At 36.1% G+C, this 57,671-nt stretch carries 49 protein-coding genes (1 of these 49 running past the window's edge); 15 read left to right on the top strand and 34 right to left on the bottom strand.

The annotated features are described in order from the left end of the window. Nucleotides 1-82: 82 nt before the first annotated feature. The 3 genes from glnS to GQ589_RS06620 form a co-directional block, all read right to left on the bottom strand. Complete coding sequence (gene glnS / locus GQ589_RS06610) at nt 83-1,759, bottom strand: glutamine--tRNA ligase (RefSeq protein WP_160400775.1); 1,677 nt, start codon at nt 1,757-1,759, stop codon at nt 83-85. 272 nt (nt 1,760-2,031) lie between these two features. Beyond that, complete coding sequence (locus tag GQ589_RS06615; protein WP_160425257.1) at nt 2,032-3,375, bottom strand: ATP-binding protein; 1,344 nt, start codon at nt 3,373-3,375, stop codon at nt 2,032-2,034. After that, on the bottom strand, nt 3,372-4,100 hold the full coding sequence (locus tag GQ589_RS06620; protein WP_160400777.1) for a winged helix-turn-helix domain-containing protein: 729 nt from the start codon (nt 4,098-4,100) through the stop codon (nt 3,372-3,374). The genes GQ589_RS06615 and GQ589_RS06620 overlap by 4 nt, the downstream gene beginning before the upstream one ends. Nucleotides 4,101-4,259: 159 nt before the next feature. On the opposite strand from GQ589_RS06620, the gene GQ589_RS06625 reads away from it, so the two are divergent. Genes GQ589_RS06625 through GQ589_RS06640 form a run of 4 tightly spaced genes read left to right on the top strand, consistent with a single transcriptional unit; the run spans nt 4,260 to nt 6,593 of the window. Further along, a complete protein-coding gene (locus GQ589_RS06625) occupies nt 4,260-4,991 on the top strand; it encodes an MtnX-like HAD-IB family phosphatase (protein WP_160400778.1) in 732 nt (243 codons plus the stop codon). Nucleotides 4,992-5,000: 9 nt separating this feature from the next. Beyond that, nucleotides 5,001-5,834, top strand: a complete 834-nt coding sequence (locus GQ589_RS06630) for a carboxylesterase (RefSeq protein ID WP_160411958.1) — start codon at nt 5,001-5,003, stop codon at nt 5,832-5,834. Next, a complete protein-coding gene (locus tag GQ589_RS06635) occupies nt 5,834-6,190 on the top strand; it encodes a hypothetical protein (protein ID WP_160425259.1) in 357 nt (118 codons plus the stop codon). Before GQ589_RS06630 ends, GQ589_RS06635 begins: the two co-directional genes overlap by 1 nt. Nucleotide 6,191: 1 nt before the next feature. Beyond that, the gene (locus GQ589_RS06640; RefSeq protein ID WP_160400780.1) at nt 6,192-6,593 is read left to right on the top strand and encodes a multidrug efflux SMR transporter; all 402 of its coding nucleotides are present in this window, start codon (nt 6,192-6,194) and stop codon (nt 6,591-6,593) included. 73 nt (nt 6,594-6,666) lie between these two features. On the opposite strand, the gene GQ589_RS06645 is transcribed toward GQ589_RS06640, so the two are convergent. From GQ589_RS06645 to GQ589_RS06655, 3 genes are all read right to left on the bottom strand, one after another. Next, complete coding sequence (locus GQ589_RS06645) at nt 6,667-7,539, bottom strand: arginase family protein (protein ID WP_160425261.1); 873 nt, start codon at nt 7,537-7,539, stop codon at nt 6,667-6,669. Next, a complete protein-coding gene (locus tag GQ589_RS06650; protein ID WP_160425263.1) occupies nt 7,536-8,585 on the bottom strand; it encodes a GNAT family N-acetyltransferase in 1,050 nt (349 codons plus the stop codon). The genes GQ589_RS06645 and GQ589_RS06650 overlap by 4 nt, the downstream gene beginning before the upstream one ends. A gap of 69 nt (nt 8,586-8,654) precedes the next feature. After that, the gene (locus tag GQ589_RS06655) at nt 8,655-10,064 is read right to left on the bottom strand and encodes an aspartate aminotransferase family protein (RefSeq protein WP_237397814.1); all 1,410 of its coding nucleotides are present in this window, start codon (nt 10,062-10,064) and stop codon (nt 8,655-8,657) included. 168 nt (nt 10,065-10,232) lie between these two features. Between GQ589_RS06655 and GQ589_RS06660 the strand changes: the two genes are divergently transcribed. From GQ589_RS06660 to gyrB, 7 genes are all read left to right on the top strand, one after another. Further along, nucleotides 10,233-10,982: a MipA/OmpV family protein gene (locus GQ589_RS06660; protein ID WP_160425264.1), complete on the top strand. Its 750-nt coding sequence runs from the start codon at nt 10,233-10,235 to the stop codon at nt 10,980-10,982. Nucleotides 10,983-11,106: 124 nt separating this feature from the next. Then, nucleotides 11,107-12,015 carry a recombination-associated protein RdgC gene (locus tag GQ589_RS06665; protein WP_160425266.1) on the top strand — a complete coding sequence of 303 codons (909 nt, stop codon included), beginning with the start codon at nt 11,107-11,109 and terminating at the stop codon, nt 12,013-12,015. A gap of 205 nt (nt 12,016-12,220) precedes the next feature. Then, the gene (gene ompA, locus GQ589_RS06670) at nt 12,221-13,315 is read left to right on the top strand and encodes a porin OmpA (RefSeq protein WP_160411964.1); all 1,095 of its coding nucleotides are present in this window, start codon (nt 12,221-12,223) and stop codon (nt 13,313-13,315) included. Nucleotides 13,316-13,482: 167 nt separating this feature from the next. Further along, on the top strand, nt 13,483-14,841 hold the full coding sequence (dnaA, locus tag GQ589_RS06675; protein WP_160400786.1) for a chromosomal replication initiator protein DnaA: 1,359 nt from the start codon (nt 13,483-13,485) through the stop codon (nt 14,839-14,841). A 14-nt stretch (nt 14,842-14,855) separates the two neighbouring features. Then, nucleotides 14,856-15,959, top strand: coding sequence for a DNA polymerase III subunit beta (gene dnaN, locus GQ589_RS06680; protein WP_160425268.1), 1,104 nt, complete (start codon nt 14,856-14,858; stop codon nt 15,957-15,959). Between the two features lie 48 nt (nt 15,960-16,007). Further along, on the top strand, nt 16,008-17,081 hold the full coding sequence (gene recF, locus GQ589_RS06685; RefSeq protein WP_160400788.1) for a DNA replication/repair protein RecF: 1,074 nt from the start codon (nt 16,008-16,010) through the stop codon (nt 17,079-17,081). Nucleotides 17,082-17,123: 42 nt separating this feature from the next. Further along, nucleotides 17,124-19,535, top strand: coding sequence for a DNA topoisomerase (ATP-hydrolyzing) subunit B (gyrB, locus tag GQ589_RS06690; RefSeq protein WP_160425270.1), 2,412 nt, complete (start codon nt 17,124-17,126; stop codon nt 19,533-19,535). A gap of 269 nt (nt 19,536-19,804) precedes the next feature. Here the strand turns inward: gyrB and GQ589_RS06695 are convergent, their stop codons facing one another. From GQ589_RS06695 to gss, 13 genes are all read right to left on the bottom strand, one after another. After that, nucleotides 19,805-21,250, bottom strand: coding sequence for a VWA domain-containing protein (locus tag GQ589_RS06695; RefSeq protein ID WP_160425272.1), 1,446 nt, complete (start codon nt 21,248-21,250; stop codon nt 19,805-19,807). Between the two features lie 117 nt (nt 21,251-21,367). Continuing rightward, a complete protein-coding gene (locus GQ589_RS06700; RefSeq protein WP_160411969.1) occupies nt 21,368-22,744 on the bottom strand; it encodes a VWA domain-containing protein in 1,377 nt (458 codons plus the stop codon). 85 nt (nt 22,745-22,829) lie between these two features. Further along, nucleotides 22,830-23,312, bottom strand: a complete 483-nt coding sequence (locus tag GQ589_RS06705; RefSeq protein WP_160411970.1) for a hypothetical protein — start codon at nt 23,310-23,312, stop codon at nt 22,830-22,832. Between the two features lie 2 nt (nt 23,313-23,314). Then, nucleotides 23,315-24,004 carry a hypothetical protein gene (locus GQ589_RS06710; RefSeq protein WP_237399196.1) on the bottom strand — a complete coding sequence of 230 codons (690 nt, stop codon included), beginning with the start codon at nt 24,002-24,004 and terminating at the stop codon, nt 23,315-23,317. Further along, entirely contained in the window at nt 24,004-25,620 is a 1,617-nt protein-coding gene (locus GQ589_RS06715; protein WP_202115039.1) for an SUMF1/EgtB/PvdO family nonheme iron enzyme, read from the bottom strand. The genes GQ589_RS06710 and GQ589_RS06715 overlap by 1 nt, the downstream gene beginning before the upstream one ends. Next, nucleotides 25,577-26,797, bottom strand: coding sequence for an ABC transporter permease (locus GQ589_RS06720; RefSeq protein WP_160411972.1), 1,221 nt, complete (start codon nt 26,795-26,797; stop codon nt 25,577-25,579). The genes GQ589_RS06715 and GQ589_RS06720 overlap by 44 nt, the downstream gene beginning before the upstream one ends. 3 nt (nt 26,798-26,800) lie before the next feature. Further along, nucleotides 26,801-27,517 (bottom strand): ATP-binding cassette domain-containing protein, encoded by a 717-nt coding sequence (locus tag GQ589_RS06725; RefSeq protein ID WP_160400832.1) that lies wholly within the window; start codon nt 27,515-27,517, stop codon nt 26,801-26,803. Nucleotides 27,518-27,536: 19 nt separating this feature from the next. Then, a complete protein-coding gene (locus GQ589_RS06730) occupies nt 27,537-29,501 on the bottom strand; it encodes a vWA domain-containing protein (RefSeq protein ID WP_160425275.1) in 1,965 nt (654 codons plus the stop codon). Between the two features lie 12 nt (nt 29,502-29,513). Next, nucleotides 29,514-30,515 carry a hypothetical protein gene (locus GQ589_RS06735; protein ID WP_160425278.1) on the bottom strand — a complete coding sequence of 334 codons (1,002 nt, stop codon included), beginning with the start codon at nt 30,513-30,515 and terminating at the stop codon, nt 29,514-29,516. 132 nt (nt 30,516-30,647) lie between these two features. Further along, nucleotides 30,648-33,320 carry a putative virulence factor gene (locus GQ589_RS06740; RefSeq protein ID WP_160400797.1) on the bottom strand — a complete coding sequence of 891 codons (2,673 nt, stop codon included), beginning with the start codon at nt 33,318-33,320 and terminating at the stop codon, nt 30,648-30,650. Continuing rightward, complete coding sequence (locus GQ589_RS06745) at nt 33,317-36,343, bottom strand: virulence factor SrfB (protein WP_160425280.1); 3,027 nt, start codon at nt 36,341-36,343, stop codon at nt 33,317-33,319. Before GQ589_RS06745 ends, GQ589_RS06740 begins: the two co-directional genes overlap by 4 nt. Before the next feature lie 9 nt (nt 36,344-36,352). Then, complete coding sequence (locus GQ589_RS06750; protein WP_160425282.1) at nt 36,353-37,903, bottom strand: SrfA family protein; 1,551 nt, start codon at nt 37,901-37,903, stop codon at nt 36,353-36,355. Between the two features lie 196 nt (nt 37,904-38,099). Next, nucleotides 38,100-39,974, bottom strand: coding sequence for a bifunctional glutathionylspermidine amidase/synthase (gss, locus tag GQ589_RS06755; protein ID WP_160425284.1), 1,875 nt, complete (start codon nt 39,972-39,974; stop codon nt 38,100-38,102). A gap of 192 nt (nt 39,975-40,166) precedes the next feature. Between gss and ybeD the strand changes: the two genes are divergently transcribed. Then, nucleotides 40,167-40,433 carry a DUF493 family protein YbeD gene (ybeD, locus tag GQ589_RS06760; protein ID WP_085247195.1) on the top strand — a complete coding sequence of 89 codons (267 nt, stop codon included), beginning with the start codon at nt 40,167-40,169 and terminating at the stop codon, nt 40,431-40,433. 310 nt (nt 40,434-40,743) lie between these two features. On the opposite strand, the gene adk is transcribed toward ybeD, so the two are convergent. The 11 genes from adk to putP all read right to left on the bottom strand — a co-directional run bounded on the left by adk (nt 40,744) and on the right by putP (nt 51,796). Further along, the gene (adk, locus tag GQ589_RS06765; protein ID WP_160425286.1) at nt 40,744-41,388 is read right to left on the bottom strand and encodes an adenylate kinase; all 645 of its coding nucleotides are present in this window, start codon (nt 41,386-41,388) and stop codon (nt 40,744-40,746) included. Nucleotides 41,389-41,427: 39 nt separating this feature from the next. After that, entirely contained in the window at nt 41,428-41,682 is a 255-nt protein-coding gene (locus GQ589_RS06770) for a zinc-ribbon domain-containing protein (RefSeq protein WP_160400802.1), read from the bottom strand. 3 nt (nt 41,683-41,685) lie between these two features. Next, complete coding sequence (der, locus tag GQ589_RS06775) at nt 41,686-43,155, bottom strand: ribosome biogenesis GTPase Der (RefSeq protein WP_160425288.1); 1,470 nt, start codon at nt 43,153-43,155, stop codon at nt 41,686-41,688. Nucleotides 43,156-43,187: 32 nt separating this feature from the next. After that, nucleotides 43,188-44,360 (bottom strand): outer membrane protein assembly factor BamB, encoded by a 1,173-nt coding sequence (gene bamB / locus GQ589_RS06780; RefSeq protein ID WP_160425289.1) that lies wholly within the window; start codon nt 44,358-44,360, stop codon nt 43,188-43,190. A gap of 26 nt (nt 44,361-44,386) precedes the next feature. Beyond that, nucleotides 44,387-45,085 carry a tetratricopeptide repeat protein gene (locus GQ589_RS06785; RefSeq protein ID WP_160425290.1) on the bottom strand — a complete coding sequence of 233 codons (699 nt, stop codon included), beginning with the start codon at nt 45,083-45,085 and terminating at the stop codon, nt 44,387-44,389. Nucleotides 45,086-45,101: 16 nt separating this feature from the next. Beyond that, nucleotides 45,102-46,379 (bottom strand): histidine--tRNA ligase, encoded by a 1,278-nt coding sequence (gene hisS / locus GQ589_RS06790; RefSeq protein WP_160425293.1) that lies wholly within the window; start codon nt 46,377-46,379, stop codon nt 45,102-45,104. Nucleotides 46,380-46,403: 24 nt separating this feature from the next. Then, the gene (gene ispG, locus GQ589_RS06795; RefSeq protein WP_160411981.1) at nt 46,404-47,513 is read right to left on the bottom strand and encodes a flavodoxin-dependent (E)-4-hydroxy-3-methylbut-2-enyl-diphosphate synthase; all 1,110 of its coding nucleotides are present in this window, start codon (nt 47,511-47,513) and stop codon (nt 46,404-46,406) included. A gap of 86 nt (nt 47,514-47,599) precedes the next feature. After that, a complete protein-coding gene (locus GQ589_RS06800) occupies nt 47,600-48,040 on the bottom strand; it encodes a RodZ family helix-turn-helix domain-containing protein (protein ID WP_160425295.1) in 441 nt (146 codons plus the stop codon). Nucleotides 48,041-48,109: 69 nt separating this feature from the next. Then, nucleotides 48,110-48,976 (bottom strand): pyridoxal kinase PdxY, encoded by an 867-nt coding sequence (gene pdxY / locus GQ589_RS06805; protein WP_160400809.1) that lies wholly within the window; start codon nt 48,974-48,976, stop codon nt 48,110-48,112. Nucleotides 48,977-48,980: 4 nt separating this feature from the next. Continuing rightward, entirely contained in the window at nt 48,981-50,252 is a 1,272-nt protein-coding gene (gene tyrS / locus GQ589_RS06810) for a tyrosine--tRNA ligase (RefSeq protein ID WP_202115040.1), read from the bottom strand. A gap of 56 nt (nt 50,253-50,308) precedes the next feature. Continuing rightward, the gene (gene putP, locus GQ589_RS06815; RefSeq protein ID WP_160425297.1) at nt 50,309-51,796 is read right to left on the bottom strand and encodes a sodium/proline symporter PutP; all 1,488 of its coding nucleotides are present in this window, start codon (nt 51,794-51,796) and stop codon (nt 50,309-50,311) included. 265 nt (nt 51,797-52,061) lie between these two features. Here putP and nth point away from each other — a divergent pair, with 265 nt between their 5' ends. Next, a complete protein-coding gene (gene nth, locus GQ589_RS06820) occupies nt 52,062-52,700 on the top strand; it encodes an endonuclease III (RefSeq protein WP_160425299.1) in 639 nt (212 codons plus the stop codon). A gap of 6 nt (nt 52,701-52,706) precedes the next feature. Further along, complete coding sequence (gene smrB, locus GQ589_RS06825; protein WP_160425301.1) at nt 52,707-53,249, top strand: endonuclease SmrB; 543 nt, start codon at nt 52,707-52,709, stop codon at nt 53,247-53,249. A gap of 355 nt (nt 53,250-53,604) precedes the next feature. On the opposite strand, the gene cgtA is transcribed toward smrB, so the two are convergent. From cgtA to rplU, 4 genes are all read right to left on the bottom strand, one after another. Then, nucleotides 53,605-54,771 (bottom strand): Obg family GTPase CgtA, encoded by a 1,167-nt coding sequence (cgtA, locus tag GQ589_RS06835; RefSeq protein ID WP_160411984.1) that lies wholly within the window; start codon nt 54,769-54,771, stop codon nt 53,605-53,607. Then, entirely contained in the window at nt 54,771-55,736 is a 966-nt protein-coding gene (locus tag GQ589_RS06840; RefSeq protein ID WP_160400815.1) for a DMT family transporter, read from the bottom strand. Before GQ589_RS06840 ends, cgtA begins: the two co-directional genes overlap by 1 nt. Before the next feature lie 84 nt (nt 55,737-55,820). Then, nucleotides 55,821-56,081, bottom strand: a complete 261-nt coding sequence (gene rpmA, locus GQ589_RS06845) for a 50S ribosomal protein L27 (RefSeq protein WP_025314437.1) — start codon at nt 56,079-56,081, stop codon at nt 55,821-55,823. A gap of 15 nt (nt 56,082-56,096) precedes the next feature. Continuing rightward, on the bottom strand, nt 56,097-56,405 hold the full coding sequence (gene rplU / locus GQ589_RS06850) for a 50S ribosomal protein L21 (protein ID WP_065636425.1): 309 nt from the start codon (nt 56,403-56,405) through the stop codon (nt 56,097-56,099). Nucleotides 56,406-56,637: 232 nt separating this feature from the next. Between rplU and narX the strand changes: the two genes are divergently transcribed. Continuing rightward, nucleotides 56,638-57,671, top strand: the 5' portion of a protein-coding gene (gene narX / locus GQ589_RS06855; RefSeq protein ID WP_160425303.1) for a nitrate/nitrite two-component system sensor histidine kinase NarX. The gene runs 796 nt beyond the window's last position; the window shows 1,034 of its 1,830 coding nt (coding positions 1-1,034); its start codon is at nt 56,638-56,640; the stop codon falls past the right edge of the window.

Genomic DNA, 57,671 nt, shown 5'->3' on the forward strand with positions numbered 1-57,671 from the left:
GATTGAATTTGGCTAGGATGAATTAAATTACTGTAATGCGGACATTCGCCGACCCAATAAGTCGGCGAATGGTTGAGTTAAATTATGCTTCGTTCCAGCTATCTCTTAAACCAACGGTTCGGTTAAACACTAGCTTATCGTCGGTTGCATATTTGCTATCTAAACAGAAGTAGCCTTCACGTTCAAATTGATAAGCCATTCCAACCTCGGCATTTTGTAAGCTTGCTTCAACAAAGCCTTGTTTAATGATTAAAGATGTTGGATTGATGGTCGCTAAGAAGTCCTCGGCAGCACCTGGATTTGGTGTGTTAAATAGACGATCATATAAGCGAATTTCAGCAGATTTTGCAAACTTAGCCGAAACCCAATGAATTACGCCTTTTACTTTACGTCCATCTTCTGGGTTTTTATTTAATGTAGCCGGATCGTAGCTACAATAGATTGTTTGGATATTGCCTTCGGCGTCTTTTTCAACACGATCAGCACGAATTACATAGGCATTACGCAAACGCACTTCTTTACCAAGTACTAGGCGCTTGTAGTTTTTGTTGGCTTCTTCTCTAAAATCGGCTCGGTCGATATAGATTTCACGGGTGAAGGTCGCTTCACGCGTGCCTAATTCAGGACGATTTGGGTGGTTTGGCATGCTAAGTATTTCATCAATATTATCTGAAAAGTTTTCAATCACGACCTTAACAGGATCGAGCACCGCCATTGCACGTGGTGCATTTTCGTTCAGGTCTTCACGAATGCAAAACTCAAGCGTGCTCATTTCAACGGTGTTTTCTTGCTTGGTAACACCAATTCGGCGACAAAATTCCCGAATCGAAGCTGGTGTGTAGCCACGGCGACGCAGTCCCGATATGGTTGGCATGCGTGGATCGTCCCAACCATCGACAATTTTTTCTGATACTAATAGGTTTAATTTACGTTTAGAGGTAATGGCATACTCTAAATTTAATCTTGAAAATTCATACTGGTGTGGACGTGCTTCGATAGTGATATTATCTAATACCCAATCATATAAACGACGGTTGTCTTGGAATTCAAGCGTACAGAGTGAATGTGTGATGTTTTCGATCGCATCAGAAATGCAATGTGTAAAGTCATACATTGGGTAAATGCACCATTTGTTACCTGTTTGGTGGTGCTCAGCAAACTTAATACGGTATATCACAGGATCACGCATCACGATAAATGGTGAAGCCATGTCAATTTTAGCTCTTAGGCAGGCTTTTCCTTCAGCAAATTTACCTGCTTTCATTTGCTCAAACAGTGCTAAGTTTTCGTCAATAGGACGATCACGATAAGGGCTGTTTTTACCAGGTTGAGTTAATGTGCCCCGATATTCGCGAATTTCATCAGTAGATAACTCGTCAACATAGGCAAGTCCTTTTTTGATAAGCTCAATGGCATATTCATATAATCGGTCAAAATAATCAGACGAATAGCAAATGTCGCCATCCCATTCAAATCCTAACCAACGAACATCTTGTTTGATCGATTCAACATATTCAACATCTTCTTTAGCTGGATTGGTATCATCAAAACGTAAATTACATTTGCCCTGATAGTCTTGTGCAATGCCAAAATTTAAACAGATTGATTTAGCATGGCCAATATGTAAATAACCGTTTGGCTCAGGCGGAAAACGGGTATGCGTTGTTTTATATTTGCCAGCAGCAAGATCCGCATCAATAATTTGACGGATAAAGTTAGTTGGACGAGTTTCAGTCTCTGTCGGTAGTGAACCGCTCATAAAAAAACCTCTGATGATATATTTATTAATAACAAATTAAGAATATTTGCTTGCCATTACTTTTTGTGTTGGTGGATGAATATAACAAATTTTTGTTATTTCTGAAACGGAAAACAGGTTATTTGTATCGACAAAATTGGCTTTTGTTTAAACAATGCCGTTTTTTAATAAAATAACCAATGTGTTAACTAAAAAAACACAAATAAAAACTTCAATAAAATCAATACCTTTCCTGACAACTTTTTGACCACATTAACCTATCAATCCAGTCGCTATTCATCACCTGATTTTAATGAAACCACAAATCTTGCGCCACCTAATGGACTTGTAACAACAAACGCTTTGCCATCATGAAATTCAGCCATTAATTTTACATAAGCTAAACCTAGTCCGTATCCACCTGTTGAGCGGGTGCGACTGGTATCGAGTCTAGCAAAAGGCATGAAGATCTTTTCTCGTGCTTCAAAGGGGATGCCCGTACCATCGTCATCAATTTCAATAATGACGCGATTTTCTTGTTTACTAATGTTTAATACGGCTTTATGCGTGGCATATTTAAAGGCATTGAGCAATAGATTTTTGACGATCGTTTCGGCTAAATTGGTGTCAATGTTTGCTTGAATATTTTGGCTATTGCAAGTAAGTTCAAAGTCTTTGGGTTTAAATAATATTAACGATTGACAGATCCTTTCTCCCCACTGTTTTAGCGATACACGCGTTAAGTTGAGTTCAATATTACTTTGTTGCATTTTAAAGTAATTTAGACTGGCATTGATTAATGTTTCAAGTTCGTTAATATCATCACCCATGCCTTTTTGTAGCAATAATCGTTCTTGTTCGTCGTGAGATTCTTCAAGCATGCTTAGTTCAAATCGCATTCGAGCCAGTGGTGTACGCAGTTCATGAGCCATTGCGTGGGATATGGTTTGATTGGTGCTGACTAAGTGTTCAATGTGCATCCCCATGTTGTTGAGTACGTTGGCAAGTGGCTTAAATAACCAGCCTTTTACGTTTACTGTCCGTGCTTTTAAATTACCTTGCCCTAGCTGTTCAGCTGTCTGTCTGATATTGACTAAATCTTTCCAAACAGCACTAAAAGCCATATAAATTAAAATAAAAAAGATAATCGCGCTGAACAAAGCCCAGATAATTAAAAACACAGATAATGACATTGTATTGGATTTTAAAATATCTCGCATCACCATTGGACCTAATTGCAACAAATGACCGTCTTTTAGACCAATATAGATGACCTCTTCATCACTATCATATGAAAATCCTAATTTTTCTAATTCTTTGTTCACCGTATTGGGTAGTGGCGTGTTAGTCGGTAGAATGGTGATAGGATAGCCAAAATAGGGCTGTAATTCGTCAACAACATTTTGTAGAGGACGATCTTTGTTTTCATCAATGCGCATGCGAATCAAGTTAACCGTGCCCCGTTGCGATTCACGAAAGACAATATGATCATCGGGCATATCAGTTAATGATGAAGGTAGCGAATCAAATACCAGTAATGCACCATAGGCAATAATACATTGCAATGATAGTAAAATAACGAGGTAAAAGACAATTCGGCGATTAAAAAATAGCGGCTTAGCAAGTAATTGTCTCAATGGTTTTCCCCTTCTCGCATAAATAAATAGCCTTTACCTCGAACGGTTTTGATGCGTGATGGATTATCGGGATCATCAAGTAATTTACGTCGAAGTCTTGAAACTCGCGCATCAATTGAACGATCACTACCATCAAAATCAATACCGCGAACTTGTGAAAAAATATCATCTCGAGACAAAATGTTCCCTGCGTTAATGGCTAATAGCCAAAGCAGATCAAATTCAGCGGTGGTTAAATCAATCTCGTGTTCTTGCAATAGGACTTTGCGATTTTCGCCATCGATGGCTAATTGGTCAAAGATTAGTGTTTTATTATTCTGAGGTATGACAAGTTCTTTAGTGTTGTCTTTGTCGGTTTCTATTTGTTTTCGTCGTAATAGTGCTCGAATTCGAGCAAGCAGTAGTCTTGGTTCAACAGGCTTTGCCAAGTAGTCATCTGCCCCTAATTCAAGCCCTACAATTTCATCAATATTATCTTCGCTAGCAGTCATAATTAGGATATAGTTAGTAAACCATGCACGAATATCTCGGCAGATATCAAAACCCGATTTTTCAGGTAGCATGACATCTAATATGACTAAATCAGGATTTAGTTGTTGGATCTTTTCTTCAGCGCCAGCACCACTATTATGCCACTCAACAAGATAGCCTTGTCGAATAAGATAAACTTGAATTAAGTTGGCTAACCGTTGATCATCCTCGATGATTAATATACGTTCACTCATTATCTGTTTTTAGTTACCACCGCTTGTTCTGAAGATACGCCATTATACAGACAATTTATCCCCCGTTACAAAATATATACAAAGAGCCTACAAAGTTTATTGTCACTCTATGAGAGAATTTGCGCCAATATCTATAATTAGACTGTTTTTATATCAAACATGAATACTTTTTCATCTATAACAAACACTATTTTTCATCCCTCTTATACACAACATCAAACACCAATTGTTTTGTGTGATTTCGATGGTACGATTAGTGTAAAAGATGTGACTGACACATTACTTAGCCATTTTGGTCAAGAAGGTTGTGATGAGCTTGAAGAATTATGGGTTAATGGCAAAATTGGCTCTCAAGAGTGTATGAGCAAACAAATTGCTTTAATGGACGCCAGCTTAGAGGAGCTTAATTGCGTTTTATCACAAATTGAAATTGATCCTGATTTTAAAGCGTTTATCAATTACGCCGAAAAAAATAGCATTCCCGTTCACGTAGTGAGTGATGGATTGGATTATGCCATTGATTTTATTTTAAAGCGTCATGGCATTGAGAATTTACCTATTTTTGCCAATAAACTGATGCATAATAATGTTCGTAGTTGGCGCCTAGAGTTCCCTTATGCGAATAAAGGTTGTATCAAGCAAAGTGGTAACTGCAAATGTAACCATGTCAAAAAACAACAGCATTTTACGCAGATTCTTTATGTTGGCGATGGTACGTCAGACTATTGCGTATCACACAATGTTGATTTTGTTTTTGCCAAAGATAAGCTCGTTAATTATTGTGAAAAAAATAAAATAGTACACCGTAAAATCACCAGCTTTGCAGATGTAACCGATGCATTAAAACAAGCCCGACAAACGGTTATTCCTGTCATGATGGTAAAAGAATAAGGGATTTTAATGAGCAAAATTGAAGATTTATCTTACTTTCTACCCGGTAATAAAAACGGTGTGCTATTGATTCATGGCTTAACTGGCACCCCCAATGAAATGCGAATTTTAGCCAATGGTTTAAATAAAGCAGGGTTTACCGTTTATGCCATTCAATTAGCTGGTCATTGCGGCACCGAAGAAGATCTATGTAAAACAACTTGGCAAGATTGGTATAAAAGCGTGCAAGATGGGGCTGATTATTTAGCACAGCATGTAGAGAATCTATTTGTAGCAGGTTTATCAATGGGGGCATTACTGGCACTAAAGTTGGCTGCAGACAGACCTGCACAAATTAAAGGTGTTGGCGTATTAGCACCAACATTTTGTTATGATGGTTGGAGCATGCCATTTTGGGCAAAAAAACTGTTTTTCTTACTGGTTTATTTTAAGAAATTGGGTATTTTCCAAAAGAAAGTGTTTATTGAAAAACCACCTTACGGGCTTAAAGACGAGCGTATTCGAGCTGTGGTTTCTGAAAGTATGTTAAGTGGCGATGCGGCATCAGCAGGGCTTGCTGGTAACCCGTTCCCTGCACTTGCCGAAATGCAATTACTGGCAAAAGAGATGCGTAAGCAATTACCTAAGGTGACTTCACCCTGTTTAATTATGCATTCTGGTAACGATGATATCGCTAATATAGAAACCAATGCCAAATTAGTTGAAAAATCGGTATCAGCGCCAACAAAATTAGTGGTATTAAATGATAGTTACCATTTAATTACTATTGATAGCCAACGCCGTGAAGTAATCAAAGAATGTGCATCATTCTTTGATAAGATTGCAGAGGAAATCAAAGCATAATGTCACCATTAGTTATCATTCTTTGGGTTAGTAATATCTGTTTTGATACATTAGGGCAAGTCGCTTTTAAATTTGCTGCCATTGCACCCAATAACCGCGATGGTTGGTACTATTGGTTAGATTTAGCTAAAAATAAGTGGATTTGGGTTGGCATTATCGCTTATGTGGCTGAATTTTTATTATGGTTAGCCTTTTTAACGTTAGTACCGCTTTCGCAGGGCGTATTACTTGCTTCATTTAATATCATTACTATTATGCTAGTAGGTCGAATGATTTTTAAGGAATTACTGACCATCTATCGCTTAATTGGTATGTTATTAATCACCGCAGGCGTTATTTTTGTAGGGATGTCTTAATATGGCCAGATTTTATATAATTGGATTCACTGTATTGCTGTTTTTTGACACCATTGCGCAATGTAGTTTTAAATTAACTGCAATGCACGCAGAACCATTAGCAATGAGTGTTGATTGGCTAATTCGTGTATTTACTAATCCGTGGATTTATATCTCAATAGCTGGGTATATTTTAACTTTTTTTACTTGGATGACACTACTAAAAAAAGCGCCTGTAGGGCCTGCTTTTGCGGCATCTCACTTTGAAGTTGTAACCGTTATGGTGGTTTCAATCTGGTTATTTCATGAACCAATTACATTATTTAAATTAATTGGTACAATTTTAATTGTTTCAGGCATTCTCTTTTTAGCGTTAGCAGAAAGTAAATTATCTAAACAAGAGTCAGACAATATTCAAAGTTAAGTTCCAATCATAGTAGGAAAGTGGGTGATTTTTATACTTAAACACTTACTTTCCTGAACTTTTTTATAAAAATTTATGCCGCTAATGCCTTTAATAAGGTTAAATTAAGCTGATGCTGTTCTTGCTGCCAATTGATAAGGTTATTTGGTGATATAGTAGGTTGTTTATCAAGCGAACTAAGTAAACGTTTAAACCAATTTGATGGCTGCCATATTGATAGTTCCCCCGTAATATCGCTACCGATAATTCTAGATTTAATTGACGAAATGGTATCAAGTAGGTGATAAGTTTGTAATTTACCTTGATCCCAGTTAGTGTGAATCACCTCTTCACTTAATACATCTTTATCAATCGAAACATAAACAGGCTGTGCGCTGTGATATTGTTCCGATAGGAAGTTAGCAATAAGATCATCTGGTGTAGCAAAATGCCGAAAGCTATGCCCTAAGCCTATTTTTTTAGCCCATGCAACATTGACATCTAAACTCCAATAGGTCAACTTTTTATGAAACAGTGGTGCCCATCGGTTTTCCCAAAAATGAGTAATCCCAATATCATGAGAGGTAATGCCAAGCACATGTACATGGCTAACAAAAGGTAAATTCGCCACATAACTTACCCATGATCCACAATGAATACCAAACAAATAACGCATATTGTCTGGGTGATTATCAAAAATCACCACTTGAATTGGATTATCGGCAGAATATTGCTGTGCTAAACGTTCAATAAGCAATAATGAAATATGATGAAAATCACCGCTACCCATTAGTACTGTACCATGACTTTCAGGTAAAAATTGCTGTAACACATTGTTAAATTGGTTAAACGTCTTTTTAGTACAGCCAAAACGAATTGCGTCTTGCCACTGAGTAACATCAATTGTATTAGCATGATCGATTTTACCAACACTTTGATCAAAGTTGAGAATAATAGGACATGTCATGCTACTTTCTCCTTGTCACTTTCAAAATGACCAATCAATCTTCGTAATACAGCTCTTAATAATCGATTGCGGATATAAACTAAATGCTTTGTAAAGGTAAATTTTGCACCTAATGAGGCTTTAACTTCAGGATCTGTCCAACCTGCAATATAGTGACTAAAACCTTGTTGCAAAGCATATTCAAGATTAACAAACCAACTGACAAAATAAAGATTGAGTTCTCTTGCCTGTGGATAAACCATGCCGATATATTTATCAACTAACATATTATTAACCACAAAACAAATATTATACCCAACCAATTTATCATCATGAGAATAAGTCACAATATGTGCATTTTGGGTTTTATTTTGTAATAGCTGAGTAAAAAAAGATTTAGTCAATAAATCAAAATGTATTTCGCTTTGCTCATAAACATTAAGATAAAGTTGGTAATACTCATCTATAACCGTTTGCTGATAAAAACAATCATCACCACTATGCAAAATATGAATGGTTAGTTTGTCTCGTGCTTTTAGTTTTCGTCTAAAATTTTTACGTCGACTATACGAAAAACGGGAAAAGACTTCATTTATATCACTAAAATCAATCGGTACCCAAGCCAATGCTTGCCCTTCAACTTCAATAAAACCTTGCGCTTTTAGTGATGAAATAAAGCGCAATGAATAGTTGTTGTCTTTTTCACTCAATAAAGGCGATGAAACAGGAATATCTTTAACAATCAAGAAAGGATATTGTTTAGCATAAGCCGTTTTTAGGCTTTCAGATAATTGATTTTCATCAACTTTATCATTTAATAACGTATATTCAGAAACAGTTGCTCCAACAAAGCAGGTATTGGGTTTTAAGTAGCGTTGCCATTTATGATAAAAAGGCAGCTTCTGAATTTTATGTCTGAAATCATCATCAGCCGTAGTCAAAAGATCAAACTTTGCTGAAAAAACAGGCACACCATCTTCACTAAGCCATGCAGAAAAGTCTTGCGGGGGATGCTCTAGAAAATTGTCTATTAATTCATTGGGTTCTAACTGATTGATGTATTTCATAACGTTCATATGATTGACTGTAACACGCAAGCCCGCCAATAGATATTGGCGGGGATTTAAAATGAATGATTAAAGTTCTTTTTTAGCTCGTGTAATTAATTGATCAAGAAGTTCAATACCTTGATCAATCTCTTGACGAGAAATATGTAACGATGGCGCAAAAGTAATTACATTTTTATAGTAACCACCAATATCAAGTACTAAGCCCATTTTGGTACCTTTCCAATCAAGATCACCTGACATACCAATATCAACCATTTTGTCAACAAGTGCTTTATTGGCTGTAAAACCATCTTCCGTACAGATTTCTGCACGAAGTGCTAAGCCTAAACCATCAACTTCGCCAATCTCCTTGTGTTTCTTCTCAAGTGTTTTTAAGCCTTCAAGGAAGTAAGCACCACTATCCATGACCATTTTTTCGTAATCAGTTTCAGAAGTCATTTTTAATACTTCAAGACCAACTGCCGTACCTAATGGATTTGATGCAAATGTTGAATGTGTTGAACCAACTGGGAACACCTCAGGATTAATTAATTCTTCACGCGCCCATAAACCACCAAGCGGGTTAAGACCATTAGTTAATGCTTTAGCAAAAACTACAACATCTGGCTTAACATCAAAGTGTTCAATTGACCAGAGTTTACCTGTGCGATAAAAGCCCATTTGGATTTCATCAACGACTAATAAAATACCATACTGATCTAAAACTTTTTTAAGACCTTTAAAGTAATTACGAGGAGGAACAATATAACCACCCGTTGCTTGTAAAGGTTCAGCATAAAATGCAGCGTATTCTGCTTGTCCAACTTTTGGATCCCAAACACCGTGGTATTCGGTTTCAAATAGGCGTGCAAACTCAGCCACTAAATGTTCACCATATTCTTCTGCTGTCATACCTTTAGGACGACGGAATGGATAAGGGAATGGAACAAACATCGCACGATCACCAAAATGACCATAACGACGACGATAACGATAACTTGATGTAATTGAAGAAGCGCCAAGTGTACGACCATGGTATCCGCCTTGGAAAGCAAACATTAGCGATTTACCGCCCGTTGCATTACGTACTACTTTTAACGAATCTTCAATACATTGAGAACCACCAACATTGAAATGTACTCGTCCTTCATAACCAAATCGTTTTTCCATACCTTGGGCAATGGTTTTGGCTAATTCAATTTTTGTAGGATGTAAATATTGACTAGCACATTGTGGTAACGTGTCGATTTGCTTTTTAAGAACATTGTTTAAACGTTCATTAGCATAACCAAAGTTACATGCAGAATACCACATTTGTAAATCAAGGAAAGCTTTACCTTCTTTGTCATACATGTAGCTACCTTCACAACCATCAAAGATTTTTGGCGGTTCAACATAATGCACGGTATCACCAAAAGAGCAATATTTAGCTTCGTCAGCTAACAATGTAGCATCATCAGGACGACTGTTAGTCATTTCTAAAGTTGGTTTACTCATAATTTATCTCACTAATCCATATTCAAACACGATAAAATGTGGCATTATTATTCAAGAAATTTGTTTGTTACAATGTACAGTTAATGTATAGATTTTGTGACGATTAGCTAACCAATTAAATCTGGGTAATTTACTAATAAACATTCACCTTCTAGATAGGCATAAAAAATGAAAAAAATACTTTGTGGGCTGTCTATTTTATCTGTAATCACTTTAGGAACAGCCCAGTTTGCTTTAGCAGAGCCATCTTCTCTCGGTTTAGGCATTGGTTGGGCAAATTCACCTTATAAAAATTATAGCGATAATTATTATCCTATTCCTCATATCGATTATGATAATGAGCTATTTTTTATCGATGATTTATCGGCTGGAGTTTATGCTTATAATGCTGATAACCAAAGTGTCTCAATTGGTGCTCGCTACTTATCTAACGAATTTAAACCACATAATTCAGATAATCACCAATTAAAGCAACTTAATAGCCGTCACTCAACATTGCTAGCAGAAGTAGAATATTCTATTGTGACCAATTGGGGAGGGGTTTCTAGTAGTATCGGCGCCGATGTATTAAACAAAAGTAATAGTATTTTAGTTAATGCCGATTATACTGTCCCTTATATGCAGGATAATTTGGTTATAGCACCGTCTATTGGTATAAACTGGGCTAATAGTAAACATAATGATTATTATTATGGTGTTTCGCATAAAGAATCATCCCGTTCAAAATTACGATACTTTAATGCAGATAATTCATTAACACCTTACGCCGAAATAGCAGCACAATATTCATTAACCCAAAATATAGCGACTTTTGGCGGTATTCATATCGACAAATTAACTGGCGATGCAGCAGATAGTCCTATGGTTGACAATAGCACTATCACTTCAGTTTATATGGGGTTATCTTATAACTTTTAATTAATGTTGATTTATACCCAATAACAAAATGATAACAATAACCTCTTGCCATAATCAGTGGTTGCTGTTTAATGTTTAGGTAAAATAAATTCCCTATCACAAAAAATTCAGGAAATAGAAAAGTATGCTCTGGTTTAAAAATGCCATCATTTATCAACTCAATAACGATACATTACTTAATAAAGAAGCGATTGAAAACGCACTCAAATCACATCCTTTTATACCATGCGGTAATTTAGATACCACAAAAATGGGGTGGGTTTCGCCTTATCATGATAATAATCAAGATGATTTTATTATTGATATGCAAGGACATTTATTATTACGCATCAAAAAAGAGACAAAAATATTGCCCTCTCCTGTAATCAAACAAGCTTTATTAGAAAAAATTGATAAACAAGAACAAGCGCTAAGTAGAAAGTTGACCAAAAACGAAAAAGCCACCTTAAAAGATGAAGTTATGATTGACCTAATGCCAAGGGCTTTTAGTAAATATAACCACTATTGGTTATGGGTAGACACCAATAATAAACGTATTATTGTTGATTGCAGTAGCTTTAAACAAGCCGAAGATATCTTAGCTATTTTACGCAAAGAGCTTGGTTCGCTTGCATTAACACCTTTATCGATTGACAAACCACTCGAACAAATCATGACCACATGGACGAAGGAAAACCTAAATTTTCCACCGTTTTTATTGGGCGATCAAGCCGAGCTTAAAGATCCACTTGAAGGTAATGGCATTATTAGTTGTAAAAATCAAGAAATCACAAGTGAAGAAATGCGAGCTCATTTCGATTCTGGCAAATGGGTCACTAAAATTAAAATTATTGATGAAAGAGGTGTTAGCTTTATTGTTAATAGCGATTTAACCTTTAAACGAATTAAATTTGATTCGATTATTTTGGACGAAAACGAAGATATAGGATCTGATGAGTTTGATAAAAAACTTGAAGCTGACTTTTTTATTATGGCTAATTCATTAGCCAACACCATTAATGACTTTTATATAACGATTAATAAAATAGTTTAACAAAACTATTTAAATATTTTTTCATTGCACTATCATTATCTATAGATTTGCCTATGACATGTGCTATACTAGCAACAGATTATGTGCAACATAATTATATAAAAATAAGTAATTGTTATTTTATTTAGTAATTGAAGTAAATTATTAAGCAATAAACAAACAAACTAAACATCGTCTATAACAACATATAAGTTGAGGCAATAAAATGAAAAAAACTACTCTAGCTCTAGCAATCGCAGTTGCAAGTTTAACAGCTACTGCAGCTAATGCAGCATATGATGACAACTCTATTTATGTAGGTGCTAAATTAGGTTGGTCAGAGCTTTATCGTTTAGATGCAAATAAAGTTCGCGTATGGGATAACGTTGGAATCAGTACTTCAAATCGCAGCAATGTCGCGGGTGGTGCATTCCTTGGTTTTCAGGCAAATCCTTATTTAGCATTTGAATTGGGTTACGACTGGTTAGGCTCTGCTAAATACAAAAGATCTTTCCACTATGAAGGTAAAAACTATGACGTAGGTCACAGTAAAGTTTCCGCTCAAGGAGTTTCTTTAACTGGTAAATTAAGCTACCCTATCGTTGACGGGTTAGATATCTATGGTCGTGCAGGTGGTATGGTCACTATCGCTAAATGGAAAAATGGCGGTTTAGTGAAAAAATATGAAAAACTTGATCATGGTACAGAAACCGACTTATCTCCTGTTTATGCATTAGGTGTCGATTATCGTTTAAGTGACGATTTATCAACTCGTTTAGAGTATCAATATGTTCAACATATTCACACTAAAACTGGTGCATCTCCAGATGCAGGTACTGTAAGCTTGGGTATTACTTACCGTTTAGCAACATTAAATACACCTGCTCCAGTTGAATTAAAAACTGAAGTAAAACGTTATGTATTAAATGAAGACGTACTATTTGCTTATGCAAAAGCTGACTTAAAAGCTGAAGGTCGTCAAGCATTAGATAACTTATTAACAAACCTTGTTAAAATCAATCCAACTGAAAGCGCTGTAGTGGTAATTGGTCATACTGACCGTATTGGTTCAGATAGCTATAACCAAAAATTATCAGAACAACGTGCTAACTCAGTAATGAAATATTTAGTTTCTAAAGGTGTTCCTGCTGATTTAATCAGTGCACGTGGTGTAGGTAAATCTCAACCAGTTACAGGAACTAAATGTAATGCGCTTCGTGGTGCTAACTTAAAAGCATGTTTAGCTCCAGATCGTCGTGTTGAAATTGAAGTTAAAGCACGTAACGTTCAAGAAGTTCAAGTAACTGATTCAACAAAATAATCTTTGTTTTTTTTAGTTATTCATTAAGACCCGGTTAAAAACCGGGTTTTTTTATCTTCTTTTTTGTTAACAACTAAATTATATATTGGCTTAGATCTACAAATTATCCACAAAAGAGATTATAATGCTTCTCGGTATTGTTAGTAAGAAAAGTTGAAGGAGTTGCCGTGCCTACCGCAATTTGGCAAGATTGCCTTTCTCAGTTACAAGAAGAAATCCCTACAACGGAATTCAACTTATGGATTCGCCCGTTGCAAGCGGAGATGGTCGATAATAAACTCTATATTTATGCACCAAATAGATTTGTGTTAGATTGGGTAAAAAATAAGTATTTAGCTACGATATCCCAATTACTAAATAAGCTTTTTAATGATGACTCTTTGAAACTATTTCTTGAAGTTGGTTCAACCGTATCTAAAGATAAAAAAACACAAAATAGCCAACGTAAAGCAGACGTTTTACCTGCTTGGCAAACAACAAAAGAAACAAATCACAATCATATCTATCGCTCGGGTATTAATCATAAACACACTTTTAATAGTTTTGTAGAAGGTAAATCAAATCAACTAGGTGTTGCGGCAGCCAAACAAGTGGCCCAAAACCCAGGCAAAGCTTATAACCCTTTATTTTTATATGGTTCTACAGGTTTAGGTAAAACGCATTTATTACACGCAGTTGGCAATCAAATAATGGAAGAAAAGGCCAACGCAAAAGTTGTCTACATGCATTCAGAACGCTTTGTCCAAGATATGGTCAAAGCACTACAAAATAATGCTATTGAAGAGTTCAAAAATTATTATCGCTCTGTTGATGCCTTGCTTATTGATGATATTCAATTTTTTGCCAATAAAGAGCGCTCCCAAGAAGAGTTTTTTCACACATTTAATTCGTTATTAGAAGGCAATCAACAAATTATTTTAACATCAGATCGTTACCCTAAAGAAATTGATGGCGTTGAAGATCGTCTAAAATCCCGTTTTGGTTGGGGATTAACCATTGCAATCGAACCCCCCGAACTTGAAACACGGGTTGCGATTTTAATGAAAAAAGCCGAAGAAAATCATATTAAATTACCTGAAGAAGTCGCTTTTTTTATCGCTAAACGACTACGTTCGAATGTTCGTGAGTTGGAAGGCGCACTTAATCGAGTTATTGCTAACGCTAATTTTACGGGTAAAGCCATTACCATAGATTTTGTTAAAGACGCTTTAAAAGATTTACTGGCTTTACAAGAAAAACTAGTCACTATTGAAAATATACAAAAAACAGTTGCAGAATATTATAAAATTAAAGTATCAGATTTACTTTCTAAACGCCGTTCTCGTTCAGTTGCAAGACCACGACAAGTCGCAATGGCGCTCGCCAAGGAACTGACGAACAAAAGCCTGCCTGAAATTGGCGACGGCTTTGGTGGACGAGACCACACTACCGTATTACATGCGTGCAGAAAGATTGCCGAATTAAAAGAAGAAAGCAATGCAATTAAAGAAGATTACTCCAATTTAATTAGAACATTATCAACTTAAAAAGAATCAATACTATGAAATTTATTATAGATCGTGAAAAACTGATAAAACCATTGCAACTTGTCAGCGCCCCACTGAGTAATCGTCCGACGTTACCCATTTTGGGGAATTTATTATTACAAGTTAATGACAACACACTATCAATGACGGGAACGGATCTTGAAATAGAGATGATCTCTCATTTACCCTTAGTCGAACCAAGCGAACCTGGCGCAACTACGGTACCGGCAAGAAAGTTTCTTGATATCTGCCGAAACCTACCTAGTGACGCCAAAATTTCGATAAGCGTTGACGATAATCGATTAATGATTCAATCTGGCCGTAGTAAATTTTCTTTAGCAACACTCCCTGCTAACGATTTTCCTAATTTAGAAAATTGGCAAAGTGATGTTGATCTTTCAGTACCACAAAGAACCATAAAACGACTTATTGATGCGGTACAATTTTCAATGGCAAATCAAGATGTCAGATATTACTTAAATGGCATGTTATTTGAAATTGAAGATGGCCTACTAAAAACTGTAGCAACCGATGGACACCGACTAGCGTTATGTGCTCAACCCATTGAGCAAAATACAAAAGCCACCCATGCGGTCATTTTACCAAGAAAAGGCGTACTTGAACTGGCAAAATTGGTTAACGATAACGGTGAACTTATCACAATGCAAATTGGTCATAACAACTTACGCGTTAATCTTGGTGATTTCACTTTTACATCAAAACTTATTGACGGTAGATTTCCTGACTATAAACGGGTATTACCTCGCAATCCAGATAAACCACTTGAAGTCTCCTGCGAAGAGCTAAGAAATGCCCTATCACGAGTTGCTATCTTATCTAATGAAAAATTTCGTGGAATTCGACTTCATGCTCATAACAACCAACTAAAAATTACGGCAAACAACCCTGAACAAGAAGAAGCAGAAGAAGTTGTTGATGTAAAATATGAATCATCAGAGCTTGAAATTGGCTTTAATGTTACTTATTTACTCGACATATTAAATACATTGAAATGTGATAGCGTACAGCTATTACTCACTGATTCGGTATCAAGTGTACAAATTGAAGATATCAACAATCAATCTGCCACTTATGTTGTTATGCCGATGCGCTTATAATCAAATCTTATTTAATTTTCCGGCTTCGGCCGGAATAATTGACAGTATATGACGCTATCAACCATCAACGTTCATCGTTTTCGTAATATTGATTACGCAGAACTCACTTTATCACCGCATTTCAACTTCATTGTTGGTGATAATGGCAGTGGCAAAACCAGTCTACTTGAAGCCATCTATATGCTTGGACACGGACGAGCATTTAGACATGCCCAATCAAATCGAATAATTCAACATGAACAACCCGAGCTTATATTATTTAGTGAAATAAAAAGTACCAATCAGCAAGTCCATTCAATTGGTCTTGCAAAATCACGAAATAACGAAAATAAAATAAAAATAGACGGAGATGAAGGCTTTCGATTGGCCGATTTAGCCAAATTATTACCGATACAATTAATAACCCCTGAGGGGTTTGATTTATTAAGTGGTGGTCCCAAATATCGCCGTGCATTTATCGATTGGGGATGTTTTCATCATCACCCTGAATTTGTTCATTTATGGAACAATTTAAAGCGTCTATTTAAACAACGTAATGCACTCCTAAAACAAGCTCATAGTTATAATCAATTATTACCTTGGGACAAAGAGATCGCCCCAATTGCCGAAAAAATCAGCCAGATTAGAACCGACTACTTACAACATATTTTTCCTGAAATTATTCAGACTTGCCGTGATTTTTTACCTGAATATCAACTTAATTGCCAATATTATCAAGGTTGGGAGCATGGAATTAATTACTCCGAACAGCTACAAAAACAGTACGATCGCGATAAGCTGCTTAATTACACCACTTTGGGGCCACATAAAGCAGATATAAAATTACGTATCGATAATATCCCTGTTGAAGATCTTTTATCCCGAGGTCAACTAAAACTAATGATGTGTGCTTTACGGTTATCTCAAGGTGAATATTATTCAAAACAACACTCACAATCTTGTATTTACTTGATTGATGATTTTGCTTCAGAACTAGATCACAATAAACGTGATTTGCTAGCAAAACGATTAAAATTAGCAAATTCTCAAGTATTTATTACCGCAGTTAGTCAAGATCAAATTAGCCATATGATCGATGAAAATGATAAGATTTTTCACATAAAATCTGGTATAATTTTGTAAATATACAGAATGATATAAACAATCAATTAAGTCGAGAAATCCATGTCTAATTCTTATGATTCTTCTAGCATTAAAGTACTCAAAGGGCTTGATGCAGTCCGTAAACGTCCAGGTATGTATATTGGAGATACCGATGATGGAACAGGACTTCACCATATGGTTTTCGAAGTGGTCGATAATGCCATTGATGAAGCATTAGCTGGTTATTGCCACCATATTGAAGTAACCATTCACCCTGATAACTCAGTTTCTGTACGTGATGATGGTCGCGGAATTCCAACCGGTATTCACGAAGAAGAAGGTATTTCAGCGGCAGAGGTTATCATGACCGTATTACATGCGGGTGGTAAATTCGATGACAACTCATATAAAGTTTCTGGTGGCTTGCATGGCGTTGGGGTTTCAGTTGTTAATGCCTTATCAGATAAATTAGAACTCATCATTTATCGTGATGGCAAAATTCACCAACAAATTTACAACTTAGGAGTACCACAAGCACCACTTAACATCATTGGTGAAACCACAGAATCAGGCACATACGTTCGCTTTTGGCCAAGTCCTGAAACATTTACTAATATTGAATTTGTTTACGAAATACTTGCTAAACGACTTCGCGAACTCTCTTTCCTCAACTCAGGAGTATCAATCAAGTTACTTGATGAACGCACAGGAAAAAGTGAGCATTATCATTATGAAGGTGGAATTCAAGCTTTTGTTGAATATCTTAATAAAAACAAAAATCCAATTCATCCTAAAATTTTTTACTTCAGCACCGAAAAAGACGATATTGGTGTCGAAGTAGCATTACAGTGGAACGATGGTTATCAAGAGAATATCTATTGCTTTACTAACAACATACCTCAGCGCGATGGTGGAACACATTTAGCTGGTTTTCGCGGTGCTATGACTCGCACATTAAACAATTACATGGAAGCTGAAGGATACAGCAAAAAGGCCAAAATTAGTGCTACTGGTGACGATGCCCGTGAAGGTTTAATTGCGGTTGTATCAGTCAAAGTCCCAGATCCTAAATTCTCGTCACAAACCAAAGACAAATTAGTCTCATCAGAAGTCAAATCAGCCGTTGAATCTGTTATGGGCGAAAAATTAACCGAATACCTGCTTGAAAATCCATCTGATGCAAAAATTGTAGTCGGCAAAATTATCGACGCAGCCAGAGCACGTGAAGCGGCACGCAAAGCGCGCGAAATGACACGACGCAAAGGTGCATTAGACTTAGGTGGCTTGCCAGGTAAACTCGCTGACTGCCAAGAAAAAGATCCCGCACTATCCGAACTTTACTTAGTGGAAGGGGACTCTGCTGGAGGCTCAGCAAAACAAGGGCGCAACCGCAAAAACCAAGCGATATTGCCACTAAAAGGTAAAATCCTTAATGTTGAAAAAGCCCGCTTTGACAAAATGCTCTCATCACAAGAAGTCGGAACATTAATTACGGCTCTTGGTTGTGGAATTGGTCGTGACGAATATAACCCAGACAAAATGCGCTACCATAGCATCATCATCATGACCGATGCCGATGTCGATGGTTCGCACATTCGTACCTTATTATTAACATTCTTTTATCGCCAAATGCCCGAAATTATCGAACGTGGCTATGTTTATATTGCCCAACCGCCTTTATACAAAGTCAAAAAAGGCAAGCAAGAACAATACATTAAAGATGATGATGCCATGACGCAATTCCAAATCGCCCTAGCGCTTGAAGATGCCTCGTTACACGTTAACGACCATGCCCCTGCACTTGCTGGTGAAGCATTAGAACGACTGATTGCAGAATATCAAAAAGTTGAAAAACTTATCACTAAAATGGAGCGTCGCTACCCGAAAGCATTGCTTTGTGAATTGGTTTATCATGATGTCTTAAACGAAAGTATTTTACAAAATCAACAACAAGCTGAAAGTTGGGCAAAAACACTTGTTGAAAAACTAACAAACAAAGAACAACATGGCAGCAGTTACCACTATGCAACTGACTACAGCGAAAAGACCCAGCTACACCAACCTGTAATAAAAATCAAAACGCATGGCGTTGACACTAATTACACGCTGGATCAAGCGTTTATTCACAGCAACGAATACCGCAACATATGCCACCTTGGTGCACAGCTTAAAGACTTACTAGAAGACAGCGCATTTATTCAACGTGGTGAACGCAAACAGCCAGTTAGCTCTTTTGACGAAGCTGTCGATTGGTTAATTAAAGAGTCTCGCCGAGGCTTGACGATCCAACGCTATAAAGGTCTTGGTGAAATGAATCCAGAACAATTATGGGAAACAACAATGGATCCGACTAGCCGTCGTATGTTACAAGTCACTATAAAAGATGCCATTGAAGCGGATCAATTATTTACCACATTAATGGGCGATGAAGTTGAACCACGCCGACTATTTATTGAAGAAAACGCCCTTAAAGCGGCAAATTTAGATTTCTAAATGTTACAGTGATAAAAAAATAAAAAACCAGACACCATGTCTGGTTTTTTATTGGGAATAAGGATTGTGGCGGAGTTGATTTTCGTAAAAAAACACTCAAAAAACTTAAATAAAATCAATAACTTTCCTGACTGTTTTTTGATAAAAAATAATCCTTTTTTAGGAAGAATGAAATGTTTTTATTGTTTTTAAACATTCCGAATGCTCAAATTTGTAAACCACAAAGCCAATTAATGCACCAAATAAAAGGATTTGGCGCGTTTGCTTTTTTATTGGCATGTTGGTCTGTTGATTTTTAAACTTGATACTGCTTTGTTCATCTGTTTTATCATATCTTTAGGGCTTTGGGCTATGTAAACCTTGCCACCTGTGGCGTTAGCAATGCAATCAATTTTATGTTCACCAGCAATATCAACAATATTAATTTTTAACCGTGGCTTTTGTGACGCTATGTAATTAGCTAGTGTACAGATATTATTTTTTGAACAGTTATCTTCGCCATCGCTGATTATGAGAATATAATCATCACGTTTTACACCATCAAGCATTTGACTAGCCTTTTGCAAACCGCTGTATAAAGGCGTTCCACCACCACCTGCCGCTGTTGGTGTTAGTCGTTTTATTTTTCGTTTTAGCGTTCCTCGATTTGTATAATTATAAAATGGCGAAACATCTGCCGCTGGACAACTTGTTAAGGTGACAAGCGAAATATCGATATTTTGTTGTATTTTATCAATACTCGAGGTTGCCACGTTCTTACTACTTGATAAACGAGTTGGTAAACGTGTCATGCGTTTTTCATAAGCAATTCTGTCTTGTTCTGACATATTCCGACCATAACCATAGGACATATATTGGAAGTATTTTTCAACCTCTTGTGGGGGTTCATTTAAGGTCACGGTCATCGATAATGAGTTATCAAACACCATAACCATTTTAGAAGGATTAGAATCTTTTTTCATCTCTTCTTTGGTTATGCAGTTAGGCGGATTTTTTACCTTCGGTACAGGTGCTGGCGTTGGTGCTGGTTCAGATTTTGCAATAGGCTCAGGCACCACAGTTGGCTCAGGCTCTTGTGGTTTTGTTGCAGGAACTGGCGCAGGTTCAGGCTGTTTTTCTTCAACAGGTGCCGAAATGACAGGCGTCGATACTGGCTCAGCAGGCACAATTTTAGGTTTTGCAAGTGGGCAAAATAAGTACCAGAGTAAGCCAAGCAGTCCAACTAAAAATAAGGCTAAAAGTAAAAAATGCCACCAACGCCAAAATGGTGTTGGCGCAACAATTGGTGCAGGTTCAGGTTGCACATCCTCTTGAAAGGTATTAACAATGACAGGTTCATTATTGATGACATAAATTAAGTTGCTTGAGCTTTTAATTTTAGGAAGCCACATTGAAACTAAATTTTGCTCTTCGTTACTTAGTGGCATAAGGTTTATTGCTGTTTCAATGTCATTAAGGCGAGTTTGTAATGTTTGGATAATCTCGTCTTTTTGCGACTGGTTGACAATGTTATCAAGTAAAAGAGGTTGCCCTTCAAGATCAGTATACCAACCTACATATTGCTGATTATCAATTAGCTTTGGTGTGGCTAAAATTGAGAAAGTACGTTCAGTTAAATGTGGTTTTAATAATAAAAGTAAGGAATGATATTGTTCTAACTGAGAAATGATATCTGGATTATTGGAATCGAAGGCTATCCTTGTTATTCGTTGCATGGTCTTTTTATTCCTTATACTGTATTATTTTGACGATTAAAAACATCTCTTATTACCATTTTTTATATAAATGGCGATAAATTAGATATTTGCTTGTGGCAAATTATTTAAAAGCCATTATTCGCATATTGGTTTGCTGATCTTCATCGTTGAAAGGGCATTATTCATTTGTTCAACAATAGCAGTTGGGCTTTGAGCTATATAGACTTTACCGCCTGTTTTTTCAGCAACGCAGTCAATTTTGTGTTGCCCCGCAATATCGACAATATTTATTTTGAGGCGTGGCTGTTGGGTGGCAATTTTGTTTGCTAAGGTGCAAATATTGGCTTTGGTACAGTTATCTTCGCCGTCGCTAATGACTAAAATGTAATCATCACGATTGACGCCGTCAAGCATTTTGCTGGCTTGTTTTATACCATTATATAAAGGCGTTGCACTGTTGTACTCTAATGGTTTTAATCTGTTAATTTTGTTTTTTAATTTATCTCTATTTTCATAACTATAAAACGATGTCTTGTGTGCCGCAGGGCAAGACGTGAGTGTTACTAAGGCGATGTTGACTTCTGGTTGTATTTTATCAATGGCCGATAACGCGACTTTTTTACTGCTTGATAAGCGGTTAGGTAAACGAGTCATGCGCTTTTCATAGGCATCAGCTTGTTTTTGTGTCATTGAATAAAAGTTGGCATTCAAGAATTTTTTTATCGCTGCTTGGGATTCCATTAAAGTGATCGTCATGGATGCAGAGTTGTCAAATACCATAACCATTTTGGAATAATCGGTTATATTGGCGATCTCTTCACGCGTAATACACTGTTTAGTGGTGTTTTCCAGTGTTGTTGATTCAGGTTCTAATTTTACCGTAGGATCGTTTTTTGTCGGCGGTACAATAGGTTCTGCAACAGTTGACTCAGGCGTAGTTTGTTCAACAGGCTGAGTGATGACAGGTTTTGCAAATGGGCAAAATAGATACCAAAGTAAGCCCAATAGCCCTATTAGGAATAAAGCTAACAATAAAAAGTGCCACCAGCGCCAAAATGATGTTGGTATAATGGCAGGAACTGGCGTGGTAACAGGCAATACAGGATCTTCAAAAGTATTAACGATAACGGGATCATCATTAATGACATAAATAGAGTTACCTAAACTTTTTAGCCTAGATAACCATGATGAAATAAGTGCTTGCTGTTGATCAGTAATAGGAATTAATTTAACCGCTTGTTCAATATCGTTGAGCCGATTTTGTAGTTTTTTTACAACTTTATTTTTATGTGATTCATTATTGATATCACTCAATAAAATAGGTTGCCCTTCTAAATCAGTGTGCCAAGCAATATATTGATTATCATCAATTAATCTTGGTATAGCTAAAATTGAAAACGTACGCTCAGTTAAATGCGGCTTTAGCAATGCTAACAAAGTATGATATTGATCTAATAAAGACTTTTTTTCGGTATTATTATGATCAAATATAATTCTTGTTATTCGTTGCATTGCCAATGCTTTTCCTTTTACTTAGGTGCTTATTTAACTTTTGTTTCTGTTTGTCTTTTAGCTTTTATTAAATAAGCAAATATAGTTATATATTAAGTGCTTTTTGTAATTGTTGAAGCTTCTTATTTAACTTGTCTAACTCAACTTGTTTTTCAAGCTCCGAACTATTTGAACTGTTCACTTTTTTAAGTTGTTGCTCAATATCGACTACTTGAGCTTGTAGGTCATTACGACCTTTAGCTTTTTGTTTAATTTCGTTAGTGAGTTTAGTTAAATCAGTTTTCAGTTTTTGTTGTTGTGCTTGTTTTTGTTTAATACTTAATGCACTATCATTTTTTTGTTTTTCAATAGCGGCATAAATTTCTTTAAACTGCTGATTGGCTCTTTTTTCATTTTCAAGGATTTGTTGTTTATGATCAACACGAGCTTGGTAATTACCTGAATAATTACAACTAATTTTATCCATAATACCAATATCTGTATTTTTTGGATCGCACTGTTCGAGTGTTGTTGAACAACCCGCTAAAAAAACAAGTGGGCTGAGTAATAAAAGATATCTTTTTTTCATAATTAGCTAACCTTAACTGCTGAACGTTGTTTTGTAACAAGAGTAATTTGATTTTCAAGTACTGCAATTTGTTTATGTAATTGATTTATTTGTTGGTCAAGTTTTGATACTCTAACACCTGATTGTTGTTCTTGAGATGATATTGAAATCCAATCATTTTCAACTTTCTTCATGCTTTGTAGCTTATCCGTCAAATAGGCAATATTGGCATCAATTTGTGCTAAATCATTTCGAGCCTGTTTCTTATTTAATGTATCTTTTTTGATTTGATTATCTAATACTTTAAGTGTCGCTAAGTTCTTATCTAATACAGCTTTAGCTGTTTCTGTCACGGCTTGTACTTCGTAGGTATTTTTTTGGATGTCTTGGATATAAACATCAAGACGTGTTTCTGCATCGGCGTATTCTGCACGTTTTGAATCAAGATAATAGTTTGCGCCCATCATCACACCACAACCAACCGCAGCTGACGCAAGGCACACCCCAGTTTTTCCACCGGCTAACATACAACCAATACCACCTAAGCCTGCACCAATAGCACAAGATTGCCATGCTGACTTGCTGAAAAATTTAGCAGAGTTGCTTTTAGTTAATGCAGGATCGACGTTTCTAGAGCTTGCGCCCCCAGCACCCTGACAACCAGTTAAAACCAACGATAAACATAAAGCAAGGGTTACTATAATCTTATTCATCATTTCTTTCCTTTTATTTCATTACATGTTTGTAGCCAAGCTGTTCGTTCGATTTTTCCTGATTCCACATATTGATTAATATGTTTGAAATAAAGTTTCAGGTAATCGCTCATATTAGCTTTGCCACTGCTTTCTAGAATAAATTGTGTTGATTTAGCTTGATCATTAATTGTATTTTTTTCGTAATTTGATGCGGTGCTAACAATGGTATCGGAATAATATTTTAATATAAAATCCCGTGCACTTTTAGACTCATCAACCACGTGTTTCAAATTATCTAGCTTCACTTTTGAACACATGTTGTCGTCATCTAATGTGTCTGTTTCTTCTAGCTCACACACATCATTAACCATTGTTTTATATAAGTTGTCATTATATTCAAACTTGCTATTTAAATCTGAAACATTAGCACACAAAAATGCGCCTAATTGTAATGCTGATTGTATGGAGCGATCGCGTTGTTCGTCACGCGCTTGGTTAGCGCTACGTAAAAGTGTATTGAGTTGATTTAACTCTTTTTTGGTTTTTTCATCTTCAACTTGTTTGGTGATTTTTTCAAGTTCACCAACAACATTGCTACTTTTTGTGCTGTCTGTTTCGTTGCCTAATGCACTCCACTCTTTGTCCAGTTCCTTGATTTTGTCATTAGAATTTATAACTTCTGTGGTATAAATTAAACGAAATCCAACATCTTTACTTTTATAAGCACCTTTATCATCATAAAAAGGTTTTTCAGTACGAAAGGCACTGGTGGTTGAGGATTCAGGCGTTAAATAACTCCCCCCTCGAACAATCATGCCACCTTGTTGACCATGATAGCGATCAAGTTTATTCATTCTAAATGAGTCAAACATCATTTCACTAGCGTTACCTAAAATATCATAAAGGTCTAGTGGATTTGGTTCTAATCTTCCAATAAGCTGTAATTTACCATTAGCTGACTTAGCGCCAGAAAACCACGCATAGCTTTCAAGATTACCCGTCATAGGGAATCGCAATTCACGGAACTCCGATTCAGTTACTTTTGCCCCGCCTCGTGCTGCATATTCCCATTCCGTATTATTAGGTAAACGAATATATCCTTTAGGAATGGAATTTGATTTTATTTTTGCCTTATTTTCAATTAACCAACGGTTATATTTATCAGTAAATGCAATAGCATCAAACCAACTAATATCAGTTACAGGAAAAGAAAGATTTAATTTAGCTGTCGGGCAAGTGTCATTCATGACCGCTTGGTATTGCAGTGCAGTAATTTCATATTTACCTATTAGGTAATACCTTTCATTTCCCGAATCAGAAAAGCTACCAGAAATATAATTTGGCGTTGCATATTCGGCAAAACCAAGCTCTTTTTGGTTACTACCTAAAATAATTTTGACATCATCAAGTGGCTTATTAGTCGGCGTGAAGACCTTTTTCATTACTAAACTGCCATCACACGGCATAGGTAAAATAACGTCATCTTGTGCTGGTTTTGGGTTATAAAATTTACTATCCCATGGTTCTGCAAAACTTAACGATGGATTTAAGCAGATCGCTACCAATCCCAAATATGCTAATTGAATATAATTACGCTTCACGCAAGCTTTCTGCTGGTTGGATCTTAGTAGCACGTCGACCTCCTATGGCTACAACTAGCGCCGAAATAAATAGGGTGAGCATAAATGCAGTAATAAAATGGTAAAATTGTAATCGACTTACAATGGGTTGTGAAACTAAATTTTTACCTAAAATTGTATTAAACGCATAATTTCCTAAAAAAAATAACGCAAAAGAGACAAAAAATGCCAAGCAACTTAATATAACCGCTTGGTTGACTAGATAAAGCATAATTTCTTTAGATTGAAAACCAATTAGTCGCATAAAAGCAATATCCTTGCGCTTACGTTCAATATTGGATAAAAATGAGCCAGAAAATGATAAAATACAGCCCACCCCTGCGGTAATCGCAATAACGCTAAAAATAAAATTAAGTACACGATCGATTGCTTTTACGTTTTCAATCGCTTTAGACTGCGTTCGGGTTTCGATGTGTTTTTCTCGCAATTTAAAGGCTAATGGCGCAACATTATCCAATTCGTTGGCATAAATACGAGCACGAGCAAATGATGTGTGGTTAGGTGGATTTAGTTGTCCTGTCGAGGTAGGAAAGATGTCACTTTGGTAACCGTCGTAGAAATCCTCCATCGCGATAAGTAAATCTAAAGAAACAAAAGCTGCCACACGGCTATAGCGCGTTTCAGGGATGATACCAACAACATCTAATTCGGTGATACCTTTTTCGAGCTTTCCATCAAGCTGCCTAGTAATTGCCATTTTTATATGGCTGCCAATGGTAGCTTGCATTTTTTCTGCCGATAGTGAACTTAATAAGATCTGCTTTTTAGTCAGTAATGGCAAGGTGTCTGTTATTGGATCCCCTTTCGCCGTGGGGATGATTTCGGCATTATTGACAAAATGGCTAGCGTCTTTAATTAAGTCTGCTTGCGTGTTTAATGAGCGAGTAAGTGGAATCATAAAAGCGGTTTCAGGTTGTTTTTTTATCCAATTAAACATTTCGTCATTAAGTTGTAAATTACCGATAACTTTGACTTCTAAATTTTGTGGATCATTAACTAATTGCTCTCGAAGTTGCGAAACGATGCCATATTTTAAGCTAAATAGTAATAATAATGGTGTAATCACTGAGATCACTGAGGCAATAATACAAAATGAAACTTTTCTGTCATACCATAAGTCAGCTAAAGATAAGCGAGTGATAAGTAACCATTTTGATAGTGCTTTAGTCATCCTTTACACCTTATCTTGTTGTGGTAAAAATTCTGATGATTGTGGTGAAGTTAGCTTAGCAGATAAAGTAAATAAGCCTTTATTAGCTATACGTTGCCAGTCATGGGTGACTATCATCGCTGCAATATTATCTTGCTTGGCTTGTTCAATTATTAAATCAAACAATAAATTTGCATTATAAGGATCCAATGCCGAAGTTGGTTCATCGGCAAGTAATAATGCAGGTTTATGAATAATCGAGCGGATAAAAGAAGCTCGCTGCCTTTCACCAATTGATAGCTGTTTGGGGTATTTATTGATTAAATGCGCTATATTAAGTTTCTGCACTAAATAATCAAACCGATTGTTATCGACTTTTTTTTGTAATAACTTTAATGATAATAAAATGTTGTCACGAACGGTCAAAAATGGCAATAATCCACCTGTTTGTAGCATGAAACCTAAATATTGGGCTCGAATATTAGCCAATTGGTCGATTTTATTTTGTTGAATTAGCATTGCAATATCAATATCACAATGCTCTACCGTAATGTTATAGCTACCAATTTTATCTGGTTTTAAAATCAGCCCTATCATTTCAAGCAAGGTGCTTTTACCTGCACCGCTATCGCCTTGAATAACAACCACTTCACCCGTTTTTACAGTTAACTTTGGCAGGCAAACACTAAAAAAGGATTTGCCTGTTGAGCGCGAAATAGTAAGTTGATTGATAGTTAACATGTTTTCTAACAACATAACTTTATGGCAACATTTCTAATGGGATAGGATACACGTTTTCACGAGGATCACTACCTTCGGCCAACGAAATCCAACGGTCAACATCAGCATTACATTTTTGGTAATAACGAATTTTACTGTTTAAATTACGGATGAACTTTTCTTGCTCAAGCCCACTCATACTTTTCCATGTATCCTGATCAAGTCCCGTTACATCGCTTTTATATGGGATATTATCTAAATATTCACCAAGCAAACCTAAATCAGCAATTTTTATGACAGAGTCTGATTTTAATTTACTTGGGTCTTGCCCCATCGCAGCGGCAACAGAACGAAGTTGTGAAAACATATCATCGGCAGAAATCAATCCATCATTAGCTGCATTAGCTATCTTACTAACGATATCGCTTAGATCACTTAATTGAGACTTAGTTAATAAAATGCGCGGTTCAGCCGTTGGTATAGTAGGTTTGACAAAATCTTTATCAGCAATCCAAGCTTTAAAAACTGACGGTGCTTTAGTACCGTTAACATCACCCAAATAGGCAAGCTGCATTGCTTTACCTAGTAGTAATGCATCTTTCAACATGTCTGTATCACTATCTTTTGCATTAAGCGCATTACCAACAGACGCTTCGCCTTGATAAGCAAGTTTAACTTGCTCAGATAGTGCTTTTGCCAATGAATCCACTTTTCGACCAAATTCATTCACATCACCTGCGTTAACAGGGTAATAAAGTGATTTGTGAATAAAATCGTTATAAGTGAGATCTGAATATTGTGTTGCTGCAATTTGGTGATCTTTACCACCACTTGGCGTTTTTAGATGTAACGCATAAATGGCGACACCTTTATGCTGAGCTTCAAGTCTCAACTGAGCAGCATCCATACCTGTACTTGATAACTTATCATCTCCTGGAATGGCACTAGCATCAGTAATTAAAATCATATAACGAGCCCCAAAGCTATTCCAATTAATGTCATTTAATGCTTGAGCGACACCCGCATAAGAGTCTTCAGCAAAATACGATGTAGAAACAGAAGCTTGTTTAAGCGAAGCACTTAGTTTTTTGAAATCTTCTTTATCTTTGACTTTGTTGGGATCAGCAAAAACTTTAGTGACAAATTCAAGTTTATCCGATGCTTTTAAGCTAGAACGGAATGAAATCAATCCAAATTTAACTTGCCCTTGTAAGTTTTCTTTTTCTATATGCTGATAAACACGCTCTACCGCCTCTTTAGTTCTTGAAATATAAGGATCCATAGAGATAGTCGAGTCGATAACAAACACAATGGCAGCTTTAAATGGGACAACTTGATTAGTACTGTCATCTGTCGTTTGGTTTGTGGTTGATTTTGTGTTGTTTTTTATTAAAGCATCTTGTTTGCTTACTGAGGCAATTTCTAACACACGTTCATAAAATCCTTGCCCATTCATGACTTCTTCACCTTGCAAAATAGGCAACAAATAGAAGTTACTTTTAAAATCAACAAACTCTTTAGGCTCTTGAGCAACCACCTCTACCACTGGTTTATTAACTTTTAATGCATCACGAATCGGTTTTAATAAGGCTTCGGGTTTATCTGTATCAACTATCTTGGTTAATGCGGTTTTATCTTTGAAAAATAATAAAGGATCACGATCAACGGGGTTGGTAAACACTAATGTCATTTGCATATTCCAAGCAATTGCACACGAGTTGTTAATCCAACCTATTGTTTTACCATAAGAGTCTGGACCTACTTTAAGCCACTCTTGATTATTATTATTTTTGCGCTCATAAACATAATAACGTGAAAAAGCAGGAACTGATTTACCCTTAGAATCGGTGATATTAGTTTTTAATTCACATGTTGGTGTACTTAATACACGTTGATATAAGGTTGTTTTACCTGCTTGTTTTAGTGGCTCGATAGCAAACCCCATCAAAGGCAAACATGTTAGACTTATCAACGAAATGAGTTTTGAGACAGCTAGTTTATTCATTCTTGCTCCTCACTAATTTTGTAATTGTGTTAAACGATCTTTAACAAAGGCATTATTGGGATCTTTGGTTAACGATGTTTCATACCAATAAATAGCGGTTTCTTTATCTACTTTAAAACAGTTATTGGCTTTATAAAATTTGTCGTCATACTCTTTTGCATAGAGTTCAGCAATTTTAGCATCTGTTTGTGCCTGATTTGCATATAATCGCTGAGCAATGTTGCATTTTTCTGCTTTTTTAGCTTCCATGATAACTTGAATAATTTCGTCTGATTTGGGTTTGGTTTGTAGGCATTGTTGAATAAAAGTTAAGTCATCGGTATTCGCATTAATGACACTACATTGTCCATTAGTTTGTACTAATGGGATTTGCGGTGATTGATTTTTGAAAAATAAAAAATACCACACAGCAATACCCAATCCAATTAACATCATCAACGCAATCACAATCGCCAAAATTAACCCAAGACGGCTTTTGGGTTTAACGACTTCTTCTGTTTCTATAGCTTTAGCTTCAGGGGCTGTGTTGTTTTCGATAGGTTCATCTAATGTCGCGGGTTCAGCATCAAGGTTAGGTTCTTCAATTAATGGTGAGATCTCTTGAACCTCTGGCTCAATTATAGGTTCTGCTTGTTGAACATTTGGTTGGGCTGTTTGTGTACTTAATGCGATGGAAGGAAGCACATCAGCAGCAATACTGACAACACCACCATCAACATAACTTAGATTTTGCTTATCACGAATTTGTATAAGAAATCGGAGCTGACTTTCTTGTGTCACTAAAGAATCAACCAACCATTCACCAACATGCCCCGTTAATTGTTCATTTTCAACTAACATGTTTTCGATGGTGTGCCAACTTTTTTCAGACCCCCATTGATTAATACCAGATAAATAATAACCATCTTGATTACGTTGTATAAGTATATCAATATCGGAACTACCGCTCCATTTTTGAGCTAAAAACTTCGCAATACCGGGTTTATAACTACTTAATTCAATTCTTAATGCCATGATATCCTCTATTTTTATACTCAAATATGTGAGTATCTTTCATGCAATCTATTACTATTAAGCAGGGGTTTCATTTATACCAATATACCAAACGGCTTTCCTGCTATGTTTTCTTGTTTAGTGACGCTATTTTTAATTAATCCGCGATTGTTTGAAAGAAGCCAGAATCTCGCCTAATCGGCTATTTTGTTCTTGGCTAATTTCTCGCCCTGCATGATGTCCAACATTTTCTTGCGCCAGTGTTGCAAACGCAATAAACCAATCAAATATCGCATACTGAGAATAATTTTTAGTGTGATCGTTCAGTTTTGGTAATGAATGCGATGATTGGGCATTAAATTCACTTAATGGTGAAGAAAATATCGGCTTACCTTGATTAACTCGACTCATTGGTATATCACCCGCTTGTCCTTCAATAAAACCAAGCCAAGCAATAAAGTCTGTTAGTAAAGTATGAATGGTACTGAGTTGTCTAGACTCAAGATCATCACGTTTACTCCCTATATTTTCATTATTTAAAATATGCTTAGTTAAATTTTCTTCCAATTTCATTCGATTTGCAGCAGTAATAATCTCTTCTATAATAAAAGAAAGTGACTTTTGATTGATGCCAAAAAATTGCAAAATATGCTTATCTAGCACAATATTTCTTAAATGCTCTAGCCATGCCGAAAAGACCGTTGTTGCAAATTTTGATTCTGTCTGTAATACGTCTGTTGATTTAGTCGTTAGCGATGAACTTGAATCAGAAAACAATTCAAAATCAGCATTTAAACCAAAATCATTTGATAAATTATCTAATAAATTATCATTGCCATCTTGAGCTGTTTCATTATCGATAGAGCTAGAATGGTAAAGAGCTCTAATGGTTTGGTCTGGTAATTCAAGAGTTTTGAGTAACTCTCCTAACAATAAGGCTTTACTCTGTAACTCTTTAACAACATCTGCAATGACTTGTTTTTTCTTAGCTAGCGCCTCATCATTATCCGCTTGATACCAAGTATCAAATCGCATATTGATGATATACTCAATTTTTTCGTTAAGTTGTTCAACAATTCGTTGTTGTTTAACTTCTGTGATAGCAACTTGTTCTAGGTATTGGCTAATTCGTCCGATACCTCCATCATTCAGTTTTAACATGGCATTCCATGCATCTTCCGGCTGGGAAACATATTCATTGATATCGCTGTTTTGAACAAATGTATTTCTTAATACATCCATTTTTGCTTGATAATTTTCATTATAAGCCAGTTCTTGACTAGTGCTTGGATCAACATTTAAAAATGGCACATCAAATCCAGGTTTACGGACTAAAAAGACATTATTAAATTTATGATCGTTTGACCAGTTACTTAACCAATCATAACTACCAAATCGTTCTAAAATTGTTTGCTGTAATAACCCACCTTTACCCCAGCTATTTTTAAGATTATCTTCAGATAGCGTTAACGATGTACCAATGCGTTTATCAAACATGGTAATTGCCCACAATAACCCTGCTTTTTTAGTGGCTCTTTTTTCAGCCGTTTCGCCTTGTGTTTTATCGATCCAGCGTTCAAGTACAGGACCTACATCATTAACATCAGATTGTTTATCTGATGGTGTACAGACAACAAGTACGTTCATTTCTTGGCTATCAGTGTATTTTTCAAATAGATAAGCAACTTTACCACGTAATAAAAGTTGAGCAATTGGGTTACCTTCTTTAACATCTGAAATCGATATCAAATTTAAACGCCCTCGATATCCAGGAAAATCAAGTAAATCCACATTTTCAAACGTTGGTACTCTAGTTTTATTGACTAATGGAAAGATTAATTCAGCAGTTAAAAAAGCAAGTTGTGCTAAAGAGATTGCAACGGGTTCGCCATTTAATGGTGTTATGGTGACTGATGAATCTTTGTCGGTATTCAATCGTTCAAGAATATCAACATTCATAATGCTATCGATTTGTGACTTAGTACCATTATTATCTTTGATTAAGACAGAAAGTGGTGCGTATACTGTTTCAGCATAACCTAAATTTGATAAAGTTGACGCTAATTGAGTATAAATATTGGTGAGTTCAGCAATTCCCCCCCATAAAACCGAAAACAGCTCACCTCTATCAGCTGTTGTTAGATAAGGCAGAAGGTGAATGGTTTTATCCCAATAACCGCCTTTTAATTCTTCAAGCGAGTTGCCAAAGTTTTCAGATAAATAATCGTATAGGTCAACAATGTCATCTTTACTAACACCACCAACATAGTGAGCTTGTTTTTTGTTTTCTAAACGTTGGATCAACTGGTTTAACTGTGAAAAGTCGACTTTATTGGAGACTTTCTGCTGATCGAAATCTTTAAAATAAGCATTAATTAAGATTTTAACGATTTCAATCTCGTTAAACAATTTTAACTCTAACGGATAATTTGGAATACCACCTTTAGCAATGCGACTAAAACGTGTCACCAGTCCTGTCGCTTCTTTACCACTGCCGACTGGATTAACATGGTCAATAAAATCTAATACTTCGTTATCGACAACTGTTTCTAGTTTACCGTTTTCGCCTGCAGCAAGTGCTGAAATAAGGTAAGATTTACCCGCTTGTGATAAACCAAAAAAACCAACCGCAACAGATTTAGTTGATACATCGCCCAATCGTTTTGCACTGTTTCGTAAACGGCGTAAATCTAAAATTAAATTATCCGCTTCACTATCTAAACGTTTAGATGAATGGCGTGTTTGATTCACCCAATCAATGGCCTCTGCGGATGCTTGATAGACCTGATCCCAAGATTTAGGTAGTTGTTCGTTTAAGTTTTTCATCGTTTTATCATTCCACTATCAAGCCAATATTGCGTGCTAATTAAACCAGAGTTAACCATGGTATTTAAGCTTAGTTTAATATCCTGATTCTTATTACAAGCTCGCCCATCCGAGGCTTTTACATCTTTAATATAAAAATTTTCAACTGTTTTTTGTTTATTTTTAATACCTAATGTGACCTCTAAAATCACACCGTCAGCACTTAATCGCTTAGCTACTTCACTGCTTTCAATAGTTAAAATATAGATAGGTGATGCAGGCCAACGCTCGACCTCTAGCTGTCTAAATCCTAGCCTTGTCGTCCCCCTAATTTCGAACGAATGCTCAGGAAAGTCATAATCAGGATTATCCAGATCAATATCTTGATAATAGACATTTTCTTTTTTAATCATATTAAGATTATCTAAAAGTCCAATGTACTTAACGGTTGAATATAAATCTATATTTGAGGATCTAAAATAGAAATTATGTAACCGTAAATTTTTACTTAAAAAGCACAACATTGCCCCTACTGCTGCGGTTGTTTTAGGATCATCAATGCGTTCTTGCTTATGGAAAGGATACCAGCCACCAGTATAATAACCATGCAATGGCAAAATTCGCCCCGCAGGCATTGATAAGCGTGATCGGAAATAACTTTGAATACCCGGTAAACGAGAAGGACGACCGGTTAACAACAGCACATCACACTGATAGCAGCTAATAATTTCAGATAGTGCATCAAATGTTTTACAAATATTATAATAATCGCCACGAATAAACAGATAATGAATGCGCTTTAAATTAATTTCGATATCTAAATCAAGTACCGAAAAATCAGAATTATTCAATGCTCGTCTAATAGGGTCATTAATAAAGTTAAGGACATGCTCTGTCATGACATTATGTTGTAACAATGCTTTAAACGTCGAACGATAAACATGTTGATCTGCATGTAACGGATCATAAACTTCATAGGACTTTAATATTTGTAAGCCCACTGGCATAAATAACTGTAAGGTAAGTTGCTGGCGCAATACCGCATCTTGAATGGACAATTGCTGAGAGCCAATAATGGTCGACAAAATTGGGTTAGGATCAGCAATGCCAGCTTGTTTTAAACCGTTTGTTAAAGCGGTTAACACAGTATCTTGGATGATATCAAGTAAAATATCGTCCCCTGCGACTTTAAATCCATCACGAAAACGCTGCGTTGGTACAATATAGGCATTACTACTATTGGCTTGTCCATTTGCGCTGTACTCTAATTGATAATCGTTAATCACTAAATCCGTCGTGCCACCACCAATATCAACAGTGGCAATAGTTAGCTTCTGTTTATCTGCTTTGCTAGGACGCACCATTGAAGCAATAAACTCCTCACAACGACCATTATAATTGTTTTGTGTTTCATTAAATAAGTAAACTACTTGACCACAAGTTGCTTCATCCCATTGAATGTGCACTTCTGGAATATTTGGCCACACACTTTTAAGCTGTTCTGGGTTATTAAAATCAATATTATCATCTAAACCATCCCAACCAAGGCTTTTCCAAACTAAGCCAATAGCTTGATATACACAACTTTTAAATATAGCCTGCTCTGGCTTTGGCATGGCTGGCGGAATAGTTAAAATAATTGAGCGTAAATTACGTGGCGTTTTAGCGTGTTCCAGTTTATTACGCTGAGCAACACTGTTTATTTGCATTAATGCATGCATTAACACTTCGCATAGCATAAATGTCATCAATGAGCTTCGTGAGTATTTAGGGTGAAAAACCGGCATCTTGCGGTCATACTCTTCTTGAATATCATTACTAAGAATGTGTAATGCTTCACCATATTCATTAATTAAACTTGAAAACGGTTCAGCCGTTGCAAAAGGTTCATGGTCGCTTTTTACGTAATGAGAATTAAAACGCCAACCTTGTTCGTATTTATCTTGGTCCCACAGATAACGTTTTGGGCTTGAAAGCCCTGTTGCTCCTTCATTACCTTCACGCCGACTGGCTAGCCTGCTAGCTTCTTGTCCTACTCGAACAATACTTGGCCAACGAAACGTGTCACGGCGTCCGCTTTGTAGCGAAAAGTGTTCCTTACCAAAAAAGGTTTGAGCAAATTCGACACGGCTTTCAAATGGTTCATTATAGATATGCTCTGGCTGAGTTAAATCACGAATTTCAAGCTCATAACGATGATTTAAACTATCTTTATCTTGGGCATGATCTTCAATTAAAATGCCACAAGTTCGAGAATTTCCCACATCTAAAATCATATCAACAGGAATTGATTTAACAATATCATCTTTATTATTTGACACAATCTTAATTGTTGGCAATTGCAACGAATCAGCAAGTAAATGGATAATGTTTAGGTAATGTCCATAGTAAGTTTTATTTTTTATTTCTTGATTAATATCATCTTTATGAATCTTTAAGCGCTCAGGTTGTGGCGCCAACTCTTGAAAGAGATCAATTAACCAACTGGTTATCCATTTAAGTTCTAAAAACCATGACACGTGATCGGAACGATGTGCTAAACTAAACACAGCACCAGTCATTACATCGTTTTCGGTTGGGGCAAGGTAGGCAACATCTTGTAAATTCGCAAATACTTTTGTATCAAATGCAAACGTGATTCGGTGTGTATTGCCGTTAGGATCTTCCCCTTCGGGAATATTAACAATTCGAACTCGGCTCCAGTTATGTGGACCTTTATCAAAACGTTCAGGAGGAATTGAGCGTAAAACAGGAACCGGTAACCAAATACCATCAAATAATTTTAATGATTGATCAACGCTAATTTCTTGTGTTGGATTAACCGCAAATGTGCGGTTATCAGGTGTAAAAAATTGACCACTGTCGACATCTTCAATCAATCTAATTAGTGCACCACTTTCTGATGGTTCAATAAAACACCCATTAACTTTACTGCGCCATTGATTATCTTTCCAATCGATTCTAAGTGCAAAATCAAGAAACTGAATACCACTGTTCATAATAAGTGTGACTTCTTGACCATAATTGCGTAATTCTGGAAGCATATATAACCTTTATTGTTTTTTCATCGTTATTGGGAATGAAGTCCCATTATTATAAATTCCTTGGCAATTAGCTTTATTATTGTTGCCCGGTGTACATTGAATGCTTGGTAGTTGATATTTGCTATTATCACTACAAATAGCTTCACTATTACCCGCAATAGCTAAATTAGCATCTTTAATATTTGTACCAACCTTACCGACACATTTCACACCGTCACTACGTGTTACTGTAACCTCGCCATTTCCATCATTAAAATTATAACTTAACTGTAATGGTTTACCTGTGGTTTTGTCTTGAATACCGCCGTTGACAGACCATTGACCATTTAAGAATTTTGTTGACCCCTGCGTTATTGCATCAGCAGGTAGCGCTAAATTATTTGTTTGATCAACAGCCGGAGTGGTAGTATCTTTATCTGATGGTATAGATGTTGGATTCGTGCTGTTTTGCTCATTTTTTCCATCTACATTATCTTTTGTATTATCAGATTGTGGCGATTTTTCATCTTTATTATCAGAATTACCGACATCAGGAGATGCCATTTGCTCGTTTTTATTATCTTGAGCATCAGGAGTTGGCGTATCATTACCTTTATCGCTATTATGTCCATTGTCAGAAGTTGCTGAATGATCAACTGCGTCACCTGCGGTATTAGTACTATTAGCAATCGCATTAGCATCAACTGGAATGGTACCATTTACTATGCCATTACCTGCAACACCCAAATGATTATCTACCTCAGCCTTTAACTCTCTTTCTGGTTCTTTTTCATCGTGTTTTTCGCCATTAACAACAGGCATACTAACATCACCATTACCTGATAACGATAATGAAGGATTAACCGTTATTTTTGGAGTTAACCAACAGCCTCGTAGTAAAAAAAGAGCTAAAAGAAGCAATAACAAAGGTAACAAGCCTAATAACCATACCCACCAACATTTCCACCATGGTCTGGTTTTGAGCGGTTCAGGTATCGGTGGTGGGGTAACAACGGTTGCTGGAGTGACTTTTTTTACTGGTTCTAAACAATAGAATGGAGAATTGGCTTGAGGTGTTTGTGGATGCAAGAATCCCCAAAAAGTAATGACAGGTTGACCATTAACAATGTAAACAAACTGATTGCTTGGAAAACGGATTGCCATCAAATTAGACTCAGCATTATCAACGCTATTTTTGGGATCATAAATAAGTCGACTAAAAAGCAGTTGATCACCATCTAAATTGGGGTTACTAGCTAATTGCTTACCTAAATTTATGACTTTATGTTCAAATTCTTTAAGTAAAATCAGCGCTGATTCCTGCTCTGATTCGCTTGCAGATGTCCAAGGAATAATATCATATTGACCATCGGGGAGATTTGAATCAAAAGGAATATACCAATCAATAATATTACCTTGATCATTCCGTTGAGGAATAGCTAAATAATCAGCATACTGCTTACCCAGTTTAACTCTAAACATTTCACGAATCTGAGTCGCTACTAAATAAGCTGCTTTACCATCATATCCCAACATTTTGAAATCTTTGATATCGCCACTTCTAAGTAATGTATTTGCCATATATTCCTTTCTATTTTCTTATATTATTTTTATTTCTTATCATTTTTTTACAGTAAAAACAAGTTTAACAGAAAACGCCATTATTGTAATTGATGTCAATATGCGTATTATAAATTTTTAATCATATTTCTTGCTAATTTTTAACAAACATATCGACAATGATAAAAAGCGGTTTTCCTATATATTTTTGACAATTTTATTTTAAAAAATCATCATCTGTTAATACACGCAACGGTTGCATATCACTTTCACCTTTTATTACTAAAGAAGGATCAGAGCGTAAACATGTACCTCCATAGTGCCCACCCACCGTAAAGGTACATAGCTGTAGATAACGATCTTCGACTTTTGGTAAGCACCATAGTTCTTGATAAATATTTTCTTGTTTAGCAAAACGTCCAACTGTTTTATCAAGGATCTGCTCTTGATGACTTACTAATTGGATATCACTTCCACGACGTCCTGCTATTGGTTTAGCCGCATACCCCTTTTTAATTAAGCTTTCATTGAGTTCAAATGTGGATTCTAATAAATAACGGTGATTTGGAAACAATGACCATAATACAGGTAAGATAGCTTTATTACTTGGAATTACCGTCCATAGTGGCTCGAAAACCGAGATTTCTGGTCGCAATAAGACATCAATTAACCTAACTGTATTGTCAGGATGCCAAGTGCGAATTGGTAAACCTGCAATTTGTGCTTCACTTTCCTCACGAAGCTGTTCTAATACCGTTTCCCAAGCCCACGTTTTCCAAACACAGGTAACTTGGCGATCGTCATCATCCACAAGTTGACCACGTTTATCCCATCTTAATCCATTGAGTCCCCGCAAGATTTTGCTATCAAATCCGGCCTGAGTAAGCGCCGTTTGCATAAATAATGCATGGTAATTTTCTTCACTATCATTATCTTGCATGATATGGACAAAAGGTTGAGCATCACTATGTCGCCAACAGTCAGCCAAAGAATTGAGTAAACCACTACTCGGGTTAGTTCCTCGATTTAATCCAGCTTGAATAGCCCATTTTTGTAAAATATCGCCCGCTTCAGTATGGCATGAGGCGGAATCGGCGTTATATTCATACACTTTTAAGCCTCTTTCATCCATACAGAAATCTAATCGACCCGTTATCATTTGGTAACGGCGTTGCTGCCATGAAAGCCTCAATCTTGGCCAAAGTATTTCGGGAATATTAAAATTCTTTAATAAATCATTATTTTTTAAAACTTTGTCGGTCGCATGTAAATACATTAAATGCAATTCATTGGTGGCTCGAATTAATTCTTGTTCAGCACTTTCGGAAATCATGAAATAACGATAATGATCATCATGGCTAATCGCATGACCTGCTGCTAATACATAGGCGTTGTCTAAGGGATCTGATTCATTCAACCACTTTTTATCAAATTGCCCTTCATTTTTAAGGTGAGCACTATGAATAGTCAGTAATGGATTTGCGACGGTTGGTTGTGGCAAGCTATATGCAGTGTCATCTGTTTGGATCATCCATCCTAAAATTTTAGTATCATCAAACGTATCATGTAATTGATAACCTTCGTTTGTCACGCCCATCTTAAGTTCGCGTGTCCATTGTTGCCCAATAGGTAGTCGCACATGGATGACATTTTGCTCTGCCACTCGGACTTTGTCTTCAAATACTTCGGTTATAACCGCAACATGACCTGTACGATCAAACACGCCACCATCATCCCATATCAATAACGAGCCCGCCTCGGGCATTTTTTTGCTGCCATTAGCATATGCTTGCAAAGGTAAAATCGCCTCATTAACAACTTGCCTTAAAAAACGAAGTGAAAAAATTTCATGCGCCATTCCCACATCAGTAAAGACAATGCCATAATTTAAAAATAAAAATCGTCTTGCAAATTCAACGCATTGCCATTTGTACCCCATATATTCATATCCACAATAACTACGAAATGAGGCATCATTTGGGTATTGATTTTTATCTAATGTTTCATAATCAGATGAATAAATAGCAACACCACCCGGTGCATAACCTAATAATGTACCGAAAGGTTCTTTATGATTGGAATTAGATGACATGATGTTTTAGCCTTATAGATAAATAGCAAGATACGTTTATTTCACTATGTTAGAATTTTCTTATCATAGCTCAAAATATATACTTTAAAAAGCGATGTTTATTGTTCGTTACTTGAAGAACGCTAAACCGCCTATATATACTAATGATTCTTGATATGGATACATCGAACCAGTAACTGAGAAAATAAGATTATGCAACCAACAAAATTAAATGAATTATTAGAGTTTCCATGTTCTTTTACCTATAAAGTCATGGGAGAAGCCAAACCAGAGCTTGTCGACAAAGTGGTATCTGTCATTCAGCGTCATGCTCCAGGTGATTATACGCCATCAATTAAACCGAGTAGTAAAGGTAATTATCATTCAGTTTCAATTACCATCAATGCAACACATATTGATCAGATCGAGAATCTTTATAAAGAATTGGGCGAAATCGATATTGTAAGAATGGTTTTATAGCGTTTTGCTTTTCTATTCAAAATGGCGTTTTATTGTTATTGATAAGGCGCTATTTTGAGTAATATCACCAAACTAAAAACTTCAATAAAATCAATACTTTTTCTGACTGATTTTTGAATAAATTTTTCACTTCTATAAAGAAAAACACGTCAAAAAAAATCGAATAAAATCAATAACTTTCCTGAACGTTTTTTGGCAGTATTGGTTATGACTTCGCTTTTGTTTTTGCTATATAAGCAACAATATTAACCAACTTGAAAGAGAAAGAGCAAGATAGTTCACTGCCTTGCTCTTTTAATTGATAAACAAATTATCCTAAAATGTTAGCTAACTCTTTGGTTACATCAGCAACAGCTTGCGTGCCATCAATTCGGAAATATTGTGTTTGCCCTTCTTTGGCTTCATGCTGATAATAACTAATAAGTGGTTTAGTTAGATCGTGATATTCAACAAGGCGTTTACGAACAATTTCTTCGTTATCATCTTTACGAATTGTCAGCGGTTCGCCTGTAACATCATCAATATTTTCAACTTTAGGTGGATTATGACGAACATGATAAACCCGACCAGAAGGTGCATGAATTCGACGTCCACTCATGCGATCAATAATCACAGCATCGGGTACGTCAAACTCAAGTACATAGTCAACATTAATACCCGCAGCTTTCATGGCATCAGCCTGTGGCACGGTGCGAGGAAATCCATCTAACAAAAAGCCATTGACGCAATCACTCTGTGCAATACGCTCTTTGACTAACGCAATCACTAATTCGTCGGTAACAAGTTTACCTGCATCCATGAGTTCTTTAGCTTGTAAACCTAGTGGCGTACCGGCTTTTACTGCTGCGCGTAACATATCACCGGTTGAAATTTGGGGGACCCCATATTTTTGCATAATAAATTGTGCTTGCGTTCCCTTGCCTGCTCCTGGTGCTCCTAATAAAATAATTCGCATAAAATAACCTCTTATGGCCTTTAATATAAATAAAGTCTTCTATTCTGGTAAATAATGAAATATCACTTTACTGCTGGAAATCAAACCATCAGTATGACAAATATAGTTAACTGCCCCACAGCCTTTAATTATTTGAGCCTGTTGTTGACAAATAGGGCAAATGTATTGTTCAAGATAATGCTGCTGACATTGAGAGCATTGATAATGTTGCGGTGAGGTAATTGTCATTTTATGATGACATTTTGGACAAATGCCTTCTTGTCCGCTTTCGACCGCTATTTGTTGTTTTGACATAAATTATTTTCGCCCTCTTACATGTTTCATCAATCGGCGTCGTTTGCGCTGTTGTGAGGCAGTTAAGCTGTTTTTTCTACCCTCAAATGGATTGTTGCCTTCTTTAAATTGAATTCGAATAGGTGAACCCATAATTTTTAACGAACGTCTAAAATAGTTCATCAAATAACGCTTATAAGAATCTGGTAGATCTTCAACTTGGTTACCATGAATTACAACAATGGGTGGGTTATAACCACCTGCATGAGCATATTTTAATTTAACTCGACGTCCTTTTACCAATGGTGGTTGGTGATCATCTTGTGCCATTTGCATAATTTTGGTTAATAATGCCGTATTGATTCGTCGAGTTGCACAATCATAGGCTTCTTGAATTGAGTCAAATAAGTTACCTACACCACTACCATGAAGAGCAGAGATAAAGTGCACACGCGCAAAATCAATAAAATCAAGTCGATCATCAAGTGTTGCTTTAACTTGTTCTTTGATATCTTGAGACAAACCATCCCATTTATTAACCGCAATAACCAGTGAGCGCCCACTATTGATAATAAAACCCAGTAACGATAAGTCTTGATCCGAAACGCCTTCTCTGGCATCAATCACTAAAATTACCACATTAGCATCTTCAATTGCTTGTAACGTTTTAATGACGGAAAATTTTTCAACCGTTTCGGTGACTTTTCCACGTTTACGCACGCCAGCCGTGTCAATCAAGATATATTCACGCTCATCCCGCGTCATTGGTATGTAAATACTGTCGCGCGTTGTGCCGGGCATGTCATAAACAACGACTCGCTCTTCTCCTAAAATACGGTTAGTTAGTGTAGACTTACCAACATTTGGTCGTCCAACTATCGCTACTTTGATTGGTTGGTTGATTAATGATTCTGTATTATTAAACTCGGAATCATCATAAGACAGCGCTAAGTCGTTAGATTGTTCGTCGTCATCAAAATCACTATTTTGTTCATCATCAAACTGAAAAATAGGATCTAATACAGTTTCAATCAATACGCTGACCCCACGACCATGACTGGCCGCTATTGGGTAAATTTCGCCTAATCCTAAACCATAAAAATCAGAAATTGCGCTATCAGTGTCGATTCCGTCAATTTTATTGGCAACTAAAAAAGTAGCTTTTTGGCGAGAACGCAAGTGCTTAGCAATAGCATGATCCGCAGGCATTGCTCCCGCTCTAGCATCAACTAAAAAAAGAACGATATCAGCTTCTTCTATGGCTTGTAGGGATTGTTCAGCCATAAAGCTTTCAACCCCATCTTCAGTGCCATCAATACCACCCGTATCAATCAAGATATACTCATGGCCCTTAATTTCTGCTCGCCCATACTTACGATCACGTGTTAATCCAGGAAAGTCCGCTACTAATGCATCTCGGGTTCTCGTTAACCGATTAAATAAAGTCGACTTTCCAACATTTGGACGACCAACAAGTGCTACAACAGGTACCATGTTTCTTCTCTAAATTGCTTTAATCTTGTATATTAATTTTTTGTAAAAGCGTAAATATCACCATTTTTAGCTTGAACAATGACTTTATTGTCTACCACTAATGGTTTAGATATTAATCCACTACTACTCACTTGTGTTTTTGCGACAAGTTCACCATTTTCTGTATTTAGCCAGTATAGGTAACCTTCAAAATCACCAAACACAATATAATTTTGGTAAAAAACAGGATCAGTTAACTGACGATGACTAAGATCTGATTTGGTCCAAAGCACTGCACCACCATTTTTAGTAATAGCTTGAACGTTATCGTTTTGATCAATAACAAATAATCGATTGGTATCAACAGCAAAGCTGTGAATAGAACCAAGCTCTTTACGCCAAACTGGTTGTCCGTCACTTAAATCAAGTGCAACAATACTACCATTATAACCAACTGAATAAACTAAATTACCTTCAACAACGGGGGTTGAATCAACATCATTTAATTTTGCAATTTCAGTAGAGCCTGATGGTTGCGAAATACGTTGCTGCCAAATTAATTGACCATCATTAATATAGTAAGCATTTACTCGCCCATTATCATCGCCAAAAATAGCTGCACCATGAGCAATTGTTGGCGTCGAGTTACCTCTTAGCGACAATGCCGGAACTTCTAAGGATACATCCCACAAATTATCACCCGTATCACGATTTAGACCTTGAAGAATGCCACTTGCGGTATGAATGATTAATTTGTCTTCAGAAGATACAGGACGAGCAATAACTTCGCCCTTTACTGGTTTTTCCCATACTACTTTTCCGTCTTGACGATCTAATGCATACACAATAGCTCGCTCACTGCCCACATAGACATATTTATCATCAGCACTTACGCCTCCTGAAAATAATGCAGTTTTGCTACTAAAAAGTGTACTTTTTGATAGATTTACATCCCACAATGTTTTACCGTTTGATAATTCAATAGCTTTAACTTGCCCACTACGACTAGCTACATAAATAACATTATCATAATTAATCGGACCTAATAATGAATAAATATGAGTATTGCCTGCAGTGCTATTTTTCCATACTTGCTGAATAGGAAATTGATTGTTTATCGTTGGTGACGGTGAAACTTGAACAATATCTTCTTCTTTACCGAATAAAGAGCATCCAACGAGTGAAAACATAAAAACACCAGTAAAAAAATATTTAGATAACTTCATTGTATAGACCCTTATAGCAGGATAAATTAATTTTTACTTTCTTCTGTTGCTTGCTTTTCTTTGGCCGCTTGGGCTTCTTGTTCAACTTGTTGCTTTGCTTTTAAATATTCGGCTTGATTCAGCTTCATTTTAATGATTTCTTCTAAATCTGGGGTTGGTGAAGAGGTTAGCGCAACGTTGTAAGCATCGACAGCATCAGCATAATGTGTCATTTTAACAAAGACATCGCCACGAAGATCGTTAATTACTGCTCCCCAGCTTTCATTATTAATATGGCTTAACGAAGTTAAACTTTCTTGATATTGACCTTGTTGATATTGTAATCGCGCAATACGAATATTAATAATCGTTTTAATCGGTTCTGAGTCAGTTTTCTTTAATGCATCAACTAATAATTCTTGCGCGCCGTGGTAGTCTTTTAAAACTTCAACATAAAATTTAGCCGCACGCAAACTAGCAAATACACCGTAAATAGTATTGTTGTCTTTAGCAAAAGAGACCAATTCATTAACAGAATCTGTCTTAGCATCATCTAACTCAGCAATTAGCTGCTCGTACTTATCTGAATATTCAATTGCCTTTTCAGTTTTATATGATTGCCAATAGCGCCAACCATAAAAAGCCAATAATCCGATCACCACAATGGCAACCATAATTTTCCATCTTTTAGCAAAAAAGCTTTTTATTTCTTCAAGTTGTTCTTCACTCGATAATTGATGACTCACGTTTTTCTCCTATTCTTTACTTAATCGCTAAACAAGTTTGGACAACTTCTTTTTGTGCTACTTCAATTTGTTCGCCTGTTTGTAAATTTTTAATCATTACAGACTGATTAGTTAGTTCATTTTCACCAATAATAATCGCTATTTTAGCACCTAATTTATCAGCCTTGGCAAATTGTTTTTTAAAATTACTACTACCATAATTTGTCATAATTCGCCAATTAGGTAGGCTATCGCGTAATAACTCAGCAATATTTTGTGCAACTGAAATTGTCTTTTCATCGCCCGATGAGATCATATACACGTCAATTGAATTATCACAATTGAATGATGGATTAACAGCTTGAACTAATAATACTAAACGCTCAACCCCCATTGCAAACCCAACTGCTGGTGTCGGTTGCCCACCAAGTTGGCTAACTAACCCATCATAACGACCACCACCACAAACAGTACCTTGTGCACCTAAACTAGTGGTTACCCATTCAAATACAGTACGGTTATAGTAATCTAAACCACGAACTAATCGCTGATTAATATTATATTTTATCCCTGCATTATCCAGTAGACGACATAACCCTTCAAAATGTTGTTTCGATTCTTCGTCTAAATAATCAAACAATTTTGGCGCCTGATTAAGTAGCTCCTGCACAACTGGATTTTTTGAGTCAAGGACTCGTAATGGATTAGTATACATTCTACGTAAACAGTCTTCATCCAATTTGTCTTTATATTGCTCAAGAAAAGCAACAAGTGCATTTCGATAATTGGCTCTTGCTTCAAGTGATCCAATTGAATTGAGTTCTAAGGACGTATGATTTTCCAGACCTAACGCTTTCCAAAAGCGTGCAGTTAAAAGAATAAGCTCTGCATCAATGTTTGGTCCTTCAAGCCCAAAGACTTCAACACCAAACTGATGAAATTGACGATAACGTCCTTTTTGTGGTTTTTCGTAACGAAAAGCGGGTCCTAAATACCAAAGGCGTTGTTCTTGATTATAAAAAAGTCCGTGTTCAATACCTGCACGAACACAACCCGCAGTAATTTCAGGGCGTAGAGTGATGCTTTCATCATTACGATCATTGAAAGTATACATCTCTTTCTCAACAATATCGGTGACCTCGCCCACAGCTCGCTTAAATAGTGCGGTATCTTCAACTATTGGTGTTCTTATTTCATTATAGCCATAGCTATTTAATACACCTTTAACAATTTTTTCAATCTGTTGCCAACTTGCACTATCTGTAGGAAGTAAATCATTCATCCCACGTATAGATTGGATTTTTTTTTCTGTCATTCGTTCATTCGCTATTAAATAAAATTATAATTCCGTTGCTACAATTCGATTTTTCAAAATTAATGCTTTAGCTCGAATTTTAGCTTCTAATTCATCAATCATTCTTTCGTTATCAATACGACCGATACGCACACCATCTTCATAAAAGCCACTTTTATTATGACCACCAGCAACGCCCATCGTTGAAGCTAAAGCCTCACCAGGACCGTTAACCACACAACCAATAATAGATACATCCATCGGTATAATGATGTCTTCTAACCGTTGTTCTAATGCGTTGACTGTGCTAATGACATCAAACTCTTGGCGAGAACAGGTTGGACACGCAATAAAGTTAATGCCACGAGATCGTATACGTAGTGATTTTAAAATATCAAATCCTACTTTTACCTCTTCAGTTGGATCGGCTGCTAAAGATACGCGAAGTGTATCACCAATTCCTTCTGATAATAATAATCCTAATCCTATTGCTGATTTAACTGCACCACTACGAACACCACCGGCTTCGGTAATACCTAAATGCAATGGTTGCTTAATTTGCTTAGCCAATAAGCGATAAGCATCAACAGCAGTAAACACATCTGATGCTTTTACACTCACTTTAAATTGTTCGAAATTAAATCGATCAAGTATATCCACGTGGCGCATTGCTGAGTCAACAATCGCTTGTGGTGTTGGTTCACCATATTTTTCTTGAATATCTTTTTCAAGTGATCCTGAATTAACACCAATGCGAATGGGAATATTTTTGTCTCTGGCACAATCAACAACAGCACGGATTCTTGATTCATTCCCTATATTTCCGGGATTAATTCTTAAACAATCAACACCATATTCCGCTACTTTCAAAGCGATACGATAATCAAAATGAATATCAGCAATAAGTGGAACGTTAGTTTGCTGTTTAATTAATTTAAATGCTTCAGCTGCATCCATCGTTGGAACGGATACTCGCACAATATCAACACCTACACGTTCAAGTGCTCGAATTTGAGCAACAGTCTTTTCAACATCCGTTGTACGAGTATTTGTCATCGATTGAACAGCGATAGGAGCACCACCACCTATCGGCACACTACCGACATAAATTCGGGTAGATTCTCGTCTAATAATAGGTGAATCAGGATGACTCATAACATGCCTAATGATATTACAAAATAACCAGCTAACAATCTTAACAAGATTTAAAGCAAATGTCTGTATGAGAATAACAAAATTTGCTAACTATTAACATGGTTAAAAGAAGATGGGGAAACATAATGACTGACTTCAACAAAATGACTTTTATCATCTTTATTAATAAAATATAAAGCCACACCAAGAACACAAAGAAGAATAAATATACCCATAAAAATAAAAGGTGCTTTACTTCTTTTTTTAACTATAAGCGTTTTGATTTTAATTTTCTTTTGTTGAGATTTAGACTGCTCGGTTAATTCATTGATGTAAGGCTGATATTGCTCAGCCGATAAGCCAACGATTTCGGCATAAGAACGAATATAGCCTTTTACAAAAACGAAAGGCGCTTGGGGTAATTGGTCTTTTTCTATATCGTCAATTACAGTTTTTCTCACATGAATTTTATTGGCAATATCATCTTGAGTTAACCCCATTTGTTCTCGTAAATCTGTGAGCATGACTCCTAATGAAATATTGTCCATTATCCCCTCATAAATTTCATACTAACCATTAGTCAACATAATTTTACATACTTTTGCATACTTTTACAATTAAGCAATTTTTTTCGCACTAAACCACTGTGTCGGCTTTTCTATTTCATTTTGGGCTGCAACTAATTGTAGTTCATATTCATCTTGTTTTAAGGTTTCAAGCATAACAGCATACACGGCAGAAGTCGTGTGTTCAAAAGCCTCAACCAACGATTTACCAAGCAAAATATTTGCTAAAAACAGTCCACTAGTCATATCACCAACACCAACTGGCTGCCTTACACCAAAATCAACAAGTGGGCGATCTATATGCCACGCTTCGTTTTGAGTCACAAGCAACATTTCAAAACGATCATTTTTATATCCTGCACGGCTTAAATGTTTAACTAAAATTGCTTTAGGTCCTTTTTTACATAATTGCCTACAAGCTAATATTGCTTCGTCAACATTATTGATACGTTGTTTACCATTTAGTTCTTCAAGTTCTAAAATATTCGGTGCCATCATATCAGCCACAGGCAAAGCGGTATTACATAAAAACTCTGATACACCAGGTGCAACAAAACAACCTTTTTCAGGATGACCCATTACAGGATCACAAAGATAAATCGCATTTGGATTAACAGCTTTTACCTTTTTAACAATCTCGATAATAGCATTGCCTTGCTCTGGTGATCCCATATAGCCACTTAATACCGCATCACAACGTTTCAATTCATCAATTTCATGAATTCCATCGGCAATCTCTGTTAAATGAGATGCTGACATTACCGTTCCAGTCCATTGGCGATATTGAGTATGGTTAGAAAATTGTACGGTGTTTAACGGCCAAACATTAACACCTAATCGACGAATAGGAAATTCAGCTGCGCTATTTCCTGCATGACCAAAAACAACATGTGACTGAATCGATAAAATATTTTTCATGAGATTAACCCCAAATTAACAAGCAATAATATTTTTTGCCACGACGAAGTAAAGTATAACGATTAAAAAGCTTATCGCTATCAGTAAAACGATAATCTGTTGTAGTATTACGTTCACCATTAATTGAAATAGCATTGGATTCGATCATCGTTCTAGCCTGACCTCTTGACGGAGCAAACTGTGCATTAACGATAGCTTGTTGTAAATCGACATCACTTTCAACAGCTAATGTTGGCATACCATCTTGAGCTAATTGCTCAAAATCAGCTTCAGATAGATCAGTTAATTTACCTGAAAACAGGCTTTCTGTAATGCGTTTTGCTGCAACAAGCCCATCTTCACCATGGACTAAGCGAGTAACTTGTTCAGCAAGTACGTATTGCGCGCGAGGTGCAACACCACTATTTTTATCCTCTTCCTCTAATGCGTCAATTTCACTTAACGGCATAAAGGTAAAGAATTTTAAGAAGCGATAAACATCTGCATCAGCAGTATTGATCCAAAACTGATAGAATTTATATGGGCTAGTCTTTTTAGGATCAAGCCATACTGCTCCACTTTCAGTTTTACCAAATTTAGTACCATCTGATTTAGTGATTAACGGCACTGTCAAACCATAAACTTGTTTTTGATGTAAGCGACGAGTTAAATCAATACCAGCAGTAATGTTACCCCACTGATCCGAACCACCAATTTGTAAAACAACATCATGCGATTTGTTCAAACAAGCAAAATCATACGACTGTAACAAACTATAAGAAAATTCGGTAAATGAAATTCCTACTTCATCACGATCAATACGCTGTTTCACTGACTCTTTATTAATCATTGAATTAACTGAAAAATACTTACCAACATCACGCAAAAAAGTTAGCACATTCATACCGCTAAACCAATCGTAGTTATTAGCAACAATCGCTGCATTTTCACCGCAATTAAAATCCAAAAACGGAGAAACTTGTTGCTTAATTTTTTCGCTCCACTCAACTACGGTCTCTTCAGTATTGAGTTTGCGTTCAACTGCTTTAAAACTCGGATCACCAATTAGACCAGTTGCACCACCAACCAAAGCAATCGGTTTATGCCCAGCTAATTGAAAACGCTTCAAACAAAGTAATGGTACTAAATGACCAAGATGCAAACTATCGGCAGTAGGATCAAAACCACAATAAAGCGCAATAGGATTTTGTTCTATTAGTTCTATTAGAGCTTTTTCATCAGTAAGCTGAGCAATCAGCCCACGCTCTTGCAGTTGTTTGATCACATTTTTTGTCATGATATTTACCTATTAAATTTTTTACGTTTATATTCTACTTTACTTTAAAATAAGATTTATTCTGCTTTGTTATGATAACGTTTATACGCTTGTTTAAAATGATCTTCCACTATTTCATTAGGCTTTTTGTCAAAAAGGCTAAAAACCACAATCGCAATAGAGGCAAATAAAAAGCCAGGAATAAGGGAATAAAGATTAAACCAATTAAAATTAATCCAAAGCAATACAGTTGCAGCTCCAACAATCATACCAGCTAATGCACCGTTACGTGTCATTCGAGACCAAAATACTGAAAAAACAATAATTGGACCAAACGCGGCACCAAAACCAGCCCATGCATGACTCACCAAATCAAGTACACTATTATTGGGATTTATCGCCAATAAAATAGCAATAACTGAAACCAATAACACCATAATACGCCCAACCCAAACCAGTTCTTTTTGTTGTGCTTTTGGTCTAAAAAATGCGCGATAAAAATCTTCGGTTAGCGCACTTGAACAAACAAGTAATTGACAGCTTAATGTACTCATTACTGCCGCTAAAATGGCGGCCAACAAAACACCTGCAATCCAAGGATTAAAGAGTAATTTTGATAATTCAATAAAAATACGTTCATGTTTACCATCATTAATCAAGTAAGCCAAATCGGGATGATGAGCAAAAAAAGCAATACCAAAAAAACCAACCGTGATTGCACCAACTAAACATAGAATCATCCAAGTCATACTAATTCTACGGGCATTTTTCATTACATCATGTGAATCAGCGGCCATAAACCGAGCTAAAATATGCGGTTGACCAAAATAGCCAAGTCCCCAACCTAATAGTGAAATAATTGCAATAAAATCCATATGGGAAAATAAATTGGTGTAATCAGAATTAAGTGATTCAATATAAATCATTGCATCAGAAAATCCTCCAGCATTCACCATAACCATAATTGGCGTTAAAATAAGGGCAAACATCATCAAACTAGCTTGAATGGTATCAGTCCAACTTACAGCCAAAAATCCACCAATAAAGGTATAAATAATTGTTGCTCCAGCTCCGGCTAACATTGCCCAGCCATAACTCATACCAAATGTGCTTTCAAATAATTTAGCGCCAGCAACAACCCCAGATGCACAATAAATAGTAAAAAAGATAAGAATAATCACCGCTGAAATAATACGCAATAAAGAGCTTTTATCGTCAAATCGGCGAGCAAAATAGTCGGGTAATGTTAAAGAGTTATGATTAATTTCAGTAAAAACACGTAATCGTCCTGCAATAAGTAACCAATTAAGATAAGCACCGATTATCAAACCAATAGCAATCCAACTTTGTGAAACACCAAATAAAAAAACAGCACCAGGTAGCCCCATTAATAACCAACCACTCATATCTGAAGCACCAGCTGAAAGCGCAGTCACGACACTACCGATACGGCGCCCACCTAAAATATAGTCACCAAAATTCTGCGTTGATCGAAACGCAAAATAGCCAATAGCAATCATGCCTAAAATGTACACAGCAAAGGTGACAATCATTGGTAAGGACATATCTAAAAAAACCTTGTTTGATGAAATTAAAAAATAGTTGGCTAGCTTATCATAAAATCACCATGCTAAAAAGTCGATGATTAGGAATATAAATACGCCAATATCTAAAATTTGTACAACGTTTAAAATAAATGTCATTGACAGTTTATAATGGTTGCTGATGTATTTTGTTGCCAAGCGTATATAAAAACTAAATATGAGCTACAGATAAATAGTAAATAAAAGTATATAATATGTAGCATGCTATTTTTAATATAATAACTTTGTGAAACAATCGACCAGAATACAAATTCTACAAAAATTAAAGGATCATATTAAAGATCCTACAACAGAACTAGTTTATCAAACACCTTTTGAACTACTAATCGCGGTAGTTCTTTCGGCACAAGCAACAGATGTTAGCGTAAATAAAGCTACAAAACCATTATTTGCTATTGCAAATACTGCTGAACAAATTCTAGCTCTTGGTGTTGATAATTTAAAAAACTATATTCGCACAATTGGGCTTTACAATAGTAAAGCTGAAAACATAATAAAAACGTGCCAAATTTTAGTTGATAAGTATCAAGGCAAAGTACCCGAAGATTTTAACGCACTGATTGAGTTACCTGGCGTTGGACGTAAAACAGCAAATGTCGTATTAAATACGGCTTTTGGTTGGCCGACTATCGCCGTTGATACTCACATATTTAGAGTAAGTAACCGTACAGGCTTTGCACCAGGAAAAACTGTTGAAGCCGTTGAACAAAAATTGCTTAAAGTAGTTCCGGAAGAATACAAAATAAATTGCCACCATTGGTTCATTTTACATGGTCGTTATACCTGTATTGCCAGAAAACCCCGATGCGGTGCTTGTGTTATTGAAGACTTATGCGAATTTAAACAAAAAGTTTACCCAGAGTGAAAATCAATGCAAAACAAATTTAATTTAGACCAAGATGATATAAACTTATTTAAAAGCAGCATTGGTAATACAAAAAAGCTTAAGCAAGATACCGTTATTCACAAACCATTAAAACGGTCTCAAAAAATAATTGCTACAGAAAAACTACAATATGAAAAAAATCATGCTGAGTTTTATTTTTCCGATGATTATCAGCCACTATTGCAAGAAGATCCTATTCGCTATAGTCGAGAAAACGCCGATCCATACGAAGTAAAAAAACTAGGTCGTGGATTTTATGAACCTGAGTTTTTTTTAGATCTACATGGATTAACCCAAAAAGAAGCCAAAAAAGAGATCGCTGCACTTATTGCTGCTTGTTTACGAGAAAACGCACATTGTGCGTGCATCATGTATGGACATGGAAAAAACATTTTAAAAAAACAGACACCTATGTGGTTAGCTCAACATCCGAATATTGTCTGTTTTCATCAAGCACCTAAAGAATATGGTGGTAGCGCAGCATTACTTGTTTTATTTGATATCAATAATGAATTAGCAAATAGCTAGTATTTGAAAGTTAGAATAATGATGAATCGCACAAAAATAAAAAAGCCAGCTTAACAAATGCTAGGCTGGCAAACATTGGAAGCAATGTGAGCAATGTCATACTTTTTCAGAAGTCTTTCGAGCTCCAATAAAGTACATTTAAATGATAATGATTATTATTACCAAAATCAAGCATTATTTTCCTTTTCTTGAAATAAAAAAATAATCTTAAAATCAATAAAATTTTAATTTAACTATAAAAAATAAGAAATGACAAAAAAGCAGGGAAGGCTCCCTGCTTTTTTAATAAATTCAATCAATTATTTGAGATAACATGAATTAGGAAAAGATGCCACAATAGCATTACCGCTACTGATTATTTTTGATAAATAAACTCAACACCCTCTTCATCGCTTTCGTCCCAATCATCAAAATCATCGTCATCATCAAAAGCGTCATCCATGGCTTGTTGATGATAATCATCCCACATAAATTCAACTTTTTCAGGTGATGATTCTTCTTGTTCCTCTTCCCGAGGGTGTGCGTTAATATATTCCATTAAGTCCCAACATAACGGTTTTACCCCCTCATGATTAAACGCTGAAATGACATAATATTTGTCATCCCAATCAAGTGCTTTAGCAATTTCTGCAGCGCGTTTAGCACTTTCTTCTTCACCTAAAACATCCATTTTATTAAATACTAACCAGCGTGGTTTATTTGCTAGTTTTTCACTATATTGATGAAGTTCTTGAATAATCACTTTAGCATTTTCAATTGGGTCTGATCCATCAATTGGAGCAATATCAATCAAATGAACTAAAACACGACAACGTTCCAGATGTTTCAGAAAACGAATACCAAGCCCTGCACCATCTGATGCTCCTTCGATTAATCCTGGAATATCAGCAACCACAAAACTTTGTTCATTATCCATTCTAACAACGCCTAAACTCGGTACTAACGTCGTAAAAGGGTAGTCTGCTACTTTAGGTTTTGCAGCTGATACAGAACGAATAAAAGTTGATTTACCAGCATTTGGTAATCCTAACATACCAACATCGGCAAGCAATAATAATTCTAACAAAACATCACGTTTTTCACCCGGTGTACCATCTGTTTTTTGTCTTGGTGCTCGATTAACCGATGACTTAAATCGTGCATTTCCAAGTCCATGAAATCCACCTTTCGCAACTAACACTTTTTGCTGATGATGGGTTAAATCGCCAATAATTTCACCTGTATATTTGTCAGTAATTCTTGTTCCAACAGGAACCTTAACGGTAATATCTTTCCCTCTTTTACCAGTACAATCTGAACCTTGCCCATTTTGACCACGTTCGGCTCGATAATTCTTTTCAAACTGGAAATCAACCAATGTATTGAGATTTTCATCAGCGATAAAAAATACATCACCACCATCACCACCATCACCACCGTCAGGGCCACCTTTTGGAATGTACTTTTCTCGACGAAAACCGACACAACCATTACCACCATCACCAGCTTCGACCCGGATTGAAGCTTCATCTACAAATTTCATTATTCTTCCTCTTTCTTCTGGTTAATCAGCCAGCCTTTTCTTGGATGCCATAAATAATGCCCAATTGTTGCAAACATTGCACCAGCAACTACAGAAACTGCACCAATATAACCTAAAATATTTAAATACTGCATGGCAAACTTTTCTGGCCAAATCACAGCAAACAGATCTGAAAAAATTAAAGCAAACAACGGTGTTAGTGTTGTAATAGCACTAACCTGTGCAGCTTGCCAACGTTCCATTGCCATAACTAACGCACCATAAGCAATAATGGTATTTAAACCACAAAAAATAATGGCGAACAATTGAGTTGGATCGGCATTGGCTATTTTCGTTGGCGATGCAAATGGCCATAAAAATACAGTACAAATAAGATAAATTAACCAAAGTAGCTGTTCTGCAGCTAATTTACGTAATAACACTTTTTGAGCCAATGCATAAGCAGCCCATGAAATTGAGGCAAGTAACGCAAGCCAAACACCAATGCCATAAGTAGACATATTAGCAAAAAGAACAGTAATATTTTTATTAAAAAATAGTCCTAGACCCATTAACAATACAGAAATACCAATTATCTGTGTCGGTCTCAACCGCTCTTTAAAAACAAAAGCGCTTGAAATCATAAATATCACAATCCCCATTTGACCAACAACTTGAGAAGTTGTTGCAGAAAGGTACTGGACAGCATTTGCAAATAACGCAAAATTGCCGAGTAAACCAAATCCGGCAATCATCAGTAAGATAAAACGTCGACGTTTTTTAAACATCAATAAATTAGGAAACTGCTTTTTATAGGCTAGCCATATCGTGATACCAACTGCGGAAATTGCCAAACGTGACCAAGCCAAAGTTAATGGATCAATAACCACTAATGCATATTTCATTGCGATCGGTACTAATCCCCACAAAATTGCGGTTAACATGGCTAACGCAAAACCTAATTTAACATTTTGCTGTTTTATCATAATAAATAATATTATATAAATTTAAGAAATGAAAAAAGCCCCACAATGACTGTGAGGCTTCCATAACTTTTAAACCGTTTTTAATTAACTATTAGCAATAACGCTAACATAACGACGGTTTTTAGGTCCTTTAACTTCGAATTTTACTTGTCCATCAATTAAAGCAAATAAGGTATGGTCACGACCACAACCTACATTAGTACCTGGGTGAAATTGGGTTCCACGTTGACGAACTAAAATATTACCAGCAAGAACTTCTTGAGAACCATAACGTTTAACACCTAAACGTTTACTCTGGGAATCACGACCATTACGTGATGAACCACCAGCCTTCTTATGTGCCATTGTTCGATACTCCTATTAAGCGATTGCAGTGATCTTCACATCAGTAAACCACTGACGGTGACCTTGTTGTTTACGATAGTGTTTACGACGACGGAATTTAACAATTTTCACTTTATCGCCACGACCATGCTCAACAATTTCTGCTTTAACTGTTGCACCTTCAACAAACGGAGCACCAACCTTGATGTCTTCACCATTTGCTACCATTAAAACTTTATCGAAAACGATTTCTGAACCAGTTTCGACTTCAATTTTTTCCAAGCGAACGACTTGACCTTCGCTAACTCGGTGTTGTTTACCACCACTTTGGAAAACTGCGTACATACTTAACTCCGCAATAAAAAGCAGACGATTACTTGATTAAACATATATGTCTGCGAGATTAATCTTATAGGGCGTGAATTTTACGCAAAATTTATCCTTGTTGCAAGTGCTGTTTACTAAAAGATCGCAAAAAGTGACAAAAAAGATCAGATACATACTGTTTTCACGTTACAATAAAACATAAATTATTATTTGTTCCACAAGCATTCATTATAGAAATCTGAACATCAATATGCCAAAAAGAAAAACTCACTACACCATGTCAATTATTAATCACCTAACGTTATTAATGTTTTTTTTAGGTATCATTGCTTTATTAGCACTATCGTTTTCAACTCAGGTAGCCAATGATACAAAAGGTGGGGCATACATGGTTAATCAGCTAGGTTTATTGAGAATGAAAAACTACCAACTGCTTAGCATGATTCCCCTCAACAAAAAAGAGTATGACCGTTTAAATATTTTTATTGATATTTCTTCATCACAGCAGCATTTAATGATTTTGAAACGTTACGGATTAATAAATGAATTTAATCAATTAAAAACTGACTGGCAAACTCAACTTGTACCTAAAATCCAACAGGCAAAAAAAATTGATGATATAAAAGCAGACATAGACAACTATGTAGTTCATATCAATCATCTAGTACAAAAAATTGATCAAAAAACCGAAAACAAAATTTATTATATTTCTCAGTTGCAACAATTATTTATTGTTATCATCATATGCTTTTTGATTATTCAAATTTATTACTTACGTTACTATCTCCTTATTCCGTGGAAAAAACTTATTGAAATGGCTGAGGCAATAACTAATCACGATTTTAGCCAACGTTTTAATATTAAATTGAAAAAAAACGAGTTTGATCTATTAGGACATGCTTTCAATAAAATGTCAGCTCAAATTGAATCACAATATTTATTACTAGAAAAGCAAGTTGCAGAAAAAACAGCTAGATTACAGCAAACCAATAAAATGATTTCGTTCCAATATCAAGCCACCAAGAAATTATATACTTCAGCGCCATTATGTGAACGTTGTTTAAAAATCCTGCGAGAACTAGAAGAATTAGTCCCATTAACACAATTTCAAATACGCTTTTATGAATCAGATGATCCTAAAAATTATCAACAAATTAGTTACGATAATGAACAAAAATTACCTTATTGCCAAAACCTCAAATGTAATGCATGTTTGAGCCCATCAAAAGCTAATTCCCCAAAAGGAGTTCAGCGTTATTGGTATCTTCAAGAAAACGAACAAAA

The organism is Gilliamella sp. Pas-s27 (assembly GCF_009795865.1).
In the GTDB taxonomy this organism is placed as follows: domain Bacteria; phylum Pseudomonadota; class Gammaproteobacteria; order Enterobacterales; family Orbaceae; genus Gilliamella.

What these genes read in the sequence shown, in the direction of transcription:
- glnS (WP_160400775.1), bottom strand. Translation starts at nt 1,759, where the DNA reads ATGAGCGGTTCACTACCGACAGAGACTGAAACTCGTCCAACTAACTTT.
- GQ589_RS06620 (WP_160400777.1), bottom strand. Translation starts at nt 4,100, where the DNA reads ATGAGTGAACGTATATTAATCATCGAGGATGATCAACGGTTAGCCAAC.
- GQ589_RS06625 (WP_160400778.1), top strand. Translation starts at nt 4,260, where the DNA reads ATGAATACTTTTTCATCTATAACAAACACTATTTTTCATCCCTCTTAT.
- GQ589_RS06630 (WP_160411958.1), top strand. Translation starts at nt 5,001, where the DNA reads ATGAGCAAAATTGAAGATTTATCTTACTTTCTACCCGGTAATAAAAAC.
- GQ589_RS06635 (WP_160425259.1), top strand. Translation starts at nt 5,834, where the DNA reads ATGTCACCATTAGTTATCATTCTTTGGGTTAGTAATATCTGTTTTGAT.
- GQ589_RS06640 (WP_160400780.1), top strand. Translation starts at nt 6,192, where the DNA reads ATGGCCAGATTTTATATAATTGGATTCACTGTATTGCTGTTTTTTGAC.
- GQ589_RS06645 (WP_160425261.1), bottom strand. Translation starts at nt 7,539, where the DNA reads ATGACATGTCCTATTATTCTCAACTTTGATCAAAGTGTTGGTAAAATC.
- GQ589_RS06650 (WP_160425263.1), bottom strand. Translation starts at nt 8,585, where the DNA reads ATGAAATACATCAATCAGTTAGAACCCAATGAATTAATAGACAATTTT.
- GQ589_RS06655 (WP_237397814.1), bottom strand. Translation starts at nt 10,064, where the DNA reads ATGAGTAAACCAACTTTAGAAATGACTAACAGTCGTCCTGATGATGCT.
- GQ589_RS06660 (WP_160425264.1), top strand. Translation starts at nt 10,233, where the DNA reads ATGAAAAAAATACTTTGTGGGCTGTCTATTTTATCTGTAATCACTTTA.
- GQ589_RS06665 (WP_160425266.1), top strand. Translation starts at nt 11,107, where the DNA reads ATGCTCTGGTTTAAAAATGCCATCATTTATCAACTCAATAACGATACA.
- ompA (WP_160411964.1), top strand. Translation starts at nt 12,221, where the DNA reads ATGAAAAAAACTACTCTAGCTCTAGCAATCGCAGTTGCAAGTTTAACA.
- dnaN (WP_160425268.1), top strand. Translation starts at nt 14,856, where the DNA reads ATGAAATTTATTATAGATCGTGAAAAACTGATAAAACCATTGCAACTT.
- recF (WP_160400788.1), top strand. Translation starts at nt 16,008, where the DNA reads ATGACGCTATCAACCATCAACGTTCATCGTTTTCGTAATATTGATTAC.
- gyrB (WP_160425270.1), top strand. Translation starts at nt 17,124, where the DNA reads ATGTCTAATTCTTATGATTCTTCTAGCATTAAAGTACTCAAAGGGCTT.
- GQ589_RS06695 (WP_160425272.1), bottom strand. Translation starts at nt 21,250, where the DNA reads ATGCAACGAATAACAAGGATAGCCTTCGATTCCAATAATCCAGATATC.
- GQ589_RS06700 (WP_160411969.1), bottom strand. Translation starts at nt 22,744, where the DNA reads ATGCAACGAATAACAAGAATTATATTTGATCATAATAATACCGAAAAA.
- GQ589_RS06705 (WP_160411970.1), bottom strand. Translation starts at nt 23,312, where the DNA reads ATGAAAAAAAGATATCTTTTATTACTCAGCCCACTTGTTTTTTTAGCG.
- GQ589_RS06710 (WP_237399196.1), bottom strand. Translation starts at nt 24,004, where the DNA reads ATGAATAAGATTATAGTAACCCTTGCTTTATGTTTATCGTTGGTTTTA.
- GQ589_RS06720 (WP_160411972.1), bottom strand. Translation starts at nt 26,797, where the DNA reads ATGACTAAAGCACTATCAAAATGGTTACTTATCACTCGCTTATCTTTA.
- GQ589_RS06725 (WP_160400832.1), bottom strand. Translation starts at nt 27,517, where the DNA reads ATGTTAACTATCAATCAACTTACTATTTCGCGCTCAACAGGCAAATCC.
- GQ589_RS06730 (WP_160425275.1), bottom strand. Translation starts at nt 29,501, where the DNA reads ATGAATAAACTAGCTGTCTCAAAACTCATTTCGTTGATAAGTCTAACA.
- GQ589_RS06735 (WP_160425278.1), bottom strand. Translation starts at nt 30,515, where the DNA reads ATGGCATTAAGAATTGAATTAAGTAGTTATAAACCCGGTATTGCGAAG.
- GQ589_RS06740 (WP_160400797.1), bottom strand. Translation starts at nt 33,320, where the DNA reads ATGAAAAACTTAAACGAACAACTACCTAAATCTTGGGATCAGGTCTAT.
- GQ589_RS06745 (WP_160425280.1), bottom strand. Translation starts at nt 36,343, where the DNA reads ATGCTTCCAGAATTACGCAATTATGGTCAAGAAGTCACACTTATTATG.
- GQ589_RS06750 (WP_160425282.1), bottom strand. Translation starts at nt 37,903, where the DNA reads ATGGCAAATACATTACTTAGAAGTGGCGATATCAAAGATTTCAAAATG.
- gss (WP_160425284.1), bottom strand. Translation starts at nt 39,974, where the DNA reads ATGTCATCTAATTCCAATCATAAAGAACCTTTCGGTACATTATTAGGT.
- ybeD (WP_085247195.1), top strand. Translation starts at nt 40,167, where the DNA reads ATGCAACCAACAAAATTAAATGAATTATTAGAGTTTCCATGTTCTTTT.
- adk (WP_160425286.1), bottom strand. Translation starts at nt 41,388, where the DNA reads ATGCGAATTATTTTATTAGGAGCACCAGGAGCAGGCAAGGGAACGCAA.
- GQ589_RS06770 (WP_160400802.1), bottom strand. Translation starts at nt 41,682, where the DNA reads ATGTCAAAACAACAAATAGCGGTCGAAAGCGGACAAGAAGGCATTTGT.
- der (WP_160425288.1), bottom strand. Translation starts at nt 43,155, where the DNA reads ATGGTACCTGTTGTAGCACTTGTTGGTCGTCCAAATGTTGGAAAGTCG.
- bamB (WP_160425289.1), bottom strand. Translation starts at nt 44,360, where the DNA reads ATGAAGTTATCTAAATATTTTTTTACTGGTGTTTTTATGTTTTCACTC.
- hisS (WP_160425293.1), bottom strand. Translation starts at nt 46,379, where the DNA reads ATGACAGAAAAAAAAATCCAATCTATACGTGGGATGAATGATTTACTT.
- ispG (WP_160411981.1), bottom strand. Translation starts at nt 47,513, where the DNA reads ATGAGTCATCCTGATTCACCTATTATTAGACGAGAATCTACCCGAATT.
- GQ589_RS06800 (WP_160425295.1), bottom strand. Translation starts at nt 48,040, where the DNA reads ATGGACAATATTTCATTAGGAGTCATGCTCACAGATTTACGAGAACAA.
- pdxY (WP_160400809.1), bottom strand. Translation starts at nt 48,976, where the DNA reads ATGAAAAATATTTTATCGATTCAGTCACATGTTGTTTTTGGTCATGCA.
- tyrS (WP_202115040.1), bottom strand. Translation starts at nt 50,252, where the DNA reads ATGACAAAAAATGTGATCAAACAACTGCAAGAGCGTGGGCTGATTGCT.
- putP (WP_160425297.1), bottom strand. Translation starts at nt 51,796, where the DNA reads ATGTCCTTACCAATGATTGTCACCTTTGCTGTGTACATTTTAGGCATG.
- smrB (WP_160425301.1), top strand. Translation starts at nt 52,707, where the DNA reads ATGCAAAACAAATTTAATTTAGACCAAGATGATATAAACTTATTTAAA.
- cgtA (WP_160411984.1), bottom strand. Translation starts at nt 54,771, where the DNA reads ATGAAATTTGTAGATGAAGCTTCAATCCGGGTCGAAGCTGGTGATGGT.
- GQ589_RS06840 (WP_160400815.1), bottom strand. Translation starts at nt 55,736, where the DNA reads ATGATAAAACAGCAAAATGTTAAATTAGGTTTTGCGTTAGCCATGTTA.
- rpmA (WP_025314437.1), bottom strand. Translation starts at nt 56,081, where the DNA reads ATGGCACATAAGAAGGCTGGTGGTTCATCACGTAATGGTCGTGATTCC.
- rplU (WP_065636425.1), bottom strand. Translation starts at nt 56,405, where the DNA reads ATGTACGCAGTTTTCCAAAGTGGTGGTAAACAACACCGAGTTAGCGAA.